Annotated in this window: 55 protein-coding genes and 1 pseudogene (2 of these 56 only partly in view); 25 read left to right on the top strand and 31 right to left on the bottom strand. The window is 71.5% G+C overall.

Annotation, left to right across the window (positions count from 1 at the left end; translation table 11 throughout):
* Window positions 1–308, bottom strand: the beginning of a protein-coding gene (locus ACIHAR_RS01255) for an RNA polymerase subunit sigma (protein WP_400015756.1). The gene continues 592 nt to the left of window position 1, outside the view; 308 of the gene's 900 nt are visible here — the first part of the coding sequence; it begins with the start codon at window positions 306–308; its stop codon lies beyond the left edge, outside the window.
* A 510-nt stretch (window positions 309–818) separates the two neighbouring features.
* Here ACIHAR_RS01255 and ACIHAR_RS01250 point away from each other — a divergent pair.
* Window positions 819–1,148, top strand: a complete 330-nt coding sequence (locus ACIHAR_RS01250; protein WP_400015754.1) for a hypothetical protein — start codon at window positions 819–821, stop codon at window positions 1,146–1,148.
* A gap of 206 nt (window positions 1,149–1,354) precedes the next feature.
* Entirely contained in the window at window positions 1,355–1,900 is a 546-nt protein-coding gene (locus tag ACIHAR_RS01245; RefSeq protein WP_400015752.1) for a hypothetical protein, read from the top strand.
* A gap of 93 nt (window positions 1,901–1,993) precedes the next feature.
* Here ACIHAR_RS01245 and ACIHAR_RS01240 read toward each other — a convergent pair whose 3' ends face one another.
* Window positions 1,994–2,428: an alpha/beta fold hydrolase gene (locus ACIHAR_RS01240; RefSeq protein WP_400015750.1), complete on the bottom strand. Its 435-nt coding sequence runs from the start codon at window positions 2,426–2,428 to the stop codon at window positions 1,994–1,996.
* A 247-nt stretch (window positions 2,429–2,675) separates the two neighbouring features.
* On the opposite strand from ACIHAR_RS01240, the gene ACIHAR_RS01235 reads away from it, so the two are divergent.
* Window positions 2,676–3,575, top strand: coding sequence for a sigma factor (locus ACIHAR_RS01235; protein WP_400015748.1), 900 nt, complete (start codon window positions 2,676–2,678; stop codon window positions 3,573–3,575).
* 546 nt (window positions 3,576–4,121) lie between these two features.
* Here the strand turns inward: ACIHAR_RS01235 and ACIHAR_RS01230 are convergent.
* The 3 genes from ACIHAR_RS01230 to ACIHAR_RS01220 form a co-directional block, all read right to left on the bottom strand.
* Window positions 4,122–4,781 carry an NAD(P)-binding domain-containing protein gene (locus tag ACIHAR_RS01230; RefSeq protein ID WP_365456216.1) on the bottom strand — a complete coding sequence of 220 codons (660 nt, stop codon included), beginning with the start codon at window positions 4,779–4,781 and terminating at the stop codon, window positions 4,122–4,124.
* Between the two features lie 221 nt (window positions 4,782–5,002).
* Window positions 5,003–5,647: a hypothetical protein gene (locus tag ACIHAR_RS01225; RefSeq protein ID WP_365456219.1), complete on the bottom strand. Its 645-nt coding sequence runs from the start codon at window positions 5,645–5,647 to the stop codon at window positions 5,003–5,005.
* Between the two features lie 19 nt (window positions 5,648–5,666).
* Complete coding sequence (locus ACIHAR_RS01220) at window positions 5,667–6,665, bottom strand: inorganic phosphate transporter (RefSeq protein ID WP_365456222.1); 999 nt, start codon at window positions 6,663–6,665, stop codon at window positions 5,667–5,669.
* Window positions 6,666–6,873: 208 nt separating this feature from the next.
* On the opposite strand from ACIHAR_RS01220, the gene ACIHAR_RS01215 reads away from it, so the two are divergent.
* Together ACIHAR_RS01215 and ACIHAR_RS01210 are read left to right on the top strand one after the other, a co-directional pair.
* Window positions 6,874–7,215 (top strand): iron-containing alcohol dehydrogenase, encoded by a 342-nt coding sequence (locus ACIHAR_RS01215; protein WP_400015745.1) that lies wholly within the window; start codon window positions 6,874–6,876, stop codon window positions 7,213–7,215.
* Between the two features lie 57 nt (window positions 7,216–7,272).
* Window positions 7,273–7,809, top strand: coding sequence for an iron-containing alcohol dehydrogenase (locus tag ACIHAR_RS01210; protein ID WP_400015743.1), 537 nt, complete (start codon window positions 7,273–7,275; stop codon window positions 7,807–7,809).
* A gap of 249 nt (window positions 7,810–8,058) precedes the next feature.
* Here the strand turns inward: ACIHAR_RS01210 and ACIHAR_RS01205 are convergent, their stop codons facing one another.
* The 3 genes from ACIHAR_RS01205 to ACIHAR_RS01195 are packed head-to-tail and all read right to left on the bottom strand — an operon-like array spanning window position 8,059 to window position 10,820.
* On the bottom strand, window positions 8,059–9,096 hold the full coding sequence (locus ACIHAR_RS01205; RefSeq protein WP_400015741.1) for an NAD(P)/FAD-dependent oxidoreductase: 1,038 nt from the start codon (window positions 9,094–9,096) through the stop codon (window positions 8,059–8,061).
* A complete protein-coding gene (locus ACIHAR_RS01200) occupies window positions 9,093–9,608 on the bottom strand; it encodes an isoprenylcysteine carboxyl methyltransferase family protein (protein WP_400016324.1) in 516 nt (171 codons plus the stop codon). The genes ACIHAR_RS01205 and ACIHAR_RS01200 overlap by 4 nt, the downstream gene beginning before the upstream one ends.
* 9 nt (window positions 9,609–9,617) lie before the next feature.
* Window positions 9,618–10,820, bottom strand: coding sequence for a type III polyketide synthase (locus ACIHAR_RS01195; protein WP_400015739.1), 1,203 nt, complete (start codon window positions 10,818–10,820; stop codon window positions 9,618–9,620).
* Between the two features lie 109 nt (window positions 10,821–10,929).
* On the opposite strand from ACIHAR_RS01195, the gene ACIHAR_RS01190 reads away from it, so the two are divergent.
* The gene (locus tag ACIHAR_RS01190) at window positions 10,930–11,736 is read left to right on the top strand and encodes a UbiA family prenyltransferase (protein WP_400016322.1); all 807 of its coding nucleotides are present in this window, start codon (window positions 10,930–10,932) and stop codon (window positions 11,734–11,736) included.
* 493 nt (window positions 11,737–12,229) lie between these two features.
* On the opposite strand, the gene ACIHAR_RS01185 is transcribed toward ACIHAR_RS01190, so the two are convergent.
* On the bottom strand, window positions 12,230–12,466 hold the full coding sequence (locus tag ACIHAR_RS01185) for a hypothetical protein (RefSeq protein ID WP_365456234.1): 237 nt from the start codon (window positions 12,464–12,466) through the stop codon (window positions 12,230–12,232).
* A 306-nt stretch (window positions 12,467–12,772) separates the two neighbouring features.
* The gene (locus ACIHAR_RS01180; protein ID WP_400016319.1) at window positions 12,773–13,447 is read right to left on the bottom strand and encodes a TetR/AcrR family transcriptional regulator; all 675 of its coding nucleotides are present in this window, start codon (window positions 13,445–13,447) and stop codon (window positions 12,773–12,775) included.
* Between the two features lie 152 nt (window positions 13,448–13,599).
* On the opposite strand from ACIHAR_RS01180, the gene ACIHAR_RS01175 reads away from it, so the two are divergent.
* The gene (locus tag ACIHAR_RS01175; protein ID WP_400015737.1) at window positions 13,600–14,631 is read left to right on the top strand and encodes a medium chain dehydrogenase/reductase family protein; all 1,032 of its coding nucleotides are present in this window, start codon (window positions 13,600–13,602) and stop codon (window positions 14,629–14,631) included.
* Window positions 14,632–14,985: 354 nt separating this feature from the next.
* Here ACIHAR_RS01175 and ACIHAR_RS01170 read toward each other — a convergent pair whose 3' ends face one another.
* The 4 genes from ACIHAR_RS01170 to ACIHAR_RS01155 form a co-directional block, all read right to left on the bottom strand.
* Window positions 14,986–15,711, bottom strand: coding sequence for a cation transporter (locus tag ACIHAR_RS01170; protein ID WP_400015735.1), 726 nt, complete (start codon window positions 15,709–15,711; stop codon window positions 14,986–14,988).
* A complete protein-coding gene (locus ACIHAR_RS01165; RefSeq protein WP_400015733.1) occupies window positions 15,711–16,046 on the bottom strand; it encodes an ArsR/SmtB family transcription factor in 336 nt (111 codons plus the stop codon). Before ACIHAR_RS01165 ends, ACIHAR_RS01170 begins: the two co-directional genes overlap by 1 nt.
* Before the next feature lie 229 nt (window positions 16,047–16,275).
* Window positions 16,276–17,487 carry a serine hydrolase domain-containing protein gene (locus ACIHAR_RS01160; RefSeq protein WP_365456246.1) on the bottom strand — a complete coding sequence of 404 codons (1,212 nt, stop codon included), beginning with the start codon at window positions 17,485–17,487 and terminating at the stop codon, window positions 16,276–16,278.
* 369 nt (window positions 17,488–17,856) lie between these two features.
* Window positions 17,857–19,122 (bottom strand): PP2C family protein-serine/threonine phosphatase, encoded by a 1,266-nt coding sequence (locus tag ACIHAR_RS01155; protein ID WP_400015730.1) that lies wholly within the window; start codon window positions 19,120–19,122, stop codon window positions 17,857–17,859.
* Window positions 19,123–19,536: 414 nt separating this feature from the next.
* Here ACIHAR_RS01155 and ACIHAR_RS01150 point away from each other — a divergent pair, with 414 nt between their 5' ends.
* Both ACIHAR_RS01150 and ACIHAR_RS01145 read left to right on the top strand, forming a co-directional pair.
* Window positions 19,537–20,523 (top strand): pirin family protein, encoded by a 987-nt coding sequence (locus ACIHAR_RS01150; RefSeq protein WP_400015728.1) that lies wholly within the window; start codon window positions 19,537–19,539, stop codon window positions 20,521–20,523.
* Window positions 20,524–20,586: 63 nt separating this feature from the next.
* Window positions 20,587–21,465 (top strand): RNA polymerase subunit sigma, encoded by an 879-nt coding sequence (locus tag ACIHAR_RS01145; protein ID WP_400015726.1) that lies wholly within the window; start codon window positions 20,587–20,589, stop codon window positions 21,463–21,465.
* Between the two features lie 149 nt (window positions 21,466–21,614).
* Here the strand turns inward: ACIHAR_RS01145 and ACIHAR_RS01140 are convergent, their stop codons facing one another.
* The 8 genes from ACIHAR_RS01140 to ACIHAR_RS01105 form a co-directional block, all read right to left on the bottom strand.
* Window positions 21,615–21,992: a hypothetical protein gene (locus ACIHAR_RS01140; RefSeq protein ID WP_388749556.1), complete on the bottom strand. Its 378-nt coding sequence runs from the start codon at window positions 21,990–21,992 to the stop codon at window positions 21,615–21,617.
* Window positions 21,993–22,104: 112 nt separating this feature from the next.
* Window positions 22,105–23,301: a hypothetical protein gene (locus tag ACIHAR_RS01135; protein WP_400015724.1), complete on the bottom strand. Its 1,197-nt coding sequence runs from the start codon at window positions 23,299–23,301 to the stop codon at window positions 22,105–22,107.
* A gap of 342 nt (window positions 23,302–23,643) precedes the next feature.
* On the bottom strand, window positions 23,644–24,051 hold the full coding sequence (locus ACIHAR_RS01130) for a hypothetical protein (protein WP_365456262.1): 408 nt from the start codon (window positions 24,049–24,051) through the stop codon (window positions 23,644–23,646).
* Entirely contained in the window at window positions 24,045–24,818 is a 774-nt protein-coding gene (locus ACIHAR_RS01125) for a M23 family metallopeptidase (RefSeq protein ID WP_400015722.1), read from the bottom strand. Before ACIHAR_RS01125 ends, ACIHAR_RS01130 begins: the two co-directional genes overlap by 7 nt.
* A gap of 79 nt (window positions 24,819–24,897) precedes the next feature.
* Window positions 24,898–25,776, bottom strand: a complete 879-nt coding sequence (locus tag ACIHAR_RS01120) for a C40 family peptidase (RefSeq protein WP_400015720.1) — start codon at window positions 25,774–25,776, stop codon at window positions 24,898–24,900.
* Between the two features lie 124 nt (window positions 25,777–25,900).
* Window positions 25,901–26,452, bottom strand: coding sequence for an RNA polymerase sigma factor (locus ACIHAR_RS01115; RefSeq protein WP_400016317.1), 552 nt, complete (start codon window positions 26,450–26,452; stop codon window positions 25,901–25,903).
* A gap of 240 nt (window positions 26,453–26,692) precedes the next feature.
* Window positions 26,693–27,352 carry a M15 family metallopeptidase gene (locus tag ACIHAR_RS01110; protein WP_365456271.1) on the bottom strand — a complete coding sequence of 220 codons (660 nt, stop codon included), beginning with the start codon at window positions 27,350–27,352 and terminating at the stop codon, window positions 26,693–26,695.
* Between the two features lie 261 nt (window positions 27,353–27,613).
* A complete protein-coding gene (locus tag ACIHAR_RS01105; RefSeq protein WP_388749542.1) occupies window positions 27,614–28,012 on the bottom strand; it encodes a hypothetical protein in 399 nt (132 codons plus the stop codon).
* Window positions 28,013–28,349: 337 nt separating this feature from the next.
* On the opposite strand from ACIHAR_RS01105, the gene ACIHAR_RS01100 reads away from it, so the two are divergent.
* The 3 genes from ACIHAR_RS01100 to ACIHAR_RS01090 all read left to right on the top strand — a co-directional run bounded on the left by ACIHAR_RS01100 (window position 28,350) and on the right by ACIHAR_RS01090 (window position 32,855).
* Window positions 28,350–31,514 carry an AfsR/SARP family transcriptional regulator gene (locus tag ACIHAR_RS01100; protein WP_400015717.1) on the top strand — a complete coding sequence of 1,055 codons (3,165 nt, stop codon included), beginning with the start codon at window positions 28,350–28,352 and terminating at the stop codon, window positions 31,512–31,514.
* 254 nt (window positions 31,515–31,768) lie between these two features.
* On the top strand, window positions 31,769–32,197 hold the full coding sequence (locus tag ACIHAR_RS01095) for a peptidase M23 (RefSeq protein ID WP_365456280.1): 429 nt from the start codon (window positions 31,769–31,771) through the stop codon (window positions 32,195–32,197).
* A gap of 100 nt (window positions 32,198–32,297) precedes the next feature.
* Complete coding sequence (locus ACIHAR_RS01090; protein ID WP_400015714.1) at window positions 32,298–32,855, top strand: pyridoxamine 5'-phosphate oxidase family protein; 558 nt, start codon at window positions 32,298–32,300, stop codon at window positions 32,853–32,855.
* A 134-nt stretch (window positions 32,856–32,989) separates the two neighbouring features.
* Here ACIHAR_RS01090 and ACIHAR_RS01085 read toward each other — a convergent pair whose 3' ends face one another.
* Entirely contained in the window at window positions 32,990–33,577 is a 588-nt protein-coding gene (locus ACIHAR_RS01085) for a tellurite resistance TerB family protein (protein ID WP_365456286.1), read from the bottom strand.
* A 187-nt stretch (window positions 33,578–33,764) separates the two neighbouring features.
* Here ACIHAR_RS01085 and ACIHAR_RS01080 point away from each other — a divergent pair.
* Window positions 33,765–34,175, top strand: a pseudogene (locus ACIHAR_RS01080) (carboxymuconolactone decarboxylase family protein); the annotation flags it as partial.
* A 295-nt stretch (window positions 34,176–34,470) separates the two neighbouring features.
* The gene (locus ACIHAR_RS01075; RefSeq protein ID WP_400015712.1) at window positions 34,471–35,649 is read left to right on the top strand and encodes a spore photoproduct lyase family protein; all 1,179 of its coding nucleotides are present in this window, start codon (window positions 34,471–34,473) and stop codon (window positions 35,647–35,649) included.
* A 20-nt stretch (window positions 35,650–35,669) separates the two neighbouring features.
* Here ACIHAR_RS01075 and ACIHAR_RS01070 read toward each other — a convergent pair whose 3' ends face one another.
* Both ACIHAR_RS01070 and ACIHAR_RS01065 read right to left on the bottom strand, forming a co-directional pair.
* Window positions 35,670–36,383 (bottom strand): B3/4 domain-containing protein, encoded by a 714-nt coding sequence (locus tag ACIHAR_RS01070; protein WP_400015710.1) that lies wholly within the window; start codon window positions 36,381–36,383, stop codon window positions 35,670–35,672.
* Window positions 36,384–36,533: 150 nt separating this feature from the next.
* On the bottom strand, window positions 36,534–37,370 hold the full coding sequence (locus ACIHAR_RS01065) for an EamA family transporter (RefSeq protein WP_400015708.1): 837 nt from the start codon (window positions 37,368–37,370) through the stop codon (window positions 36,534–36,536).
* A 117-nt stretch (window positions 37,371–37,487) separates the two neighbouring features.
* Here ACIHAR_RS01065 and ACIHAR_RS01060 point away from each other — a divergent pair, with 117 nt between their 5' ends.
* Together ACIHAR_RS01060 and ACIHAR_RS01055 are read left to right on the top strand one after the other, a co-directional pair.
* Window positions 37,488–38,069 carry an XRE family transcriptional regulator gene (locus ACIHAR_RS01060; RefSeq protein ID WP_365456301.1) on the top strand — a complete coding sequence of 194 codons (582 nt, stop codon included), beginning with the start codon at window positions 37,488–37,490 and terminating at the stop codon, window positions 38,067–38,069.
* A gap of 199 nt (window positions 38,070–38,268) precedes the next feature.
* Window positions 38,269–38,718, top strand: a complete 450-nt coding sequence (locus ACIHAR_RS01055) for a DoxX family protein (RefSeq protein WP_365456304.1) — start codon at window positions 38,269–38,271, stop codon at window positions 38,716–38,718.
* A gap of 31 nt (window positions 38,719–38,749) precedes the next feature.
* On the opposite strand, the gene ACIHAR_RS01050 is transcribed toward ACIHAR_RS01055, so the two are convergent.
* On the bottom strand, window positions 38,750–39,421 hold the full coding sequence (locus ACIHAR_RS01050; protein WP_365456307.1) for a hypothetical protein: 672 nt from the start codon (window positions 39,419–39,421) through the stop codon (window positions 38,750–38,752).
* A gap of 406 nt (window positions 39,422–39,827) precedes the next feature.
* Between ACIHAR_RS01050 and ACIHAR_RS01045 the strand changes: the two genes are divergently transcribed.
* From ACIHAR_RS01045 to ACIHAR_RS01035, 3 genes are all read left to right on the top strand, one after another.
* Window positions 39,828–40,871 carry an iron-siderophore ABC transporter substrate-binding protein gene (locus ACIHAR_RS01045; RefSeq protein WP_365456311.1) on the top strand — a complete coding sequence of 348 codons (1,044 nt, stop codon included), beginning with the start codon at window positions 39,828–39,830 and terminating at the stop codon, window positions 40,869–40,871.
* 148 nt (window positions 40,872–41,019) lie between these two features.
* Window positions 41,020–42,024 (top strand): FecCD family ABC transporter permease, encoded by a 1,005-nt coding sequence (locus ACIHAR_RS01040; protein ID WP_400015705.1) that lies wholly within the window; start codon window positions 41,020–41,022, stop codon window positions 42,022–42,024.
* Window positions 42,021–43,097 carry an iron chelate uptake ABC transporter family permease subunit gene (locus tag ACIHAR_RS01035; protein WP_365456317.1) on the top strand — a complete coding sequence of 359 codons (1,077 nt, stop codon included), beginning with the start codon at window positions 42,021–42,023 and terminating at the stop codon, window positions 43,095–43,097. The genes ACIHAR_RS01040 and ACIHAR_RS01035 overlap by 4 nt, the downstream gene beginning before the upstream one ends.
* 241 nt (window positions 43,098–43,338) lie before the next feature.
* Here ACIHAR_RS01035 and ACIHAR_RS01030 read toward each other — a convergent pair whose 3' ends face one another.
* The 5 genes from ACIHAR_RS01030 to ACIHAR_RS01010 all read right to left on the bottom strand — a co-directional run bounded on the left by ACIHAR_RS01030 (window position 43,339) and on the right by ACIHAR_RS01010 (window position 49,534).
* Window positions 43,339–44,859 carry a hypothetical protein gene (locus ACIHAR_RS01030; RefSeq protein WP_400015703.1) on the bottom strand — a complete coding sequence of 507 codons (1,521 nt, stop codon included), beginning with the start codon at window positions 44,857–44,859 and terminating at the stop codon, window positions 43,339–43,341.
* A gap of 61 nt (window positions 44,860–44,920) precedes the next feature.
* A complete protein-coding gene (locus ACIHAR_RS01025) occupies window positions 44,921–45,622 on the bottom strand; it encodes an FCD domain-containing protein (RefSeq protein ID WP_365456323.1) in 702 nt (233 codons plus the stop codon).
* A gap of 87 nt (window positions 45,623–45,709) precedes the next feature.
* On the bottom strand, window positions 45,710–46,753 hold the full coding sequence (locus tag ACIHAR_RS01020; RefSeq protein WP_400015700.1) for an ABC transporter permease: 1,044 nt from the start codon (window positions 46,751–46,753) through the stop codon (window positions 45,710–45,712).
* A 2-nt stretch (window positions 46,754–46,755) separates the two neighbouring features.
* Window positions 46,756–48,342: a sugar ABC transporter ATP-binding protein gene (locus ACIHAR_RS01015; RefSeq protein ID WP_400015698.1), complete on the bottom strand. Its 1,587-nt coding sequence runs from the start codon at window positions 48,340–48,342 to the stop codon at window positions 46,756–46,758.
* Between the two features lie 142 nt (window positions 48,343–48,484).
* On the bottom strand, window positions 48,485–49,534 hold the full coding sequence (locus ACIHAR_RS01010; protein ID WP_365456332.1) for a sugar ABC transporter substrate-binding protein: 1,050 nt from the start codon (window positions 49,532–49,534) through the stop codon (window positions 48,485–48,487).
* A gap of 648 nt (window positions 49,535–50,182) precedes the next feature.
* Here ACIHAR_RS01010 and ACIHAR_RS01005 point away from each other — a divergent pair.
* From ACIHAR_RS01005 to ACIHAR_RS00980, 6 genes are all read left to right on the top strand, one after another.
* Entirely contained in the window at window positions 50,183–51,034 is an 852-nt protein-coding gene (locus ACIHAR_RS01005) for a fumarylacetoacetate hydrolase family protein (protein WP_400015696.1), read from the top strand.
* A gap of 14 nt (window positions 51,035–51,048) precedes the next feature.
* Window positions 51,049–52,386 carry an L-fuconate dehydratase gene (locus ACIHAR_RS01000; RefSeq protein WP_400015694.1) on the top strand — a complete coding sequence of 446 codons (1,338 nt, stop codon included), beginning with the start codon at window positions 51,049–51,051 and terminating at the stop codon, window positions 52,384–52,386.
* The gene (locus ACIHAR_RS00995; protein ID WP_400015692.1) at window positions 52,383–53,141 is read left to right on the top strand and encodes an SDR family NAD(P)-dependent oxidoreductase; all 759 of its coding nucleotides are present in this window, start codon (window positions 52,383–52,385) and stop codon (window positions 53,139–53,141) included. The genes ACIHAR_RS01000 and ACIHAR_RS00995 overlap by 4 nt, the downstream gene beginning before the upstream one ends.
* Window positions 53,138–54,145 carry an aldo/keto reductase gene (locus ACIHAR_RS00990; RefSeq protein WP_400015690.1) on the top strand — a complete coding sequence of 336 codons (1,008 nt, stop codon included), beginning with the start codon at window positions 53,138–53,140 and terminating at the stop codon, window positions 54,143–54,145. Before ACIHAR_RS00995 ends, ACIHAR_RS00990 begins: the two co-directional genes overlap by 4 nt.
* On the top strand, window positions 54,142–54,453 hold the full coding sequence (locus ACIHAR_RS00985; RefSeq protein WP_400015688.1) for an L-rhamnose mutarotase: 312 nt from the start codon (window positions 54,142–54,144) through the stop codon (window positions 54,451–54,453). Before ACIHAR_RS00990 ends, ACIHAR_RS00985 begins: the two co-directional genes overlap by 4 nt.
* Window positions 54,454–54,613: 160 nt before the next feature.
* Window positions 54,614–54,908, top strand: the 5' portion of a protein-coding gene (locus ACIHAR_RS00980; protein ID WP_365456350.1) for a 1,4-alpha-glucan branching protein. The gene runs 284 nt beyond the window's last position; the window shows 295 of its 579 coding nt (coding positions 1–295); it begins with the start codon at window positions 54,614–54,616; its stop codon lies beyond the right edge, outside the window.

The raw sequence follows: 54,908 nt of genomic DNA, 5'->3' as shown, positions 1-54,908 counted from the left end.
CTGACTTCGCCCTCCAGACCGGTATCGCGCGGTCCCCCCTTCCGCGTGGAACCCTGTGCGTCACCGCCGGGGCCCGGCGGGGCCAGCCGTGCCAGCGAGATGCTGCCCACGACCCGGGTCAGCCAGGCCCGTGGCGTCTGAATACGCGCGCGCTGGTGATCGGAGAGCCCGTACCACTCCCGATAGGCCTCATCGGTGACACGCTCGGCCGCCATGCGGCTGCCCAGCATCCAGTGAGCGACCTCCACCAGATGCCGACGCTCGTCGAGCAGTTCCGAGATCGGCATGGTGTCACCGGCGGGGTCCATACCACCTCCTCCTTCCGAACGGCCCATCAACCCATCGCCGCTACGGCGGCGTTCTCACGGAACGTTACCCGCGGTTTCCGGGTGTCACGTCGGCTCGGCAGCTGGACCGGAGGCAGGCGGACACTGTGAGATCTCCGCGTCGCGAACACCCTTTCAGGTGATCCCACCGTCCCATGCCACGCTGTTGTGCCAATGCAGTGCGTTGTGTGAACAGGCCGCTCATGGAGTCCAGTTACCCCGGGCCGCTCCTCACACACTCCTTTCCAGAAGAGGGGGAACCATCATGCGCAAGACGTTGCGTGCCACGGTCGCCGGAGCCGCACTCACAGGCTCTCGCTCACTCCCACGGCGCGCCCCCCTATCTCCCAGGACGCTCCTGACCCCGGCTGCGAACTGCCGAGTGGAGCGGCTGTACAAGTGGCTGTCACAGCGCCCCTCACTGCGCGGTCAATGCGGTGTCGACGGCTTGCGGCGGTGTCCGCCCAGGCCCCGCAGCGAAGGAGGAAGAGCATGGCAGGGACACACGTCAGCCGATGGCCCGAGCGATCGCTGTTGGAGGAAAGCCCGTCCACGGGCTTCCGGCGCGAGATGAGGGAAGGCGAGGGAATGCCTGGGGGCAGCACTGACCGGCAGACCGATCCCGCCGCCGCCACCGCATCACTCGCTGCGGAGGCCGTCCTCCTCGAGGGACGGCTGAGCCTGCTCAGAGAGGCGATCGACACGGTCGACGCCCGCATCGAAGCTGTTTCCGAAGCGCTCAGGCGACTGCAGCGGTCGGTGGGCGAGCCCGCCGGTGGCGAGGCGCCGGGCGAGGCGAGCGACACCGGGCTCGATCCTTGACGACAGGCCGTCTGACGGACCGCGCGGGCGGATCAGGTGAGTCGTCGCCGTAGACGATGTGTTCTCTCCACCGCCCGCTCCGTTCTCGACCGGCGCAGGCCGCTGCATATGATGTCCGGGTGGCGTCCCACCGGTGCCGGGGCAGGTGACGGAGCCGGCACATCGGGCGGCTCCGCCAGATCAAGGGTTGAGGACGAGAGGAACGCATGGTCTCCGTGACCCCGACGGCTCGCAACATCGAGATCACCGCCGAGAGCCTCCAGGAGGACCTGGCCCGGCTGGAGATCCAGAGGCAGGCGCTGGAGAGGGAACTGGCCGCGGTCACCGCTCACCTCGGTTCCGTACAGCGGGCCCTCGGCGCCCTTCAAGCCCTCATGCCCGGGGCCTCTCCGTCCTCCCCGGCACCCGGTCCCGGTCCCGTGGACGTGCCGTCGCCGAAGGAGGCGGCGCCCTCGCGAGCCGCGGCGCCCGCGGACACGTCCGAGGACATCGACGAGAGCCGGGCGACGGCCGGCCACACCGATGCCGATGCCGACGGTGGGAAGACGTACGGCAAGCTCACGGAACAGATCCTGGCGTACTTCGCGGAAGCCGGAGAGGTCGACGTCCGGGCCCGCGATGTTGCGTCCGCCCTGGGACGTGACACCGACAGTGGCAGCATCAACGCCGTCCGGAGCACGATCGACCGTCTGGTCGGCACCTCCCGCGTCCGTCGGGTCGGCCGCGGTCTCTACCGCGCGGTCAGGCCCTGAGCCGACGGGTCGACGGGTCGACGGGCACACCGTCACGTCGTGCCAGGATGGGTGCGGCGGCCCGCCGTCCGATCCGTCCGGCCGAGGCCATCGTCAGGCATCCGCGTGCGCGCTCCAGTGACCCTCCAGATCTCGGCCACCCTCAGGCTGTACCGGTCCGCGGCCACCATGGGAGTGGAGTGGGAGCCGGGTCTGTCCGCCGTGCCTGGTCTCCTGGGGCGGGCTCGACCCCGCCTGCCAGGTCGAGTTCGGCCGCCAGCTCGGCGCCTCCCTGCACGCCGAGGCGACGCGGAGGGTCAGGATGCAACCCCAGTCGTGGCCGACCAGGTCCACCGGCTCACCGACCCGCTCCAGCCGTTGGATCAGCCGGTCGACGTACTCCTCCTTGGAGGAGCCGAAACCGGCAGGGCGAGCGGCGCCGAAACCGGGCAGGTCCCAGGCGTCCACGTCCGTCCTGGTCAGGTGCTGTCGCACACCGTCCCAAACGTGGTGGGTGTCAGCAACGCCGCGGACCAGGATCGCGGGCATGGGCCATTCCTTCATAGGAGTCGTCGCCTCGTATGAGAGCGGAATCCCTTCCTGTCACACTGTTTCCCCGGTTGGTCCCTTCACGACGACGCAGGTTGGATCGTCCGACGCCTGCGCTGGTGACAGAGTGGCCAAGCCCGTGAGTCGATGTCACATGATCCACGCTCGTCCGGTCTGCACTGCTGAGGGCACTGCCACCCCGATCGGATGGTGGCGATGTGGTGCCGTGTGAGAGGAAGGACGCCTCATGGGCCGGACCGGTGACACGGTACCGATCGCGGAGCTGCTCGACGAACGACGGCATCTGCTCAACGTCGCCTACTGGATGCTGGGCACCGGCCCCGCAGCCGAAGACGCCGTCACCGAGACCTATCGGCGGTGGTACGGCCTGACCGACGCCCAGAGAGCGGGCATCACCGAGCCCCGTGCCTGGCTGACCAGGACCACGGGCACCATCTGCCTGGCCCGTCTGCCACTGTCCGAACGCCGACCCGCGAACGCCGGCGGCGAGGACGCCGAAACCGCCACCGAACTCGACGGGGCACTGACGCAGAAGGTCAGCGACGTCCTGCTCGACGCCCTGGACACCCTGCCCCCGGCCGAACGGGCGGCGTTCGTCCTCAACGACGTCTTCGCCATGCCACCGCAGACAGTCGCTGACATCGTGGGGCAGACGCCCCGCGAATGCGCCGACCTCGCCGACCGCGCCCGCCACAGCCTGCGCGCCGGCCGCGCCCACCCCACCACACCGCAACAGCACGACAGGATCGTCCGCGCCGTCCGGCGGGCCTGCGCCACGACCGATGGCACGCGCCTGGCAGCCCTGCTGGCACCCGACGCCACCGCGTTCTTCGACGGCGGCGGCAAGGTCCGCGCCCTGTCCCGCCCGGTGCACGGCAACCAGCATGTCGGCCGCGCCCTCCTCACCCTCCTCAGCCCCCGCCCTCACACCACCCTGCACCTCCGCTCCGCCAACGGCCGCATGGCGATCGTCGTACGCCACAACGACCAGGTCGCCGCCGTCATCGGCTTCGACGTCACCGATCACCAGGTCACCCACGTCTGGGCGGTTCTCAATCCCGACAAACTGCGCGCCTGGAACCGCTCTCACACTCTCACCGACGAGCGCGGTACACAGGACGGTTGAGAAGTCGTCACACCGTACGAACCGCCGGCACGCCGCGTAGACGGAGGGCTGGCGCGGCGGACTCTTGCCGTGTCGTTCCTGTCGCACGCACTCGATCGGCGGCCCCCGTGGCAGCATCAACGCGATCCGCAGCACACTCGACCGTCTCGTCGGCGCGTCCCGTGTCCGGCGCACCGGCCGAGGGCTCTACCGCTCGGCCGCGCCCAGCGAGCGGCCCTGAAAAATACTCATTCGGGGGCGAAGCCAGTGGCCCCGGACGCCGGCTCTCGGGGGACCGACAAGCGTCCGGGGCGGCCCCCGCTCGGCTCTGTGCAGCGGGTGCGACGGCGTCGCCGACGCCTTCGCGGGATTGCCCATCGAGCGCCGGAAACACTGTGATGACGCTACCGCAACGCGACACGCTCTGAGCCCACTGTGTGGCGTGCGCCCCGACTCCAGTACGGGCCATTCCCGGGGGCAGGACTTCATCCGCGGACCGCGATGGGCCCGTCTTCCCTGTCAGACGGAAAGAGACAGGTGCACAGGAGCCCGCGCCCAGCTCAACGCCTACGGCCCGGTCGTCGCGATGGACGGCTCGGCCTCCGAAGGGCGGCGGGTGACCACGTTGATGTTGAAGGTGTGGGCCCCCAGACCGGCCGCGATGCCCATGAAGAGCAGGGCGAAGTGCTCCTGTCCGCGTGCGGTGGTGATGCCGCCGATGTCCAGCTGGGACGACGGGGGCCAGCCGAGGTCGGTGAGCAGCCGGCCGGTGGTGCGTTTGGCTTCGGCGTCGTCGCCGGAGAGGAAGACGGTGCTCGGGCCGTCCAGACCGTCCGGGGCGATCATCACGGTGGAGTCCATGGTGCACAGCGTCTTGACGACGGGGGTCTCGGGGAATGCCTGCTGAATCTGTTCGCCCAGACTGCTGTTGGGGTGCGACAGCTCGGTGAAGTCGTCGGAGAGGCCGACCCCGACGTCGATCAGCAATGTGCCGGCCAGCGCCGGAGCCCCGATGGAGCGCAGCAGCTCCACGGACACGGTCCCCGGGGTCGCGTTGACCAGGACCTCCGCGTGCGCGGCCGTCTCGCTCAGTCCGGCCACGGGCAAACCGATGTCTGTCCGGTCCTGGGGGTGACGTGAACCGAGGAGCACGTCGTGTCCCGCGGTGCTCCAGCCCCGGCCCAGCGCTCGGGCGACGTTGCCTGTGCCAAGTAGTCCTATACGCATGGCCGCGACGCTAGCCGCTTCTCGGAACCCGGCGAATCGGCCCGCGGGCCCAGGTGGACGGCACATGGGACCTAGTTCCGTGGTTTCTGGTCCCTGGGCCCTGGGCCCTGCGCCCCAGGCCGGACCGAGCCCCGGCTTCGTGATACCCGAGGCGTGAGCGAAGCGGCAACGCCTTTGTGCGAGGCGACACCTTGAGGAGTGCGACCGGCGCGGTATCCCCGTCACGGACGGCCGGGGTGTACGGCGGCGCCATCTGGTCCGGGCCCGTGTGCCGTCGCCCCGGACGAGCCGGCCGTCGTGGTCCGTGCGGCGGCCACGGCCTGACGCAGGAGCTGTGACAGGAGACGGTCGGCGTCCGGTGCGGCGCTCAGAACACGGAGGGCGCGTTCGAGGTGGTGGTGGCCCGGGCCGTACCACCACAGCAGGTCGGCGATGCGGGCCGGTACGTCGGGCGTGCGGGCGTGGGCGAGCCGGTCGGCCCGAGCGCGGCAGGCCGTGCTGCCTCGCCTCAGGCGCCGGGACGCCGGTCGCAGCCGACGCGCGTCGTCCACGACCGTCGCGATCAGCAGGGGGGCGTAGGTCCGGTCGAGGGGATGGGCGTCGGCGAGGTCGGCGGCCAACGGCCACAGGGCGTGGCGGGCGGGCTCACTGACGCTGTCGTTGACCGCGCGGGCGAGGGCGGCGAGCACCGGGTGGCTGCCGGGCGGGCTGTCGGTGAAACGGCCGGAGGCGAGCAGGGCCGCGGCTTCCATCAGGCAGGCGCCGTCGTCGGGGTGGAGGTGGGCGAAGCGGCCCGGCGCCGGCAGGCCGTCGGGAAACCCGGCTCGGAACGCCCCGGGGGGTCGGGACATGGGCGTGGCAGGCATGAGCGGCCTCCTGCGAGGGTTACAGCCCGGTGATGGCGTGCAGGATGAGGTAGATCGCGGCAGCGGGCACCCCCGCACCTGGGAAGGTCAGGAACCACGCGGCGACGATGGAGCGGGCCACCTGCCAGCGTACGGCCGACGCACGGCGAGTGGCGCCGGCGCCCAGGATGGCCGCGGTGATCGTCTGGGTGGTGGAGATGGGGGCCTTGACCACGAACGCGGTGGTGTAGAGGACGGTCGCGGCGGCGGTCTCCGCGGCGAATCCGCGCGGCGGGTCGAGGTGGACGATGCGTCGGCCGAGCGTGGTGATGATGCGGCGCCCGCCGCTGTAGGTGCCCGCGGCCATGGCCAGGGCCACCACGGCGATCACCCAGATGGGTACGGAGAAGTCGTCCTGCCAGCCCGCGGTGACCAGGGCGAGCACGATCACGCCCATCGTCTTCTGTGCGTCCTGCAGTCCGTGGCCGAGGCCCATGGCGGCGGCCGAGACGCTTTGCAGAATGCGGAAGCGACGGGTGGTGGGGCGAGGAGCGGCGTGGCGGAACGTCCACAGGATGAGCGTGTGCAGCGTGTAGCCGAGGATGATGCCGACCAGCGGGGACAGCAGCATGGGGAGCAGGACCTTGTCCACGACGCCGGACCAGTGCACGGTGGCCGAGGCGGCGAGAGCGGCGCCGACGAGTCCGCCGATCAGGGCGTGGGATGACGAGGTCGGCAGTCCCCGCCACCAGGTGAAGATGTTCCAGCCGATCGCGCCGATGAGCGCGCACATCACCAGCAACAGGCCTGACAGGTTTTCAGGCGCGGCGATGATGCCACTGCCGACGGTCTTGGCCACCTCGGTGCCCAGAAAGGCTCCGAAGAAATTCATGACGGCGGCCATGGCCAGCGCAACGCGGGGTGTGAGGGCTCTGGTGGAGATGGAGGTGGCGATCGCGTTCGCGGCATCGTGGAAGCCGTTGGTGAAGTCGAACGTCAGCCCGACGATGATGATCAACACCACCAGGGTGAGCTCCATGGACGATCACCTTTCACCGCGCGTGCGGTCAGGGCACCGGACGGGCCGCAGGCGCCGTCGTACGACTCCATCATGGCTCGAAACCCTTCGACGGACCGGCGCACGGCCGCCGACGGCGTGGCTTCCCGCTAACCGCGTCCGGAGACGACTCCGTGTCGGTGACCGGCGACTGCGGTGGTGACACCGGTGCGGGTGATCGCCGACCGCGATGGCGCACCGGTGCGGCAGGGCGGGTCGCGGTCCGTCTCGAGGAAACTGCTCGGGTTGCGGAAGCACACCGGTCGGCGCACGACGCGGCGCGGCGCGTTGCGGACGGTGGGCCGTCCCTGGTCAGGCGGTCGACCTGGTCGTCAGTGTCGGCGAGGGCTCGAGGAGCGGCCTGGCGAAGGCGATCGCGCTGACCACCGGCGTCCCCGTCGTGGCCGTCCCCACGACCTACGCGGGCTCGGAGGCCACCAGCGTCCGGGGACTGACCGAGGGAGCCCGCAAGCCACGGGCGTGGACGACGCGCGGGTGCTGCCCCGCTCCATCGTGTACGACGCGACGCTGACGCTGACGCTGCCGGTGGCCATGAGCGTGGCTTCGGGACTGAACGCGCTCGCCCACAATGTGGCTCCCTGTGGGCTCCCCGCAACGATCCGATCGACCAGGCGCTGGCCGGAGAGGTCATCCGTGCGCCGGCGGCCGGACTGCCGGCCGTGGTGGCCGCCCCGTCCGGCCTCGAGGCCGCGAGCAGCTGCTGTACGGCGCCTACCTGGCGGCCGTGGCGTTCTCCTCGGCGGGCTCGGGACTGCACCACACAATCTGCCATGTGCTGGGCGGCAGGTACGCTGCCGCACGCCCGGACGCACGCGGTCGTGCCGCCCTATGTGCTGGCGTTCAACGCCTCCGCCACGCCGGACGCCGAGCGCCGGATCGCGGACGCCCTCGGCGCCGGATCGGCCGTCGAGGGCCCGCAGCGGCTGCGGCGCGCCGTGGACGCACCGCAGACCCTGCGCGACCACGGGTTCGGCGAGGCCCACATCGAGGACGCCGTCCAGGCGATCCTGGAGGTCGTCCCGGCGATCCTGGAGGTCGCCCCGGCGATCCTGGAGGTCGCCCCGGCGATCCTGGAGGTCGTCCCGGCGAACAACCCCGCCCCTGACCCCCGACGCCCTACGCCGACTGCTGCGGGCGGCCCGGGAGGGGGCGGATCGCCTGACGGTGGCCGGCGGGGTGCACTGAGAGCGTGGTCGTGGTCGTCCGCCGTCTTCTGTCGGGCGACGCACGTCCCTGGGCGGCCGAATGCCGCGCCAAGTGCAGAGACCCGCAGCTTGCGGGGCATCGTCGGCGGCGGCGCGGCTGCGGGGAGCCGGGGGTGCTGCGACGGGGTTCTTCCGGCAGTGGTCGAGTCTCAGGCCAACGCGTTCACCACCGCCGCGAAGAGGCGCGGCGCGCGTTCGGCCGTAGGCATGATGTGCGGGGCGAGCGCGGGCTGCTGGCGGGCTCTCACCAGAAGGTCCGTCAGCAGCCGGTGACGGCGGGTGGCGCGGCGCCAGTCGGTCTCGTAGCGGCTCGGTGTGCCGCGGCACACGTTGGCGACCAGGGCTTTCGCGCCGGTGAGGGCGAGGGACAGGCCCTCACCGGTCAGCGCGTCGATGTACCCGGCGGCGTCACCGACGAGCAGGACGCGTCCGTGGACCCGGGTGCGGGCCCGCTGGCGCAGCGGGCCCGCACCTCGCACCGCGGTGACGGCCGCTTCCGGGGGGAGGCGGGCCGCGAGTTCCGGGAAGCTCGCCAACTGGGTCGTGAACGGCGCTCGCCGGGACGTGAGCAGGGCGACGCCGACGAGTGCGGGGCCGAGCGGGGTGACGTACGCCTCCGCGTACGCTCCCCAGTGCACCTCGACGTAAGGCGACCAGGGGGGCACCGCGTAGTGCCGGCGCAGCCCGTACCGGGGCGTACCCGTGCTCCGGGGCGTCCTCTCCAGCTTGAGGGAACGGCGCACGGGTGAGTGCAGTCCGTCGGCGGCGACCAGCCACCTCGCACGCAGCCCGGTGCCGGGAACGGTCACGCCCGTGGCGTCCTGCCGGACTTCCTCGACCCGCAGCGGCAGTACCGGGACCCCTGCGTCCACGACGGCCCCGTGCAGGGCGGTGTGCAGGCCGGTGCGGCGCGCTCCCAGGCCCGGGCCGTGCCGGAAGGCGGCCTCGACTCGGCGGGGTCCCTGGACGTAGCGGATGCCTCGGATGAGGTGGCCGGGGATCTCCAGGCCGAGGGCGGTCAGGGCGCGGACGGCGCCGGGCATGAGGCCCTCGCCGCACGCCTTGTCGACCGGTGCCCGGCGGGGTTCGGCGACGACGGTGTCGAGACCGGCGCGCACGGCGTGCAGCGCGGTGGCGAGGCCGGCGGGTCCTCCTCCGGCGATCAGCAGGTCGTGGCAGCCGCTCACGCGGGCACCGCTTGCGCGAGGGCCGTGTTCTCGCAGCGGATGCGGACCGCGAGCAGCACCGCGTTGGCGACGGTGAACACCGCCGCAGTGAGCCAGGCGGTGTGCACGAGGGGCAGCGCGGCGACTTCCACGACCACGGCGACGTAGTTGGGGTGGCGCAGGAAACGGTAGGGCCCTGTGCCGACCAGTCGCGCCCCCGGAACGACGATCACCCGGGTGTTCCAGTACGGCCCGAGGGTCGTGATGCACCACCAGCGCAGGGCCTGGGCCAGCAGGGCGAGCGCCAGCGCGGACCATCCCAGAGCGGGCAGGAACGGCCGGTGCGCCAGCACGGGTTCGAGCAGACAGCAGGCGAGCAGGCCCGTGTGCAGGGCGACCATGACCGGGTAGTGGCCACGGCCGTGCTCGACACCGGCACGGGCGAGGGTCCATGCCGCGTTGCGCCGGGCGACGACGAGCTCGGCAACGCGTTCCGCGGCGACGGCGAGGACGATGAGCGCGTACCACTCCATGAGAACCACTCACCAACGCAACAGGACGAGTTCGGAGCAGAACCCCGGGCCCATGGCCAGGAGCAGCCCCCACGTACCGGGCTCGGGCCGACCGGATTCCCGGATGCTCTGCAGGATGTGCAGTACGGAGACGGAGGACATGTTCCCCACCGTCGCCAGGGAGCGCCGGGAGGAGTCCAGGGCGTCGCCGGGCAGGCCGAGGGCGTCGGTCACGGCGGAGAGCACCCTGGGGCCTCCCGGATGGCACACCCAGGTCACGATGTCGTCGGTCGTGAGGCCGTGTTCGGCCAGGAAGGCACGCAGGTGGCGCCCGAAGCGGTCCCGCACGATACCGGGTACGCCGGCGTCGATCACGACGCGGAATCCGCCGGCGCCGATGTCCCACCCCAGGAGCCGCTCGGTGTCCGGGTACAGGTGGCTGCGCGTCCCGACCACCGAGGGCCCGGCCGCGTCCGGCCGCCCGGCCCTGACACTGCCACCACCACCGCTCCCGCCACCACCGCTCCCGCCACCACTGCTGCTGCCACCGCCACCACCGCTGCCGTCGGTACCGCCAGTGCCCCGCGCGACGAGCGCTGCCGCACCGTCGCCGAAGAGGGCGCCGGCGACGAGGTTGGCGCGGGAGTCGTCGCGCTGCTGGAGCGTCAGCGAGCACAGTTCGACGGTGAGCAGCACCGCGACGTCGTCGGGATGCCCGCGCAGGTAGTCGTGCACCCGGGCAAGACCGGCGGCGCCCGCCACGCAGCCCAGGCCGAACACCGGAATCCTCTTGACGTCGGGCCGCAGCCCCATGCGACCGGCAAGCCGGGCGTCGAGCGACGGGGCGGCGACACCGGTGATGGAGGCGCACACCAGCAGGTCGACGTCCTCCGCTCGGAGCCCCGCCTCCTCCAGCGCGCCGGTGAGGGCTTCCCCGCCGAGTTCTAGGCCGGCCGCCATCCAGGTGTCGTTGCTCTGGCCGAAGTCGCCGAGACCGGCGTACCGCTCGATCGGCAGGGTGAGGTGTCGCGTGCGCACACCGGCAGCCGCGTGCAGGCGGCGCAGCACGGTGCGGTCCGCGCCCGGAGGCAGGCACAGGTCGCCGATCGGCTCGGTGAGATCGTCCTGGGCGTAGCGGTGTGGTGGCAGAGCGGTGCGGACGGCGGCGATCGTGGTGGTCGCCGTGGCCGGGGACGGGGACGGGTCGTGGTCGACGATCGCGGGGACACGCATGTCGGTAATGCCTTCCTCGCTCCGGACGCCCGATTACCTTGCACACGTGTCTGTCCACCCGTCTGGGGTTCCCGCGCGTACGGCACACCGGGTACACCGGTTCCCGGTGTTGCTGCGCTCCTGCCATCTGGAGCCGGCGGTCGCCGTGACGCTGTTCGTGACCGCCCTGGCCGCGGCCGCGGGCCGCGGGGCAGCGGGGTCGGCGGCGGTGGCCGCGGCGGTGCTGGCCGGTCAGCTGTCGGTGGGGTGGTGCAACGACGCGGCCGACGCGCAGCGCGACACGGCCTGCGGACGAGGCGACAAGCCGGTGGCGACGGGCGAACTCCCGCCCCTGGCGGCCGCTGTCGCGGCCGGGGCCGCCCTGACGCTGTGCGTGCCGCTGTCGCTGCTGAGTGGTCTCGCCGCGGGGGCCGCGCACCTGGGGGGCGTGGCCGCCGGCTGGGTCTACAACCTGCGCTGGAAGCACACCGTGCTCTCGCCGCTCCCCTATGCCGCGGGCTTCGGCTCGCTGCCGGCCTTCGTCACGCTCGGCCTGCCGTCACCGTCATGGCCTGCCTGGTGGGCGTTGACGGCGGGAGGGCTGCTGGGCGTGGGGGCGCACCTGGTGAACGTCCTTCCTGACATCGAGGACGATCTCGAGACCGGTGTACGCGGACTGCCGCAGCGACTGGGCCGGCCCGCCTGCCGATGGCTGGCCCCGTTCGTGATGCTGGCGGCCGTGGGCGTGGTGGTCGCCGGGCCACCCGGTGCCGTGCGGCTCCCGGACTGGGTGCTGGCGGTATCGGCGGGAGCCGTCGCGGTCGCGGGGACGGCGTTGCCGACGGGGCCCCGGAGCCGGTGGCCGTTCCGGGCGGCGATCGTGGTGGCCGGCATGGCGGTGACGCTGCTCCTGCTGCGGGGCCCGCAGATGGCGTGAGACCCGGCCCGCCGACCCGCCGGGCGGCGGTGACGTCCTGTTGCCGGCCGGAGCGCACCGGTCGGTCCGGCGCGCAGTGGCCGTCCTGCGCGCACCGGCCGTCCTGCGCGCATTCGTCGTCCTGCGCGCCGCGCGCACTCGTCGTCCTGCGCGCACTGGTCGTCCGGCGCACGCGGGTCCCGCCGGCGCACGCGGGTCCCGTCGGTGCACGCGGGTCCCGTCGGTGCACGCGGGTCCCGTCGGTGCACGCGGGTCCCGCCGGCGCACGCGGGTCCCGTCGGTGCACACGGGTCCCACCGGCGCGCATGGGTGCCGACCGCGCGAACGGGTCCGTCCCGGTGTCGACGGCCGCGGGGCACCGCTCGCGCCCCACCCGTGGCCGAGGCCGCGCTGCCACTCGCTGCCCGGATCAGCTTCCCCTGAGTGCCCGGAATCATGAGGGCCGCCCCTGCATCGCAGGTGGCGGCCCTTGGCCGTGCTCCGGCGAACCGGTTCAGCCGACCACGATGACTACGACGGATCCGTCGTCGAAGTCGTCGCGGAAGTCGCAGCCGTGGCCCCACCAGTCGTGGTGGCGATCGCGATCACACCAGTCGCGGCTGTGGTTGGTCGGAAGGTCGGACGGGGCGGCTGCCGAAGCCGTACCTGCTGCGCCGACCGCGGCGCCCCCGCCCATCAGAACCCCGACGGCAGAGATCGCGAAGAGACGCCTCGCACGTTGTGCATTCATGGATTTACCTTCCTTCCACCCCTCGTGCGGTATGTCGGTGCACGAGACGGATGGCCGCGGCCGCAGCGGAAACCGTGGGGCGCGGTCGTAGGTGTTGCCGCCTGAGTACGTGAACAGGGCCTCGTCGTCGGCGGGCGTACCCGGGGGCGGCTCTCACTCATCAAGGCTAGTCGTCCCCCGCCAGGGGGGACAGTCGGCGGCGCGGCCGGCGGAAGGCCCCGGCGGTCCGCCGGCATCCCGCCAGGGTCCGCGGCCTGCGCGAGTCGGGAGGCGCCGCGACTACCCGCTGAGCGGCCCGGAGCGTGGTCAGCGGGCCCGCAGGTCGTCCAGTTCGGCCGTGAACAGCAGCGCGGGGTCGAATCCCATGCCGGTGAAGTGGCCCGCGAGTTCCAGGGACAGGATGCCGTGCAGCCGGGTCCAGAAGGTCAGGGCCCGACGGAGGGCCGCAGGCGGGGCGGGGTGGCCGTCCGCCCACTGCCGGTGACCTTCGAGGTGCGCGTCGAACGCGCGCGCCGCACTCGTCGCCGCACTCGTCGCGGGACTCTCCGCCGGCATGGCGTCGACGCAGGCGTCGAGCAGGGTCGCCATGATCTCGGACGCGATGGCGGTGACGTCGTCGGGCGCCTGGTAGCCCGGGACCGGTGTGCCGTAGATGAGGAAGTACCGCTGGGGGTCCTCGACGGCCCAGCCGCGCAGGGCGTGCGCGAGCGCGGCCAGGTCGGGGCCGGAGGCGGAGGCGGCGCCGAAGGCGTCGGCGAGGCTGCGGTACGCGTCTCCGATGAGTTCGGTGATGAGCTCGTCGCGGCTGGAGAAGTACCGGTAGAGCGCGGGGCCGCTCATGCCCATCCGCTTGGCGATCGCGTTGAGGGAGAGCGCGGACGCCCCCGCCGCGGCGATCTGCTCCCAGGCGTGTTCCTTGATCTCCGCGCGGACCTGCGAGCGGTAGCGCTCGCGCGGGGTTTTCGTACCGCTGTCCACCATGGTCTGCCGCCCCTCGTCATCCGACACCACTACAGCCGCAAGATTTAGTTAGAGGCTATCACGGTAGCTATTGACACTCGCCGGCGCTTCACGTTACAACCTCTAACGAACACGAAAGCCAGTAACTGTCGTTGAACGTGGTGGAGGTCGTCATGAACCCCGAAGGACTCGTCGAAGTCGTACTCCCGGGCAAGGTGGAGCCCGAGGGGCTGCAGATCCGGTACGGAGCGGTGCCCGTCGCGGGCCCCGGCCAGGTCGTCATCCGGATGGAGGCCACCGGGGTCTCCTTCGCCGAGCAGCAGATGCGCCGTGGCCGCTACTACGACCAGCCGGCCTTCCCGTTCGTCCCCGGCTACGACCTGGTCGGCACGGTGCTCGCGACCGGCGAGGGCGTCGAGCCCGGACTGTCCGGCACCCGCGTGGCCGCACTGGTCAAGGTCGGCGGCTGGGCCAGCCACGTGCTCGTCGACGCGGCGGACGTGGTGCCCGTACCCGACGGCATCGGCGCGGCGGAGGCGGAGACGTTGGTGGTCAACGGCATCACCGCCTGGCAGATGCTGCACCGCACGGCACGGGTCCGCGCGGGGCAGACCATCGTGGTGCTCGGCGCCAACGGTGGCGTCGGATCGGTCCTGATCCAGTTGGCGCGGGCCGCGGGCGTGAAGGTGATCGGCACGGCTTCCGCGCGCCACCACGACGCCCTGCGGGAACGCGGCGTCATCCCCGTCGACTACCGCACCGAGAACGTCGCCGCGCGGATCCGTGAGCTCGCCCCCGGCGGTGTGGACGCCGTGTTCGACCACGTCGGCGGCCGGGGCATCGCCGACTCCTGGTCCCTCCTCGCCCCCGGCGGCACGCTCGTCTCCTACGGCAGCGCCTCAACGCGGGACGACGAGGGGTCCAAGCAGTGGCCCGTGCTCAAGCTGCTCGGCCGGGTGTGGCTGTGGAACGCCCTGCCCAACGGCCGCCGCGCCTACTTCTTCAACCTCTGGGCCGGGCGCGCGCTGACCAGGAACCGGTTCCGGGCCCGGCTGCACGCCGACCTCACCCAGGTCTTCGCCGCCTTCCAAGGCGGTGACGTCACCGCCCAGATCGCCGCCCAACTGCCGCTGAGCCGCGTCGCGGAGGCTCTTCGGCTGGCGGAATCCGGCACGGTCGCCGGGAAGGTCGTACTGAACCCGTAGCGCAGCCCTGGGCTCTGCGCGTCAAGGCTCGGGAGCCCGCCGGCAACCGGGGGCGGACAGGCGCGCGGACGCCGCGCGAGCGGGCGAGCGATCGAGCCGGCGGGCCGGCGGGCCGGCGGGCCAACGGGTCGGCGGAGTCAGCAGGCCGGCGGAGTCAGCCACACTGCCGCGGTCGCTACCGCTCCCGGTCGGGACGCCCAACCCGCGCAGGGGGCGCCCGGTCGGCGAGGTACGCGACGAGCACGGTCCCGCCGCACCCACATCACCGGCCCGCCCCTCCAGGGTTCGTCATCGCGACGGTGGCCCTCCTCGCCGGAGCGGCGGCGCCCTCCGCCGAAGAGGTTCAAAAGCACCTCACGAACAGCAGGAGCAGCCCGGGCTGCAAGCGCAGGCGTCCGCTCGCGCGCTCGGGGCGCCCGCACGGTGGCCGACCGCCGGTGGGGCGGTGGGCGCGCAGCAGCCCTTGCCCTGCCACGCGTCGCGGCCCTCCTTGACCGCGACGGCGGCGATGACGAGCGCGGCGATCGGGTCCGCCCAGGACCAGCCGAAGGCCGCGTTGGCGACCAGGCCGACCAGGAGAACGGCCGAGAGGTAGGTGCACAGCAGCGTTTGCCTGGAGTCGGCGATCGCGCTGGCGGAACCCAGTTCCCGGCCGGCCTTGCGCTGGGCAGCGGACAGGAACGGCATGATCGCGAGGGAGAGGGCGGCCAGCACGATACCGGCGATCGAGCGGTCGGCCTGGCCGGTCCCGGCAAGCGCGCGCACGGCGTCGACGCTGACGTACGCGGCGAGGGCGAAGAAGGAGACGGCGATGATCCGCAGCGCGGTCCTCTCCCGCGCTTCGCGCGCGTGATGGTCCCGGGCGGAGAACTGCCAGGCGACCGCGGCGGCCGAGGAGACCTCGATGACCGAGTCCAGGCCGAAGCCGATCAGGGCCGTGGAGGATGCCACCGCGCCGGCGGTGATCGCGACGACCGCCTCGACGACGTTGTAGGTGATGGTGGCGGCGACCAGCCACCGTATCCGGCGGGTCAGCGCGTCGCGGCGGGCCGGGGACGGGCCGAGCGATATCGCGGACATCAGCAGCAGTCCTCCGTCGCGGCGTCCGGGCAGGTCCTGTCCGACTCGACCGCGACCACGGCGGCGTGCAGTTGGTCCAGAGCCTGGCCGAGGCGGGGGTCGGCCAGCTCGTAGCGGGTGCGGCGCCCGTTCGGAACCGTGAGGACCAGGCCGCAGTCCCGAAGGCACGCCAGATGGTTCGACAGTCGGGTCCGGGAGATGCCGAGCGCATCGGCCAGGTCGGCCGGGTAGGCCGCGTCCCGGCGCAGGGCGAGCAGGATGCGACAGCGGATCGGGTCGGCGAGCGCGCGGCCGAAGCGGGCCAGCACGTCGATGTCGGAGGCTACGGTCAGCACGGCAGGAGAGTACAGGGATTCCTGAACTCAGGAAACCCTGTACTGACGAGCGCCCACGTCCCCATGTGCCCGCCCATCCGCGGGGCGCCGCTCCGGACCCGCCCCCCGCGCACGCGGACGCTTCGCCGCGACAGCGAACGCGCCCCCGCACACGGCTCGCAGGGCCGGTGGGCGGGGGCGCGTCGACCCTTACCGGTGTCGGTTCACGCACCCATCAGGGTGGGGCCGATCATCGGCGGAGCACCTGAGGAGCGATGTCCTCGGTGAACTCCTCGGCTCCGGAGATCGCGAACTTGGAGTCCTTCGCGATGGTGGTGCCGCAGAACGCGGCCTCCAGCGTGCCGCCGAGGGTCGTGTTGACGGTTCCGTTGTTGGAGGTGTTGGCCAGGGACGTCATGCTGCGCTTGCCGTCGGCCGTGGTGAAGGCATAGGTGTAGTAGCCCTGGACGGTGCCCGTGTGGCCGTACACCTTCACGCCGCAGGACAGCTGGCGGCCGCGCAGGCCGAGACCGTAGGACTGGGTGCCGTCCGAGTTGACCGGAACCATGCTCATCATCTCCTGCAGCTGCGCCGGAGGGACGAGCTTGCCGGAGACCAGGGAGGAGAAGAACCGGTTGAGGTCGGCCGAGTTGGAGATGACCGCTCCGGCCGACTGCGCCCACGAGACGGTCTGCTCGGTGGAGTCCACAAGCGGCAGCGTGGTGTCGTCCTGGCGCAGGTAACCACGTGCGTAGGAACCCGCGATGGTGGTCCGCGGATGCACGTAGGACGTGTTCTTCAGCTGCAGCGGCGTGAAGATGCGCTGCTGGTAGTGGGTGGCCATCGGCGTACCGGTGATGTGCTCGATGAGCTGGCCCAGCACCACGAAGTTGGTGTTGGAGTAGCTGTAGGCGGCTCCCGGCTCGTTGTTCACCTTGTGGGCCGTCGACAGGTCGATCAGCTCCTGGTAGGTGAACACCTTGTTCCGTACGGACTCGAAGCCCGGAACCGTGTAGTAGAACATCTCGTTCGTGTAGTCCCACAGACCACTGCGGTGACTGAGCAGGTGCCGCACGGTGATGCGGTCGTCCGGCAGGGGCTTCGGGAGATAGGTGTTCGCCGACGCGTCGAGATCGACGAGCCCCTCGGCGACCAGCTGCATGAGCACCACCGTGGTGAAGCTCTTGCTGACGCTGCCGACCCGGAACCGGCGGTCGGCGTCCATCGCGGTGTGGGCGGCGGTGTCCGCCCACCCCGTCGAGATGCGGTAGGTCGAGGTGCCCGAGTCGATGCGGGTGAGGGCCCCCGGCGCCCCGTTGGCGATGGCCTGCTTCTGCACGTTGAGGACTGAGGTGACAGAAGGGTTGGGCAGGGAGGAAGGGGCTGCGCCGGCCGGGGAGGCGGCCATGGAGGCCAGCACGGCGGAGCCTGCGAGCACGATGCTCACGTTCTTGATGCGCATCCGAGTCTTTCTGGTGTGGGATCAGGTGGGCGTCGCCCGGTCAGATGAAATAACCGATACCCCGCCGCACAAAGGAAACTGAGTGACCATCATGCAGCGTCCCGGCACACTGCGGGTGCGGACGCGAGACGGTCCGGCTCCGGGACGACGCTGGATGCATCGTAATACTGTGACAACGTGTCGCGATCAGTGGGACTCGTGAGGCAGTGTGTTCCGGCCGGCCGCGCCCCCTGCGAAGGCCGGAGGTGCGGCCGGAGCCGGCTCGCCCTCGTCATATGCGGCGGCCAACGGTGTCAAAGGGCTGCGCGTACCGTCGACCGCACGTTATGGACGGCCCTGCGCGGGCGGTTCATAGCGATAGGGGTCTGCTCAGGTACCGCATGCCCGGGGTATTTTCGACGGGTTCCACCCGAGATGGAGGACGGCCACGTCATCCGCCAGCCCTCCGAAGGGAGAAGCCATGGACGCGGCGGACGCCACCAGAGCGTCGATGAACTGCTGAGACGGCAAGTGCGCGTACCGCGTGGCCAATTGCAGGAGGCCCTCTTCCCCGAGCCGTGCGCAGGCATCGGTCTTTCCCTCGATGAGCCCGTCGGTGAAGAGCACGACACTGTCCCGGGGAGAGATCTCCATCTCGGTCTCCGCCCAGTCCATGGTTCCTGGAAAGAGCCCGAGCGCGATCCCCGCCTGCGGCTCCACCCATCGGACGTCTCCGAACGGTCCTCGCAGGAGGAGACCGTGATGGCCTGCGCTCACCGACCTCACAGAAGTCCGTTCAGGAGAGAACACCAACGACACGACCGTGGCGTAGGTGTCGTCGTCGGCTCTCTCGTCGACCAGGACCTTTTCGAGGATGCCCAGTTGCTCGATCGGAGTCTTTCCGCAGTGAACGGCCGTCCGCCAGGCCACACGCAGGTGGACAGCCAACGCGGCTTCAGCCGCTCCATGCCCGGAAACGTCTCCCAGGACGACGTGGACGGTCGAATCCTCGGTCTGAACCACATCGTAAAAGTCACCGCTCAGCAATGCGTGGGAGCGCCCCGGTTCATAACGTGAAGCCGCCGTGAAGTCGTCACCGAGGAGCACCGGCGCGGGAAGGAGACCACGCTCGAACGAGGCATTCTCGCGAGCGGCCAGCGCGCTGGCCTCCAAAGTGGTCCTCACCGTCTCCGCGTACCTTCGCTGCAAAGCCAGCCAAACGACATGGGAGAGTTCTCCTGGACCGTCTCCTTCTCCGTTCACGTAGCCTTCCACTGCGCCACCGAGAAGTGTCGCTCGTGCGCTTGACTCCGGGTCATTGATGACCACCAGGGCCGCGTGCGGCACGTATTGCCGTATTCGGCGGACGACCTCGGTCGGCGTGTGCTCCGAAAGGCTGCGCCCGACAAGGACGCACACCAGCCCCTCACGTGGTCCGAGCAGACATACCGCTTCGTCGACCGTCCTGCTCCAGACCAGCGCGTGGACGAGCCGTCCCGGCGTCAGCATATGACGAACGGCCGACACCTCCCGCTCGTCTTCCGATATGAGCATCACGGTGAGGTCACGACAGGGGAAGAAACTCCCCACGTCAGCGTCCGCCGCCTCTGCATCGCCCTGTTCGGAACCACGTCTGCGCGGCTTGCGGTCACGCACACCCGACATACTCAGCCCTCAATTCCTGTTCCGCTTTTCCGTGGGCTATACATCAGACAGGCGGTTCACGAGAGGTGTGACAGGAGCGTCCGGTGGGGCTCATCACATATCCCGCTCGAGCGTTTTCGCCGCCGCACGGGCGGGTGATCCGATGGTGCTGGAGCAACATCGACGCCGACCGACTTCGCCGGCCGTGAACGTCGTGAATCGCTCCGGCGACAAGCGTGACGACACACCTGCCGCCCACCTACTCAAAGTCACCGGACGTGTACGGGGGGAGGGGCCACGAGGCCGTGGCCCCTGCGGTTCACCGGATCCACCCGTGCGCCCTGTCACAGAAACGGTCGCCACTCTGTCGTCTCTTGTAGGTGGCATCACGCGTGTATGCGAACAGTTCGAGAAGGGGTGCATCCTGTGAGCAATATGGAGACGCACTCCGCGGAAATGGTGTGCGCCCCCGAGGCGGGCCCTGAGCGGAGTATCGAGATCCTCAGCGCGCGGGAGGTGCCGCTGGGCGGCCCTCGCGCCATGACCGTGCGCCGCACGTTGCCTCAGCGAGCACGAACGCTCATCGGCGCGTGGTGCTTCGCTGATCACTACGGCCCCGACGATGTCGCCCTGACCGGAGGCATGCGGGTACCACCCCACCCGCACACCGGTTTGCAGACGGTGAGCTGGCTGTTCAGCGGCGAGATCGAGCATCGGGACAGTCTCGGCAACCATGCGCTCGTCAGGCCCGGCGAGCTGAACCTCATGACGGGCGGCTTCGGGATCTGCCACTCCGAGGTGTCGACGCCACGGACCACGGTGCTGCACGGCCTGCAGCTGTGGGTCGCCCTCCCCGAGCCGCATCGCCACACCGGACGGGACTTTCAGCACCATGTTCCCGGCGTTGTCACCCTGGACGGCGGCGAGGCGCGCGTGTTCCTCGGCTCTCTCGCCGGTGACGCATCGGCCGTGCCCACCTTCCCCCCTCTGCTCGGCGCGGAGGTGTCCATCGAACCGAACGCCACGGTGCGTCTCAGTGTCGACGAGCAGTTCGAGCACGGTGTCATCGTCGACAGAGGCGAGGTCCGCATGAACGGAACGTCGCTGAAAGCCGCCGAACTCGGCTACGCCGCTCCCGGACTCACGATGCTCGCACTGACCAATGCGTCTCCGCAGCGGGCGCGGATGGTCCTGCTGGGTGGTCCGCCGTTCCGGGAAGAGATCGTCATGTGGTGGAACTTCATCGGCCGCACGCACGAGGACATCGTCCAGGCCCGGGACGCCTGGCAGAGCGGATCCGACAGGTTCGGCCGGGTGGAGGGGTACGACGGCGACCGTCTCCCCGCGCCGGCACTGCCCCATGCCACCATTGCGCCGCGCAAGAACCGGGCCGAGCACCACGGCCCTGTCTGAACGGAGCCGGCTGATCGACGGGGTGGCCGCGCTCTGGCGCCGGATGAAAGGGATGGATGCCGTATGGACCGTGCCGACGACGCGGTGCCTCTCTTCGAGCTCCTCGACGAGCGGCGGCATCTGCTGGGTGTCGCCCACTGGATGCTGGGCAGCAGCAGCGAGGCCGAGACCGTCATCGATGAGACCTACCGGCGGTGGTACGAGCTGCCCGTTCCGGCGCGGGCGCGGATCTCGGCGCCCCGTTCCTGGCTCGCCAAGATCGCCGGCGGCATCTGCCTGGCTCGGCTGAACCCGCCCGGCCGCGGGAAGAGCTGGGAGGCGGGGGAAGAGGCCGGTGAGAGGAGGGTGGAACGCTACGAGATGCTCGGGAGGGAGGTCGGCGACGTTCTGCGGGACGCGCTGGATTCCCTGTCACCGGCGGAGCGGGCGGCGTTCATCGTCCATGCGGTCTTCGGCGCGGCACCGGACGCAGTAGCCGACACCATGGGGCCGTCGGACCGCGCCGAGCCGACGGACCGCGCACTGCGCGGCCTTCGGATCCGACGCTCGCGGCCCGCGCCCTCGCGGCAGCACGACGCGGTGGTCCGAGCCTTCCGGCGGGCGTGCCTCGCCGAGGACGCCGCGCTGCTGGCGTCCATGCTGGCGCCCGATGCCACAGCGTTCTTCGACGGCGGCGGCAAGGTCCGGGCCCGGGTCAAGCCGGTCCACGGCAACCAGCAGGTCGCCCGCAGCCTGCTGACGCTGCTGCCACCGTGCCCGCGCACCCGTCTGCGCACCCGGTCCGTCAACGGACGGACCGGCCTCGTGGTGTATTACGACCACGAGGTCGCCGCGGTCATCAGCCTCGACGTCGCCGACCACCACGTCATACAGATCTGGGTCGTCCTCAACCCCGACAAGCTCCGCCCCTGGAACCGACCGGGCGTCACCGCCTACCCCTGACCCGCCGGTCCCACGCTTGCCGCCTTCCACGGCAAGACATCGGACCGGCTCGGCTGCCATCAGCCGTCGGCTCAGGGCGTGGTGTCCCTCAGCCACAGCACCAGCGACGCGATCGAGTGTGCCACCACGAGATCAACGTGGGACACGACCTAGCACTCGCCGCGCCACGTCACCTTCGTGAAGACGGCGTTGGCGCCGAAGCTGCGGGAGTACTCGCCCGGGCCGGGGTTGAAGTGGAAGCACTCCGAGAAGTGGCCGCCGTCCTCCCAGCCCCACTCGACCTGGATGTGGTCGAACCCGGGGAAAGGAGTGCCGTTGTTGAAGATCGACCTGCCGGTCACCCTGCCCGACCAGTTGCCGGCCGACTTCAGGACGAGCCGGCCCTCCTCCATCATCTCGGAATAGATGCAGAAGTTGCCCTTGTCGCAGCCGGGCGGGTTCGGCTCGGCCGAGGCCGCAGGCGCCGTTCCCAGCACGCCGGCGACCGCCGCCACCGCGGCCAGGGCTCCGAGCACGCGCTTGCCCATCGCTGTTCTCCCTCACTCTGGTAGGTCGTCTCACGACGGGGACGGTGCGCCGGCGCACGCCGTATGAGCGCCGCGCCGTCGCCCGCCGCTGTCGTCCCCGGCTGCCGCCCGGTCAGCAGACCGGGACGCCCGGGACCTGGTTCTCCGGCACGCTGAGGTAGATGTTGGACATGTAGCCGCCGTATTGGGGCAGGTAGGCCCACCAGTCGTTGACGTAGGGCGGCGAGCTGACCTGCTGGCCGCGTTTCTGGCAGCCGACCAGCACCTCGACGCCGGCGGGCAGTGTCGTGACCGCACCGGAGGTGGTCGTCGCCTGGGTGCGGACGCGGACCCCGCTGCCCCAGGTACCGATCCAGGTTCCGGCGGGGCGTGTGGCGCCGGGGACGTTCAGCGAGCGGGTCAGACGCCCCACGTCCGTGTAGGCCTTGCCGTAGGACGTCCCTGTGGGATGCAGGGTGAAGACGGCCACGACGGAACGGTCGCCCGCGCCCACCACTCCCGTGGTGTGCAGTGCCGGACGCGTGAGGTCCACCGCGTCGGCGCCGGTGGGCGTCCGCGGGTCCGCCGTGGCGGACGGTTCCCTCACGGCCGTCGGCGTCGCCGTCGTCGCCGTGCACCCTCCGGAACTGAAGCCCGACCAGCCCTGCTTGACGGCCCAGGGGCGGTTGAAGGAACCGGCGATTCCGAAGTGCTGGTCGTAGCCGTCGGTGGCGCAGCGGGTGGACTGCCGCAGGTTGCCGAGGACGTAGTCGCGTACGGCCGTGGGAGCGGAGTCGAGCAGGTAGCGGTAGATCCGAACGGTGTCGCGCGCCGAGAGGGCCGTGTAGCCCCAGTAGCCGGGGTGGGTCGACGGAGGCCGGGCGGTGTCCGTCAGGCCGAGCCGTGCCACCATCCGGTCGATGATCGCGCCCGAGCCGTTGTTCGCCCAGAACGTGCTCGCGGCCGCGTCATCGCTGCCGCGCAGCATGGTGTCGATCCGGGCCCGGTCGGCGGCCGGCAGGGCGTCGGGGCCTCGGTTCCAGAGCAGGTCCAGGGCGATCAGCAGTTTCACCACGGACGCCGACCGGAACTGCCCGGCGGAGTTCAGCTGCTCGGTGAACGTGCCGGTCTGGCGGTCGAAGACGGCGACGCCCGCCGTGACCCCGGCCGGCACGTCGGCCCGCACCGCCGGGGGCGGCGACGGGGACTCGGCGGACGCGGTGGTCGCGGTGGGGCACACGAGCGCCACGACGGCGGCGGCCAGTATGCCCGCCCGTACCACGCCACGGCGGGCGATGCGGGGGAACGTCCCGCCCGGTGCTCTGCTCAAGGTCCTCATGGTCATCCTCGGGTTCGGCGGAGGTGCGTCTCTCGCACCACCGGCAGGACGGCGCCAGGTCCCGCACCGTATGAGGCCGTGTCGAGGGACGTTCGGGCCGCGAGCTCCCGCGGGGACTTTCGTACGGCCGTCTGTGCCCTCGCCACGACCGGCGCCACCCACGCCCGTCCCACGGCGTCTTCGTGCCGTTGCAGACGAACAGCAACGTCCGCTCGGCGCCCAGCACCCAGCACCCAGCACCCAGCACCCAGCACCCAGCGTCGACCACCTCACGCGGACGCCCCTGGGACCTTCGCGGTCCCAGGGGCGTCTTGTTCATGTGCGGGAGGCCGTTCAGCAGGTCGGCAGTCCTGCGTCCGGCTCGTCGTCACCGCCTCCGACGAGGAAGATCTCGCTCATGTAGGCCGACGGCGCCATGCCCACCGCCGGGGTCTTGACCCACCAGGTGTGCCAGTAGCCGCCGTAGGTCGCGCGACCGCCCTTCGTCTGGCACAGCACCCTGAGGAACCCGCTGTCGGGTGACGTGGCGATGACCTGGGCCTGCTGGTCGGGCGCGGACCGCAGGTTGACGTTCGTTCCCCAGATCGGGCACCGGAAGGTGCCCGGGTAGTCGCGGTCGGGAGTGCACGGCGCCGAGTCGGCGGCGCGCGCGGACGAGGTGAGGCCGGGGGTGAGGAGCGCCGCGGCGGCCAGGACGACCGCCGCGGCACCCCTCGTACCGGCACGGACGCCGGTCAGCACGCCCGCACCCCCGGCAGCCAGGCGTCGGGGTGGTCGATGTAGATGTTGCTGATGTAGCCGCCGAGCGCCGGGATGTAGGCCCAGGCGTCGTTGCTGTAGCCCTCGGCGTTGACCACGTCACCGCGCTTCTGGCACTCCACGAAGACCGGCGTCGGTCCGGTCAGCGTGCGCACGATCGCCGCGTTCAGCCGCGCGTCGGCGCGCACCCGGACGGACGTGCCCCAGGTGGTGAAGTTGGTCCCGGGCGTGCCGCTGCCCGGCGTGCACGGCAGGCTCACCCCGCGCTCCCGCAGGTAGGGGACGGGGTCCATGCCGCGGGTGCTGGACGTGGAGCTGTGCGCCTCGAAGTGCAGGTGGGGTCCGGTGGATTGGCCCTCGGAGCCCATGCGGGCGATCAGCTGTCCACCGCTGACCCGCTGGTTCACGGAGACGAGACGCTCGTACATGTGGCCGTACTCGGTGACCGTGCCGTCGTCGTGCCTGATGCGGATCCACTGGCCGTAGCCGCTGGCGGGGCCGGAGACGATGACCGTGCCCGGGCCGGTGGAGTAGATCGGCGTACCGCGGTTGTTGGCGATGTCGACGCCGTCGTGGCCGGAGTGCCACCACTGGGTGACCGTTCCCGCGGTCGGGCAGGACCCGGCGTAACCGGCGGGCAGGGCGGGCGGAGCGGCGTCGGCCGCGCCGGCGGTGAGCGGGATCAGTCCGGTCGCGGCGACCGTGGCGACGAGCATCCCGAGGGACTTGGTGCGCTTGAGCACGCGCATGGCGAGATCTCCTCCGTGCAGGAAGGTGGGTGACAGGGCGTCGGGTGGATCGGTGCGCCGGGACGGGCGGCGCCCGTGTTCAGCAGGTGGGGACTCCGGGCAGCCAGGCCGCCGGGTCGTCGATGTAGATGTTCGAGATCCAGGCCTTGTACTTGGGCAGGTACGACCAGGCGTCGTTGCTGTAGCCCTCGGCGTGGACCATCTCGCCGTGCGCCTGGCACAGCACGTCCACCGCCGTCGGGCCGGGCAGACGGGTCACGGCGGGCTTCTGGGTACCGGCCTGCGGACGGAGGCCCACATCGGTGCCCCAGGTCATGAACCGCTTGGTGCCGGCCGGCGGCTGCTCGCCGCCCGCGATGCGCAGGGCGCCCGCGTACTGCGCGTTCAGCCGCACGTCGCTGACCATCACCAGCGTTCCGGACTCCCGCGCCTCGACCATCTTGCCGCCACCGAGGTAGATGGCGATGTGGTGGACGCTGTTGAGGTTGCCCGGGTTAGACCCCCACAGCAGCAGATCGCCCGGCTGCAGCGGGCCGAGACCCTGGTCGCGGCTGAAGCGGGCGGTGGCTCCGCTCCACTGGGCCTGGTTCCAGGAGCCCTCGGGCAGGGCGATCCGAGCGCCCTGCCACGCCGCGTACTGCACCAGGTGCGAGCAGTCGAAGCCCTTGACCTGGCTGTCGTGGGCGCCGGGGCCTCCGCCGGGGTAGTCCTGACCGTACGTCGGCCCGTGGATGGAGCCGCCGCCCCACGAGTACGGCACTCCGATCTGCGAGCACGCGGCGTTGACGATCGCCTGCGCCGCGGTGGGTGCGTTCGCCAGGGGACGGCAGTCGGCGGCGGCCGCGGTCTTCGCGGCGGACGGCGGGGAGGCGGCGGCCGTCGCCGTACCGGTGAGGCTCAACGTGGTGGCGAGCAGCAGTCCTCCTGCCGCCGTCAGTGTGTGGTGTGTGCGGCGCATGCGGGTCCCCCTGAGGTGGTTCGCGGGATGTGCGGGTGAGTGGCGTGGGTGAGCGGCGTACGGACGAACCGCGGCGGACGGGCCGTGTTCGGCGGTCGGTCGGGCTGCCTCCGGCCGTCCTGGTTCATCCGTTCGGACCGGGCCGCGCAGGCCCGTCGCCCTTCATGGAGCCAACGGAGGCGGAGGCCGGTTCGTATGCGTCGAGTGCGGCACGAATCTTGGCGAGGCCGCGCATGCGGTTGCGCTGCACCGTGCCGCGGTGGGCACCGAGCCGCTCCCCCGCCATGTCGTGGGTCAGGCCCTCGATGTCGACCAGGATCACGGCGGCCGCCTCCTTGTCGGACAGCCCGCGCAACAGCGCGGTCGCCGCCGCCTCGGCCTCCCTGCGCGCGAAGCCTCCGTCCCAGCTGTGCTCGGGCACCCGGTCCGTACAGCGCTCCTGACGCGACGGATGCCGCCACAGGTCGCGCAGCAGGTTCAGCGCCGCCGCGCAGGTGTAGGCGTACGGCTGCTGCTGACGCCTCAGCGTGCGGGCCCGCGCGCGGCGGGAGAGTCTCAGGTACGTCTCCTGGAGCAGGTCGTCGGCGTCGTGCGGATTGCCGGTCAGGGCCAGCAGTCGGCGCCGCAGCCTCGGCATCGCGGCGGTGAACGCCTCGTCGAACTCGGCCGCCGTCATGTGGTCGGTGAAGGCGGCCGTGCTCGTGGTGGCGGTGCTGGTCGTGTGGTCGGTGCTGGTCGTGTGGTCGGTGCTGGTCGTGTGGGCGGTGCTGGTCGTGTGGTCGGTGATCGCGTACGACTTGGTCAGGGTCGTCGCGATGCAGGTGTTCTCCACGGTGTTCCCCCGGGTCCGTCTGGGTCCGTCTGGGTCGGGCTGCGGTCGGGCTGCGGTCGGGCACGCGCCTTCGGCGCCGAGGCGCTACGGGCGGGTCGGAGTGGCGGGCCCGTACTTGGCCGCAGGCGCCTCGGTCAGCAGCGCCCAGTAGCGGTCGCCGTACGACCAGTGCCACCACTCGGTCGGGTAGTTGACGAACCCCGCGGCCTTCATCGCCCGGCCCATCACGGCCCGGTTGGCCCGTGCCTCGGCGTCGATGTTGACCGCGGCGGTACGGCAGCCGCCCTCGCTCTCCTCCGGAGTGGCGTTGACCTCGGTACCGAGCGGAAGCTCCGCACCGTCCCCCGTGCACAGCGTCAGATCCACCGCCCCTCCGCTGACGTGCGGCGCGACCTCCGGAGGCGAGATGTAGGCGCTGGCCAGTTCGCGTATCCGCTCCGGCCGTGCGTCGGGATGGGCGGTGCGCAGCGTCGCCGCGTACTCGTCGAAGTAGCGGCGCTGCAGCGCGGGCGGCCGGAATCCCTCCACCATCAGCAGGTGGATGCCCGGCGGCAGCGCGTCCTGGGCGAGCAGGAGCCGGCGCAGAACGTCGGCCCTCAGGTGCGCGAACGAGCCGTCGTCGTCGGCCTTTCGCGCGTCCACCCTCAGTGAGCCGATCCCCCGGGCGTCGACCAGGGGTTCGCCGTTGTCGGCGACAGGCGTCGCGGCCACGCGGTGATCCGAAAGCAGGATGATGTCCGTCACGCTCACAGCGTGGAGGCGGGCTCTGCAAAGCCGATGCAGATCTTCTGCAGCACGCCCTGCAGGGGCACTGCAGAGGCACTGCGGAGAGAACGCAGCGGCTGTGCAGGGCGGTTCAGGGGCCGTGCCGCCTCGTGCGACCGGCAGCCCGTACACGGGCACACGGAAAGCGGGCGGTGCGGGGGCGATGTGGCCTGAATGGCCGCCATCGCCCCGTGCACCGCCCGTCTGGGGAACCTCACCGCGTGCCGCTGGCCGATCCCGTCAGAAGCAGTCCTCGAAGTTCTCGGACACCCCTGGAATGGGCCCCCAGTTGACGCCTCCGCTGACATACACGGCGCTGATCCAGCCGCGTGGCCCGCCGGCGTCCACCTGGACCCAGTAATTGTTCACGTACTGCCCGTCCCGGACGGTGTCACCCGTGGACTGGCAGTACGCGGTGACGTTCATCCGGCTCACCTTGATCCCGCTGTACGGAGGGCAGGAGAACGAACTGCACGCGCGCATGTTCACGTCGGACGCCCAGACGTAGACCCTGGTCGTGTCCGCCGCCTGCGGTGAGGGGGCGGCCGCGACCAGGGACAGTCCGGCGCCGCACGCCGCCGCCGCGGCGAACGCCGTCCGGCGCAGTCGGCTGAGTCGCTTGGTCGGTGATCCGGTCATGGAGCCCTCCGGTCGGTTCGTGTCGGGTCGTCGATGCGCTGGGATGACGGTTCCGGGGACCCCGCCGTATGCGTCGCACGGAGATGCGCTCATACGGAGGGGGGTGGATATCCGTCCACCGACTGAAAGTCGGACAGTCTTCTCTTCGAATTAGGGGGAATTCTCACCGGACACCCAGCGCATTCCGGCCACCCGCCGGTGCTTACCGGTCTGCCGTGAAAAACGGGCAGTCCGGTTTTCGGCATGCCTGTCGGCGGGTGCCGGTATGTTGTCCCTGACGTGCGGGAACGTGAAATCGGGGGACACGGTGGACGTTCGCCTTCTGGGTCCGGTCGAAGTGTCGAGCGGGGGGCGCCGCATTCCGCTGAACGGAGCCAAACCGACGGCGATACTCGCGGCTCTCGTCGTCCATCTCGGTGAGGTCCTGTCCGCCGATCGGCTGGTCGACCTCATCTGGGAGGAGGAACCGCCCGCCACCGCACGCGCGCTCGTCGCCTCGCACGTCTCCGGACTGCGCCGCGCGCTGGCCCGTGCCGAGGCCGGCGACGCCATCCGCACCCGCTCCCCCGGATACGTCGCCGAGTTCCCTCCCTCCGCCGTGGACGCCCGGTGCTTCGAGAGCGCGTTCGCCGCCGGTCGGGACGCTGCCCTCGACGGGCGGGCCGAGGAGGCCGTCGACACGCTTCAGACGGCGTTACGCATGTGGCGGGGCCAGGAGGCCCTGGAGGGGCTCGGCCAGTCCTTCGCCCGCGTCGAGGCCATGCGTCTGAACGAACTCCGGCTCGAGGCGCAGGAGTTCCGTTTCGCCGCCGAGCTGGACCTGGACCGCCGTACGGATCTCGTCGCCGAACTCGTCGCACACGTCGCCGCCCACCCCCTCAGGGAGCGGCCGCGCGGTCAGCTGATGACCGCGCTGTTCCGCACCGGCCGGGTGGCCGACGCACTGCGCTGCTACGACGAGGGCCGCCGTCTGCTCCGCACGGAGCTGGGTGTCGACCCCGGCCCTGAGCTGCGCCGGCTGCACCAGGCCCTGCTCCGAGCGGACACCGCGGTGCTGGGAGCGCCGGCCCGCCGCGCGGCCACGCCCCCGGGCAAGGGAGACACGGACGTGGCGGCTCTCTCCCACGCGGACGGAGACCCACCGTCACACCGCCGTACCGAGCTGCTCCACGACGGTGGCGGACGTCCGGCTCCCTCCCAACTGCCGCCCGACGTCGCCGACTTCATAGGGCGCGCCGAGCAGATCAGCTGGGGGACGGCCCTTCTGGAGCAGGTGCGGGACCCGCTGCGCACCGCACCGCCGATCGGGGTGATCTCCGGACGGTCGGGCACCGGCAAGACCGCCCTGGCCGTCCACGTGGGCCACCGCACCGCCGCGCTCTTCCCCGACGGACAGCTCTTCGTCGACCTGCGCGCCTCGGACTCCGAGCCCGTACGGACCGCGGACGCCCTGGCCCGGCTGCTGCGCGCCCTCGGGGTGGACTCCGACACCCCGGCACGCGACGAGGAGGACCTCCTCGGCCTGTACCGCACGCACATCGCGCGCCGCCGGGTCCTGCTCATCCTCGACAACGCCGTCAGCGAGGCCCTGCTGCGGCCGCTCCTCCCACCGGGCGGCGGCTCGGCCGTCCTGATCACCGGCCGCCGCCGGCTCGTCGCCCTGGAGGGAGCCGCGCACCTCGATCTGGGTGTGCCGTCCGAGACGGAAGCACGGGAGTTGCTCGCGCGCGTGGCCGGTCCGACACGGCCCGCCCTCGATGCCGACCGGGCCGCCGAGATCGTCGCACTGTGCGGCCGGCTCCCGCTCGCCGTCCGCATCGCCGGTGCCCGTCTCGCCGCCCGCCCCCACTGGACACCGGCACGCCTGGCCTCCCGCCTCCAGGACGAGCGCCGCCGGCTGGACGAACTGCAGGCCGGCGACCTGGAAGTGCGCGCGAGCCTCGGACTCGGCTACGCCGACCTCGCCCCGCAGGAGCAGCGCGCCCTGCGCCGCCTGGCGCTGATGGACCTGCCGGACTTCGAGGCATGGGTCGCCGGGCCGCTCCTCGACGTGACCGAGGACGCGGCGGAGGACGCGGTCGAGCAACTCGTGGACTGCCACTTCGTGGAGGTCGTACGCACCGACGAGACGGGCAGAACGCGCTACCGCATCCACGACCTGGCGCGCGAGCACGCCCGGGAGCGCTGTCTGGCCGACGAGGAACGGCACGAGCGGGAGGCGGCGGTACGGAGGCTCGTCGACCGCTGGCTGGCCATGGCGCGCGCCGCGGCGGCCCGAGGCCCGGGCGGCGCGTCGCGGCTCCTCCCGGCCACCACCGCGCCGAACGAGCCGACGCCCGCGGGCGCACACCTGGCGGACCCTGCGCACCCGGCACACCTGGCACACCTGGCGGGCGAGCCGACGGCCTGGTTCGCGGCCGAACAGCGGTGTCTGCTCGCCGCGGTCACCCACTGCGCGGAGCACGGCATGCCCGACGCCGCCCGCGCACTGGCCGGCGCCCTCATGGCCGCCTCCGCGGCGCTCTACAACCGGTTCGACGCCTGGTCCCGCTCGCACGACGTGGCCCTGGAGGCGGTACGCCGCGGCGGAGACGTGGAGGGCGAGGCCTGGCTGCTGAACGGTCTGGGTCAGCTCCGCCTCGAGCAGGACCGCTTCGACGAGGCGCACGCGTTCTTCGCGGCGGCCCTGCGCCTGTTCGAGGAACGAGACGTACGGCGCGGTCGCGCGGACGCGTTGGCCGGCATGGGCGCTGCCCGCCGCGAACAGGCGCGCTTCGAGGAGGCCCTGACCCTGCTGACCTCGGCGCTCGAGCAGTACCGGGAGCCTGAGGACACCGCGTCCATGGCCCACGCGCTGTACGGCATCGGATGCGTGTACCGGGATCAGGGCCGCCACGACGAGGCGTGGGAGGCTCTCTCCCGCTCGCACCGCCTGTTCGTGACCGCCGGTGACCGGCACGGCGAGGCGCTCGCGCTGCGCGCACTTGGCCTGTGTCACCGCGCGCGGGGCGACCTGCCGGGCGCGGAGGCCCTGTTGCGCCGGTCCCTCGCCCACTTCGAGGAGACGGACGACGCCTTCGGCGTGATGTACGCGAGCCAGTCCCTGGCGAAGGTCGAGTTCCGGCAGGGCCGGATGGCCGAGGCCCGGCGGCGTCTCGACCGGTGCCTGGAGATCACCCGCGAGCGTCAGGACATGTTCGGGGAGGCCCTGGTCCTGCGCACGATCGGCGAGTGGCACCTCGCCGTGTCCGACGGGGAGACCGCGGCCGAGACCCTGCGACAGGCCCTCCGCCTGTGGGAGAAGCTGGGTCTGCCGCTGTGGCGCGCCCGCACGCTGCGGGATCTCGCTCAGGCCGAACGGGCCGGGGGCGCGGCCGGAACAGCGCGCGACCTCGAGGCGGAGGCGTACCGCGTCTTCCGCGAACTCGGCAGCCGGGAGGCCTTGGAGACGCCGGATCCCGCGGACCTCCCGGCTCCCCCGGACGCCTCGGACGCCCCCTGAGATCCCCCAGATCCCTCAGATCCCTGAGATCCCGGACTCCCCGAAGCCGTACCACGACCCAGGACGCTGAGACTCCCGCCCCATACCACGAGCAGTTCGGCCCGGTGCTCCTCCTCGTACTCATACGGGAGGCGATCACCTTCCGTCCCGGGGGTGGACGGCGCGGCACGTCCGCCGTCGCCCGCGACCACCGCGGTCCCACCGACCCCACCGTCGGCTGCGCGTCATGTGAGCCGCAGAGAAGAGGAGGAAGCATGAACAGGGGACGCCTGATCACAGCTCTGACCGCCGCGGCGGTGACAGCCGGGCTCCTGACCCTGGCACCGGCCGCCTCGGCGACCACGGCCGGAGCCGCCCCCACGACCGCCTCGGCCCGAGCGTCGGCGGCGGCCCTCACGCCCGTCTACATCTGGGCGACGAACGTGAACGTGCGCCACGACGGCGCGGACGCGGACTGCGTCTTCTATCCCTCCCGCGCCTCCTGCCCCACCGTCGTGGCCACCGTCTCCCGTACGACGGCCCGGGCCCACTGCCAGCGCGAGGGCGAGACCATCCACGACAGCGGCTACAGCAACCGCTGGTGGACGCTGGTCGAGCTGGCCGACGGAAGGATCGGCTGGGTCAACAACATCTACATCCAGGGCGGCGAGAAGATCGCGGGAGTACCCGACTGCACCTGGTGACCCGTACGTCCTCCAGCCGTGGTGGGCACGACATTCGGCGTGGCGATGATTTCGGCGGGGGCCGTCGGTCGTTACAGGGAGCAGAGGAAGGAGTTCCGCCATGCCGACACAGGGACCCTCGAAGCAACCCACGACCGACCTCGACGCCCGCTACAGCTCTGCGCTCCATCCCCGCCCGGGGGCCGCCGACGTCACCGCCACCGAGTGGGCCGAGGCCCAGCGGCAGCTGGAGACCGCCGAGATCTTCTGGGCGTCCACGGTGCGGCCCGACGGCAGGCTGCACGTCACGCCCGTGATCGCCGCCTGGCACGACGGGGTGCTGTACTTCTCCACCGGCCCGGGGGAACAGAAGGCGAGGAATCTCGCTCGAAACCCGCACTGCGCGTTGACCACCGGGAGGAACGCCCTCACCGAGGGGCTCGACCTCGTGGTCGAGGGCAAGGCGGAGCCGGTTGCCGAGCCGGCGGTGCTGGAGAAGGTGATCGCGGCGTACGAGGCGAAGTACGGGCCGCACATCACCTCGCCCGAGGGCACGTTCCACGGGATCGGGGACGCCTTCCGCAAGGGGGACGCGGTGGTTTTCGCCCTGGCCCCGGACACGGCGTACGGCTTCGGCCGGGACGACGGTGTCTACACGCATACGCGGTGGACGTTCTGAGCGACTCCCCTGTCCGACCTCCTGCGTCGGACAGGGGAGAGCGACACGAACCGACCGGTGGTCGGGACACCCGTTAGCGGAGGCGCATCGGTCCATGACGTAGTCGCCGACCGATCCGGGTCGTCAGATGTCCGTCAGAGCTGGAACTCCGCGGGAGACACGCCCAGAGCCGCACAGGCTTCCCTGAGGATCGCCTGTTCCGCCTGGGAGAAGTAGCCGTCGGCGCCGGCGATGACGATGCCGGTCTGGATCACCGCCCGGGCCTCGGTCGGCTTCTTCGCGGCCTTGGCGATCTCCGCCAGGGCCTCGGCCTTGCCCTGCGGGAAGTTACGAGTGAGCTGGTCCACGTGCTTGTTGAAGCGCTGGCGCAGCTGGTCCGGGGGGAAGTTCTGCAGCACGTCGTTGCTGAGGATCATCGACTCCATCTGCTGCCGCTCGGCCGCGTCCACGTGGCCGTCCGCCGCCGCGACCAGGGCGCACATCGCCATGCTCGCGTCCCGGTACGCACCGCTCTTCAACTCGGTCTTGAGGGAACCGAGCTGCGTCTTCAGCAGGCCGACCAGCTGAGCGCGCGACCCGCCGCGCGACCCACCCTGCGCACCGCCGTGCGAACCGCCGCCGAACCCCGCGCCGCCGTGTCCCCCGGTCCCGCCGTGCCCGCCGCCCTGAACCTGCTGCTGCAGGTTCTTGGCCTGGTCCTTGAGCCGGTCGAACAGTGCCATTGCCGTCACCTCAGTGCTCGTCTGTGTCAACTCTCACCCGGGCAACGGCCACGTCCGGGCAAAGGTTCCGCCAAGCCCGCAACGCAAACCCATCAGGAGCATCCCTGCTCCCGCACGAGAACCGTCCTCTTCGGCCAGGTCACCCCAAAGCTGCCGGCACAGGCCCTGCCAGGCGCCGCGCTACAACGCTTCATTGCCTTTGGAGCAGTCGGCGCTGCCGAAGACGCTCGGGGAACTGGTGGAGCTGCGGGTCGGCCAGCTCAACGGCTGCGGTTTCTGCGTCGGCATCCACGCCAAGGAGGCCGCGGCCGCCGGTGAGACCGCGCTCCGGCTCAACCTGAAGACCGCCTGGCGCCGTTCCACCGTGTTCACCGACGACGAGCGGGCCGCGCTGGCGCTCGCCGAGGAAGGCACCCGGCTCGGCGAGCGGGGCGTGTCCGACGAGACCTGGGCCGAGGTGCGCAGGCACTACGACGACCAGGTCGGTGCGCTGGTCTGCCTGGTGGCGCTGATCAACGCGGCCACCCGGATGAACGTGATCGTGCACAATTCCGGTGGTTCGTACGAGCCCGGCATGTTCGCCGGTCTGGCGGGCTGATCGGCAGGTGCGATGCGCCCGGCCCGGAACCGTTCGTTCCGGGGCAAGCCCACCCGGCAGGTGACCGCCTCGACCGCCTGGGGTGTCCGGGGCGCGGCAGCATCGGCCGACCCGCCTGAGACCGCAGGCCGGAGGCCAGCGCCCGGCCGTACCGGACGCCCACGGCGACAAGCACGAGCACATCTCGCCACCAAATGACCACATTCTGCACTTGTCGGGCTACCCGTACAGTGGGAGGTACGGATTCGTCCGCGTCTGACCCGGTCAGCGCACGCCGCCCCAACCCGGAGCGCTCATGCACCACCCGTCCACCACCTGGGACGACGGCTCCGACACCCTGTTCGGGCTCGACGCCCTCGGCATCGAGGCCCCGGCGCCGACCACCGGCCGACCGTCCTTCCGGGACTCCGCCACCGCGCGGCGCCTGCTGCCCGTACGGGAGATCCACGCCGAACCGGCCGCGGCCGCCTCCCCGCGCGGCCGGCAGATCATCGCACGGTTCCCCGAGGCGCGGGTCGTCGAGGTGGAGTCCCACTGGCGCATTCCCGGGCTCCACGGCAATGAGGGCAACGTCTCCCGTTGGGTGCGGGTCAAGGGTGAGACGCTCGTGCTCGGCGAGCGGAAGTCGCCGAGGACGCGTCCCAACGGCCGTTCCGCCGACTGGATCGCTCCGGGCGCCTCCAACGGCTGCGCGATGGCCTGCGCCTACTGCTACGTGCCGCGTCGCAAGGGGTACGCCAACCCGATCACCGTCTTCACCAACATCGACCAGATCGTCTCCCACATCGGCCGGCACGTCGCCCGCCAGGGCCCGAAGCCCGAGCCGAACCAGTGCGACCCCGAAGCCTGGGTGTACGACATCGGCGAGAACGGCGACTGTTCGGTGGACGCCTTGATCTGCGACAACACCGCGGATCTCGTGCACGCCTTCCGGCAGTGGCCGACGGCCAAGGCATCGTTCGCGACCAAGTTCGTCAACCCGGACCTGCTCGCGCTGGACCCGCGCGGCAGGACGCGCATCCGTTTCTCGGTGATGCCTCCGGAGGACTCGCGGCTGCTGGACGTGCGCACCTCACCGGTCGCCGAGCGGATCGCCGCCGCCGCGGACTTCCTGGACGCGGGCTACGAGGTCCACTTCAACCTCTCCCCCGTCGTCGTCCGACCCGGCTGGGAGGAGGCCTGGACGGAACTGCTCGGCCACCTCGACGATGTCGTGCCGGCCCGCGTGAAGCGGCAGGCCGCCGCCGAGGTGATCATGCTGACGCACAACCAGGATCTGCACGAGGTCAACCTCGGCTGGCACCCCCGCGCCGAGGACGTCCTGTGGCGGCCGGACCTGCAGGAGGCCAAGCGCTCGGAGAACGGGGCCCTCAACGTGCGCTACGCGGGCCGCGTCAAGGCGCGGGCGGTGGACCGGCTCCGTGCGCTGATCGCCGACCGGGCTCCCTGGTTGCGCGTCCGCTACGCCTTCTGAGGTCTCGGAGTCCTGGACGATCAGGTGCCTGTCGTGACCTGGGGTTGTGCCGGGCTGAGGTAGTGGACGGCGGTCTGCCCCGCATGAGGGATGAGCAGGCCCTGCAGTTCCTCCGTCGCGACCTTGAGAAGGTCGCCGTCGCGGGCGGCGTGGAGGGTTTCGAGGACGAAGGTGACGCGTGTGGAGTCCTCGGTGACGCGGGTGCGGTGGGCGTCGCGGTGGTTCCAGTGGCGGGTGAGGACGCCGGTGGCGTCCGCGTAGATGATCTCGCCGGGCTTCGGGTGTTCGACGGTGCCGGGTTCGCCGAGCGGGGTGAAGGACTCGGTGCCGTCCGCGTCGCGGATGACGACGTCGCCGGTGACGTGGTCCAGGTCGAAGGCGCCGGCGGGCAGGCCGTGGCGGACGGAGACGGCGTTGTAGGAGTCGACGGCCGGGTTGATGCGCGGCAGCGTTCCCTTCTTGGCGAGGCGGCGGCCGAGCGCGTCGACGCTGGGACGGACGCGGCGCGGGTTGGTGCCGAACGAGCGGTAGGCGGCGTGCCAGGCCTCGATGCGGGGGTCGGTCTCGTCCGCGGGGTGCCAGGTGCCGTCGGCGAGCTGTTGCTCCAGTTCCTCCAGGCCGGTGGCGGTGTGGGGCCAGGGTGCGTGGCCGCGCAGGCCGGTGGCGGTGACCAGGGCGATGAGGGTGTCGGGGAAGGCTTCGGCGACGGCGGGGGCGAGGCGGAAGGCGGTCATGGACGGGGGTCTCCGTTTCCTACGTGCGTGCGGCGAGCAGGGGTGCAGGGCTTCCGGGGGCCCGTGCGGTCCGGGCGTCGGCGCTGCCGGCGCGCGGCGGCCGCGTCGGGGCCTGTCCGCGTCGGGTGGGGTGGTGTCGGGGCTTACGGTTCAGGTCAGGGCCAGGAGGCCGACGGCGACGGCGGCGGCGCCCAGACCGGCGAGCTGGCCGCGGTGGATGCGTTCGGCGAGGACGCAGCGGGCCAGCAGAACCGTGCCGGCCGGATAGAGGGCGGTGATCACGGCGACGACGGTGAGGTCCCCGTTGCGGGTGGCGAGCAGGAACAGCAGGTTCGCCACGGAGTCCAGCACACCCGCGGCTGCCGCCATCGCGTACGCGGGCCGTTCGGAGCCCAGCCTGCGGTGCATCAATCCCGCCGCGGCCAGGGTGACGGCCGAGGAGACCGCCCTGCCGATGATCAGCGGAGCCACTCCGCTGTCGGACGGCGCCCGGTCCAGGAAGACCAGTTGCAGGGCGATGGCGGCGCCCGCTCCGCACGCCAGCAGCAGCGCGGTCCGTGAGGGACGCGCCGACCCGGCGTCGTGCCCGGCGCTGACCAGCACCACGGCCACCAGCGCGAGCGGAAGACCCACCATTCCCACGGTGGTCAGGCGCTCGCCCCGCAGCAGACCCACCCCGACGGGAAGCGCGGCGGACACCAGCGCGGTCACCGGTGAGAGAACGTTCATGGGACCGATCGCCAGGGTGCGGTAGAGCAGGGCGAACGCGGCGGCCGAGGCGACTCCCGACGCGGCGCCCCAGCCGAGGGCGCCGGCGCTGAACGAGGCGCCGAGCACCGGCCACAACAGCAGCTCGACCGAGAGACTGGCCGGGGCTGCGATCATCACGGTACGCAGTACGTGAGCCTTGCGGGCGCCGAGCCCTCCGAGGAAGTCGGCGCACCCGTAGGCGAGTGAGCTGCCCAGAGCCAGTAGCAGAGCGACCACAGCACATCCCTTACCATTCAGTGGAACGACCAGACCGTACAACAGAACGACCGGCCAGTGCCAACAGAATGACCGCGCGGTCCATTGCAATGACCCGGCGGCGAGGAAGGTGATCAGGTGACCGAGACAGCCGCAGCACTGCGGACGGTCGCGCACAACGTCCGGGCGGCCCGTATCCGCGCGGGCCTGTCCCTGGAGGAACTCAGCCGGCGCGCCCAGGTCAGCAAGGGCGCCTTGGTGGGTTTGGAGAAGGCCCAGGGCAACCCCAATCTCGCCACGCTGGTCCGACTGGCCGACACCCTCGGCATCTCGGTGTCCGCCCTGATGCAGGGACCCGCGGAGGGCCGCGTCCGCGTCGTGTCCGCCGCCGACGTGGCACCCCTGTGGACCGGCGAGCAGGGCAGCGAGGCCAGGCTCATGCTGACCACCTCGGGCCCGGCTCCCGTCGAGGTCTGGCGCTGGCGTCTGCAACCGGACGAGGAATATCCCAGCCACCCGCACCAGGCCGGAGTCGTGGAAACCGTCAGCGTCACCTCAGGACGAATGACCCTGGTCGTCGACGGCAGCGAGCACACCGTCGAAGCGGGACAGACCGCCACGTTCGACGGCGACACCTCCCACACCTACCGCGGCTCGGGTGATGAGACCTGCCACTTCGTCATGACGGTCCACCTGCCGCCCGGTCCTTCCGCAACCTGACCTGCACCGCGCGCAGGGGGTTCGCCGGCGACCCGCTCCCGTGCGGCCGGCGGCCGGCTCCACGGCGAAGTCCTCCGGAAAATGACCGCCCGCTTGAACCCAGCGCAATGCGCACACGTACGGACAACCGGGAAGCGCGCCTGTATCGCCGGGGCCCGCGTCCCTGCAGCCCGTATTGACACATTCGAGGAGTACACCGATGACCGCTCCGCGCCTGAGCGACTGGCTGACGACACGCCAGCCCCTCGTGCTGGGCCTGTTCCGGATGGTTCTGGGCCTGTTGTTCACCACGGAGGGCGCCGCGACGGTCTTCGGCGTGCTGGGGCGCAAGGCCAGCCCGACAGGTGACTGGCCGTTCTGGTACGCCGGGGTGATCGAGCTGGTCTGCGGCGCCCTCGTCCTGCTCGGCGTCGTGACCCGCAGCGCCGCCTTCCTCAGCTCGGGCATCATGGCCTTCGCCTACTTCACCGAACACCAGGAGGACGGTCTCTTCCCGCTGCAGAACGGCGGTCTCGCCCCGGCGCTCTTCTGCTGGGGGTTCCTGCTGCTGGTGTTCTTCGGCCCGGGCGCCCTCTCCCTGGCCGGCCTGGTCCGCCGGGAGAACCAGCCGCGACCCGCCGCCCACCACACGACCGAGGCGTCCCGATGACGCGTGCCCGCTTTGCCCTGTGGTCGCCGGCTCAGCGGCCCGGCCTCTTGAAGTGGGCATAGGGCGGATACGCCTTGAAGCAGATCAGCACTTCCAGGGGGTGCCCTCCGCCGGGCTCCTGGACCAGCGCCGGGAGCCCCGCCATCAGCACCGAGTACCCCTTGACGACGCCTTTCTGACGCGGACCCCAGCCCGCCGCGTGCGCGAAGTCCGTGGCGGTCTCGGCGAAGACGTCCCGGTTGCCGAAGAGGAAGAACGTGCGGGCGTGGGTGGCGTGCCGCAGCTCGTCCCTGAAGTCGGCCCGCTCCCGTCGTTCCCGCCAGGAGGCGGCGTCCCGCGCGGTACGCGCCTCGTCGGTGCGGACGGTCAGCGGAGTGCCGTTGACGAGCTTGCGCCGCAGCTCGGGCCACTTGCTGGGGCGCAGGCCCAGCGTGTGGTGGGCCAGCACGAGGTCGACCAGCTCGCCGACGCCCTCGTCGGGCGGGACGCTGTCGCGCAGCGGCACGTGGACGATCGTGTGCCGGGAGTAGGCGGCGAAGGAGAACAGGCCCGCGAGCCGGTTCAGCCCGTCGTGGTCGCCGAGCAGCAAGCCGATGGGGTCGGGGGCGCGCAGCGAGGTGTGGCGAAGGGGCTGCCGGGGCTGGACGACACGGTGCTCGTGGGGCCCGGTCCGGGGCCTGAACTGGCGCAGCCTCAGCCGCATTCGGCGTACCTCATGGCCTCATGATCTCGGGCGGCGAGTGTCCTCGGCAACGGGATTCGCCCGGCGGCATCGTCATCGAGCCGGCGACGGTCCCGGACGTGAACCCGACACGCCTCCGTCGCGGAGCACCCGTTGTCCGCCTTCACGCGGACGAGACCGGCGCCGACGAGACCGGCGCGTCGAGCCCTCGCGCCAACTCGGCGCGCTGCCGGAGTGGTTGGTCTCCAGGAGAGACACGCCACCGCCGGGACCGAGCGCGGCGACCCGGTGGTGCACCCGATGCGGTGCCGGTGGGGTTCACAGAAGCGTGACAGGAAGCACACACCCGCACCTCCGAGCAAAGGAGAGATCAAGTTAAGGTAAGGCTGGCCTTACGGTCGCTGATCTGCACAAAAGGAGTTCCACCATGTTCCACCGGCGTCGCGGCCCGGCCGCCATCGCTCTCGCGGTCGCCGCCGCGCTGTCCCTCGCGGCCTGCGGCGGCTCTTCGGACAGCGGGAAGGACGCCTCGGCGTCCGCGGCGGCCGGCGACAAGAAGGCCGTGGCGCAGGGCGGTGAGGACTTCGGGTCCGCCGCGCAGAAGACCGCCGCCATGGGGACCGACGCCAAGCCGGGGCAGTGGCCGCGCACCATCACGCACGCCATGGGCGAGACCGTCATCAAGTCCCGGCCCGAGCGCGTGGTCGTCCTGGACGTCGGTGAACTCGACAACGTGGTGTCGCTCGGCATCAAGCCGGTCGGACTCGCGCCCACCGAGGGCTCTCCCGAGCTGCCTTCGTACCTGAAGAAGGACGCCGGCACGCCAAAGAACGTCGGCACCATCAACAACCTCAACCTCGAGGCGATCGCCGGTCTGCGCCCGGATCTCATCCTCGGCAGCCAACTGCGCGCCGCGGACAAGTACGACGAGCTGTCCCGGATCGCACCCACCGTCTTCTCGATCCGGCCGGGCTTCACCTGGAAGGAGAACTACCTCCTCAACGCCGCGGCCCTCGACAAGACCGCCGAGGCCAAGGCGAAGCTCGCCGAGTACGACACCCGGGTGAAGGCACTCGACACCAAGCTGGGCTCCGCCAAGCCAACCGTCTCGATGGTCCGTTACCTGCCCGACGGCGTGATCCGCCTGTACGGCAACGCGTCCTTCATCGGCACCATCCTCAAGGACGTCGGCATCCCGCGGCCCAAGAACCAGGACATCGAGGACCTGGCCGCCGAGGTCAGCGCCGAGAACATCGACCAGGCCGACGCCGACTACATCTTCACCGGCGTCTACGGCGACCCGAAGGCCACCGACAAGTCCCGCGCCCAGGGCAATCCGCTGTGGAAGAACCTCGCGGCGGTCAAGGCCGGGCACGCCTACGACGTCCCCGACGAGACCTGGTACCTCGGACTCGGCGTCACGGCCTCCCACCAGGTCCTCGCCGACCTCGAGAAGTACCTGACCACGTAACAAGCGGGAGGGCGGAGCGCCGAGCCGTACCCGGTCACCGGGCGGCCGGCGCTCCCCCACCCCACCCACCCGATCCGCTTTTCCACGGCGGGTCGTCGTCGGCTCAAGGTCATCCCAGCACCACACGCACCACACGCAGAGGAACCGCATGTCCCCCACCACCCGACGCCCCCTCGTCTGGCTGGTCACGGGCGCCCTCCTGCTGCTCCTCTCCGTGCTCCTCAGCCTGGCCGTCGGCAGCCGCCAGATCGCCCCGACGGAGGTCGTCGACGCCCTGCTGCACGGCGGCACGAGCGACAACGCCCAGGTGGTGGGCGCCCTGCGCGTGCCCCGCACCGCCATCGGCCTGCTGGTCGGCGTTGCCCTGGCGGTCGCCGGAGTGGTCATGCAGGGCGTCACCCGCAACCCGATCGCCGACCCCGGTGTGCTCGGCGTGAGCCAGGGCGCCTCATTGGGTGTGGTCTGCGCGATCGCGTTCCTCGGCGTGCACACCCTGAGCGGATACGTCTGGTTCGCCTTCGCCGGCGCGGGAGTGGCCGCGGTGGCCGCCTACGCCGTGGCCAGCAGCGGACGCGGCGGCGCCTCACCGGTCAAACTCGCCCTGGCCGGGGCCGCGATGAACGCGTTCCTCGCCTCCCTGGTCTCCGGCATCGTCACGACCGACGCCGAGGCGCTCGACGAGTTCCGTTTCTGGGACGTCGGTTCGATCGGCGGCCGTGACGGGGACGTCGTGGCGCAGACCTGGCCGTTTCTCGTCGCGGGGCTGTTGCTGGTCGCGGCCCTGGCGCGCGGCCTGGACGCACTCGCGCTGGGTGACGACGTCGCCAGGAGCCTCGGCCATCACGTCGTCCGTCTGCGGATCCTGGGCGCGCTGGCCGCCACCGTCCTGACCGGTGCCGCGGTGGCGGCCGCCGGTCCCATCGCCTTCGTCGGGCTCGCGGTCCCGCACATCGCGCGGGCGCTGGTCGGCGGAGGCCACCGCTGGGTGCTGCCCCTGTCAGCCCTGCTGGGCCCGACCGTGATCCTGGTCTCGGACGTGGTCGGCCGGATCGTCTTCCCGCCTTCGGAGGTGCCGGTGGCCGTGATGACGGCCCTGTTGGGCGTGCCGTTCCTGGTCGCGCTGGTGCGCAGAAGGGCGACGGTGGCGGCGTGACACGGCTCGATCCGACCGATGTCCGTCAGAGGGCGGTCACTCCCTTCGGTCACTCCGTCGTACGGGCAGGCGGCGGAAGCCTCCTCCTGCACCGCCGGGCGGCGGTGGTGGCCCTCCTCCTGGCCGCCGCACTGGCGGCGACCGTCGTCACGTCCCTGTGCGTGGGCGAGTCCTTCGTCTCCCCCACCGAGGTCGTCAGGGTCCTGCTCGGGCAGCCGAGCCCCGACGAACTGGTCGTCGGCACGCTCCGCCTGCCGCGGCTGGTCACCGGTCTCCTGGTCGGCACGGCGTTCGGCGTCTCCGGCGCGCTGATACAGACCGTCGCCCGCAACTCCCTGGCCAGTCCCGACGTCATCGGCGTCACGCACGGCGCGGGCGCGGCCACCGTGACCGCGATGACGTTCGGAGTCACCTCCTACGCGGTCCTGCCGTACGTCTCGGTCGCCGGCGGGCTGAGCGCCGCCGCGCTCGTCTACGTCTTCGCCTGGCGGCACGGCCTGCAGGCCACGCGGTTCGTCCTCATCGGCATCGGTGTGTCGATCGCGCTCGGCTCGGTCACCCGGCTGTTCCTGACCAAGGGCGACTATCTGGTGGCCCAGCAGGCCAAGGTGTGGCTCACCGGCTCACTCAACGGTCGGGGTTACGACCACTCCGCCCCTCTCGCTCTGACCCTGCTCGTCCTCCTGCCCGCACTGCTGTGGGCGGCGCACGCGCAGCGTGTCGTCGCCTTGGACGACGACACGGCGACCGCACTCGGCGTACGCCTCGGGTCGGTCAGGCTGGGGCTCACCGCGCTCGGCGTGGTGCTGGCGTCCGTGGCGACGGGCGCCGCCGGCCCGGTCGACTTCGTCGCCCTGCTGGCCCCCCAGATCGCCCGCCGCCTCACGCGCACGCCCCAGATCCCCCTGGTCTGCTCGGCCCTGTCGGGCGCCCTCATCGTGGTGCTCGCGGACCTGCTGGCCCGGCGCCTGTTCTCCCCGCTGGAACTGCCCGTCGGGGTGCTGACGGCGGCGATCGGCGCGCCGTACCTCATGTGGCTCATCGCCCGCACCCGCTCACGAGCCGCCGCCTGACCTGCGCGGCCCGGCGGCCACCCGGTCCGCACCACCGCCGGGTCGGGACGGCGGTGGTGCGGACGCGCGCAGGCGTCCGCTCCCGGGCTGGGCGTACCCAGGCCCGGTGTCGGCCGCCGGGCCGGCGGGCGTGGACGGTGCTGATGGGCCGTAGGGCTCTGGACGGTGTGCGGACCGCCTCGTCGAAGCAGTGCCCACTCCTGGTCTCGCCCGCGACAGCCCGGAGACCGCGACGCCGTCCTCACCGCAGGCCGGCGACCAGATCGGCCATCACGGCGCGTGGCAGTGACGGGTTGGCGGCGGCCGCTTCCACGACCCGCCGGTCGGTGTCGTCGAGCAGCTCCGCGATGACCGGCGGCGGGAGTGCCGGGTGGCCGGCGGCCACGGGCCTCGCCCGTTCGTCCGCCAGGCAGGCGAGCAGTGCCGGGGCCGTAGCGTTGCGGTGCCCGGCGATCTCGCGGAACGCCCTGTGTACCGGTGGCGCGTGCCGCGTCAGGTCCTCCAGCAGCGTCCCGGGCGCGTCGGGGTTGGCGGCCACCTTGGCGAGGACGCGGATGCCGTGTCGGTCGACCATCGCGCGCAACCGTGCTTCGGAGAGGCCCGGATGGCCGGCGATGGACTTGAGCACTTTGGCGTCGGGGTCGGCGGCCAGCGCGTCGCGGATGCCGACGGGCAGATCGCGTCGTTGGGCCGGCAGCATCCGCACGGCCGGATCCGGGGACGCGGCCAACTCCTCGATCTCGTCGGGCGAGGCCGCGGCGATCCGCGGCAGAAGGGTCGAGCCGATCTTGGCAGTCCCGGCCAGATGGGTGAGCACGTCGAGCGGTACGTGCGGGTTGTGGGCCAGTCCGCGCAGGACGACGCGGTCACGGTCGCCGGCCAGTGCACGGATCAGCGTCTCGTCGACGGCGGGATTCTCGGCGAGGTCGGCACGGATGCCGGGGTGGGGATCCACGGCGAGTCGTCCCGCCGCCTCCGGCGGCAGGTCGGCGCGGGCGGCGAGCTCCCGGCGCAGCAGTGCCGAGGGGTGGTCGGCGAAGCCGACGACGGCTTCGGTGGGCAGGGCCGGGTTCCGCAGCGCCATCTGCTGGATGTCGTGCAGGGTGGACTCGTGCGAGCCGTCACAGGAGGCGCCCGGCCGCAGGTCGCAATCGGGCCGCGGACAGTGCGGATCGTGCACGAACGGGGTCTGTTCACGGTCGCAGACGAGGCACCGCCGGATCGCAGGCAGCCCCTCGCCGCTGATCAGCATCGCCAGAACGGCCGGAGGGGTCGCCTCGTTGGCCGCCACCGCCCGTCGGACCTCGGCATGCGGATGTTCCGCGAGGCGGGCGGCCACGTCCGCCGTCGTCCACAGGGCGAGCTCCGCGACGACCCGTACGTCCGGGTCCGCGGCCAGCGTCTCCACCACGTCGGGCGGCAGACCGGGGCAGGCGGCCAGCTTCTCCCGGTGCTCGACGACCGGGTCCGCCGCGAACAGTCGCGCCCACTCCGGGCTGCCGCCCCCTTCCGCGAGCAGTGCGAACGCGGCCTGCGGCAGTGCCGCGGGATCGATGTCGGCGGCCGTCAACCTGCCCTGATACGCCAGCCGGACAGCGCTGTCCTCGACACGCGAGGCCAACGCGACCGCCTGTGCGCGGCTGAGATCCTCGCGGCCGGCCAGATCCCAGGCGATGTCGTCGTCCGCGACCTCGATCAGGCGGTCGACCAGGTCCGTCGGCAGGGCCGGGTTCGCAGCGAGCCCGCACAGCACATGATGCACACGGGCATCCTGCCTCGACGCCCGCCGAACGGCCCGTCATTTTCCTGCGCTGCGGGGAAGGTCAGCCGTCGATCGCTCGCAGTGAGTCGTCGTCCAGGCCGGCCGCCAGCCACTGTTCGACGGCGGTGATGTGGACGGTCGCGGCGGAGACGGCCAGCAGGGCGTCGCGTGCCTGGAGTGCGCGGAGGATCTCCTCGTGGTCCTCGTGGGCGTTGTCCAGGGCATGGCGGGTGCGGGTGCCGCGGATGATGCGTACGCGCTGGGTGCGGGTGGAGAGCACGCACAGCAGCATGGACAGCACCGGGTTGCCGACGGCTTCCGCGATCCTGAGGTGGAAGGCGATGTCGTGGGCGACGAACTCCTCGACGGTGGCCGCGGACCGGCACCGGTCGAGGATGTGACGCAGTTCCCGGAGGTCGTCCGGCCGCAGCAGCGCGGCCGCCAGTCCGGTGGCCTGCGGTTCGAGGAGCCTGCGCACCTGGAGCAGTTGGAGGGCGGCCCGGCCCTGGGAGACGTCGGCGGCGAAGGAGAGGCTCTCCAGCAGCAGATGGGGCTCCAGGCTGGAGACGTAGGTGCCGTCGCCCTGCCGGGTGATCAGGATCCGCATGGCGGTCAGGGCCCGGACGGCCTCGCGCAGCGAGCTGCGGGACAGGCCGAGTTGTCCGGCGAGGATCTCCTCCTTGGGGAGTCGGGAGCCGGGGGCGAGTTCGCCGGCGACGATCATCGCCTTGATCTTGTCGATGGCCTCGTCGGTCAGTGCCACGAGCGTGCCTCTCCGTGCCGGTCGGGTGCGCTGCGACGACGGCTCCGCCCGGCGCCGAGGGCGGGCGGAGCCGTTCGCGGGGCGCGGCTACTCCTGCTTCTCGCCGGAGGCGAAGCGGGAGATGATCAGGGCGACGATGATGATGACGCCGTTGAGGAACTGGTTCCACAGGGGCGGCACGCCTGCCAGCGTCATGACGTTGACGACGAGCTGGAGGGTCAGCACACCGGTCAGGGCGCCGAACACCGAGCCCTTGCCGCCGTTGAGACTCACCCCGCCGATGACGGTCGCGGCGAAGACCTGGAAGATCCAGCCGCTGCCCTGGGTCGCGGAGACGGAGCCGTAGTGACCGCTGTAGAGGATGCCGGCGAACGCGGCGAGCAGGCTGCCGAGGATGAGGACGGCCCACACGATCCGGTCGGCACGTATACCGGCGGTGCGGGCCGCCTCGGCGTTGCCGCCGATCGCGTACAGCGCGCGGCCGTGCCGCAGCCAGGCCAGCGCGCTGCCGCCGATCGCGAAGAGCACCGCGCACACCCAGATGGCGGCCGGCACGCCCAGCCAGGACGCCTTGCCCAGGTAGGTGAAGGAGGAGGGGAGTTCGACGATGGACTGGCCCTCGGACAGGGCGACCTGGAGGCCCCGGAGCATGGTCAGGGCGCCGAGCGTGACGATGAAGCCGTTCAGGCGCAGCTTGAGGATGAGGAAGCCGTTGACGGCGCCGATCACCGCGCCGACCAGCAGGCAGAGCGGGACGGCCGTCCACTCGGGGAGGAGTCCGAGCCCGTTGAACCGGCCGCCGCTGGTCGGCAGGACCAGCCAGACGGCTATGACCGGAGCCACGCCGATGGTGGACTCCAGGGACAGGTCCATCCGCCCGCAGATCAGGATGAACGTCGTGGCGAGGACCAGCAGGCTCAGCTCGGTGGACTGCTGGGCGACGCCGATGAGGTTGTCGGCGGTGAGGAAGGCCGGCGAGACGATGAACCCGATCACCATCAGGACGAGGATGGCGGGGACCAGGGACAGTTCGCGGAAGCGGCCGAGGTCGACCCGGCGACGGGCGCTGTCCGCGGCGGCCGGCTCCGCCGCGCTCGCCGCGGGCTCGGTGAGATCTGTGGTGGCGGACATGACTACCTTCCGTGCTCGTCGGTGCCGGATGCGGGGGGTGCGGTGCTGGAGCCGGGGATGCCTTCGATCGCGGCGACGACGTCCTCGTCCTTCCAGCCGCGTTCGAACTCGGCGACCACCCGGCCGTGGAACATGACGACGACCCGGTCGCACACCCTGAGGTCGTCCAGTTCGTCGGAGACGATCAGCGCGGCCTTGCCGCCGTCGGCGACCTGCCGGATCCTGGCGAGCAGGAACTCCTTGGACCTGACGTCCACGCCGTTGGTGGGCCGGACGGCCACCAGGACGTGCGGGTCGGTGGCCAGGGCACGGGCGACGACGACCTTTTGCTGGTTGCCGCCGGAGAGGGCGGAGACGGGGGTGGCGGCTCCCGGGGTCTTGATGTCGAGGTCGCGGATCATGCGCTGGGCGAAGATCTTGGTCCGGGAGGGCAGCACCATGCCGAACGGGCCGAGCTGGTCGGTGACGGTGAGCGTCGCGTTCTCCGCCACGCTGCGGTTGTTGACCAGGCCCTGGAGATGGCGGTCCTCGGGAACCAGGCCGACCCCGGCCGTGAGGGCGGACGGCACGCTTCCGGAGCGCACGCTCCGGCCGCCGACCGCGATGCTGCCGGCCTTGGCGCGGTGCAGACCGGCGACGGCCTCCCCCACCCGCACATTGCCGCTGGCCGCGGCACCGGCGAGCCCGACCACCTCGCCCGAGCGGACCGAGAGGGACAGGTCCTCGCAGGCACCGGGCAGCGTCAGCCCGTCGATCGCCAGCAGCTCCGCGGAGCCGGTCCGTGCGGCCGGGGCCGTGCTCCCGGCCGCGGCCCGGACGGAGGCGGACTCGCCGGTCATGGCCTCCACCAGCGCCTGGTGGCCGAGGTCGGCCACGGGCGCGGTGAGGATGTGGCGCGCGTCGCGGTAGACGGTGACCGTGGTGCAGAGGTCGTACACCTCTTGCAGGTGGTGGGAGATGAAGAGGAAGGCGACGCCCTGGTCCTGGAGGTCGCGGAGCTTGTCGAAGAGCCGGGCGATGCCGCGGGCGTCGAGCTTGGCGGTCGGCTCGTCGAGGATGATGAAGCGGGCGCCGAAGGACAGCGCCCGGGCGATCTCCACGAACTGCCGCTGCTCGACGGTGAGGTCCTTCGCCCGTGCGGCGGGGTCGACGGCCACACCGTACTCACCGAGCAGGTCCGCGGCACGGAGCCGGAGGTGCTTCCAGCGGATGGGCCGCACGGCGCCGGAACTCTGCCGGTTCAGGAAGAGGTTCTCGGCGACGGTCAGGTCTCCGATGACCGTGGAGCGCTGGTAGACGCAGGCGACGCGGGACCGCCAGGCGTCGATGTCGCCCACGGCCGGCGCCGGCTCGCCCGAGAAGCGCAGGGATCCGGTGTCGGGCTGCTGGAGACCGGTGAGGATGGACACGAGCGTCGACTTGCCGGCGCCGTTGCGGCCGACCAGGGCGTGCGACTCGCCCGCTGCGATGCTGATGCGTGCGTCGCGCAGGGCGACGGTCGCGCCGAAGCGTTTGCTGATGCCGGTCGCCTCGGCCACCGGGGCCGGATGCCCGGGGCCGGTCGCCGGGGCGGTCGCGGTGTCCGCCATGGAGGTTCCGTCCTTCGTGTGGGGAGGCTGGGGGCCGGGGAACGCGGGGCGTGGGGCGGTGTGGGAGAGGGGACCGCCCGTCTCTCCACACCGCGCGTCGGCACCCTCGCCCGGGAGAGGTGCGGGTGTGTACTGCCGGCGGTCAGCCGACGTTGTTGCCCCACAGTGCCTTGTCGTCCACGTTCTCCTTGGTGACCAGCGGGGCGGGCAGCTGGTCCTCCAGTCCGTTGGGGATCTTGACGATGGTGGAGCCGTGGTCGGTCGCCCCCGGCTCGAAGGTCTTGCCCTCCACCGCGGCCTCGGCGTAGTAGAGCGCGTACTTGGCGTAGAGGTCGGCGGGCTGGGAGACGGTGGCGTCGATGTGGCCCTTGCGGATCGCGTCGAACTCCTGCGGGATGCCGTCGTTGGAGATGATCGCGATGTGGCCCTTCTGGCCGGCCGGCTTGAGCAGGCCCTTCTGCTCCAGCAGCGCGAGGGTGGGCTGGAGGAAGACACCGCCTGCCTGCATGTAGATGCCGTTGAGGTCGGGGTGCTGGGCGAGCAGCGACTGGAGCTTGGCGGAGGCCACGTCGCCTTTCCAGTCGGTGGGCAGCTCGAAGACCTCGATCTTCGGGAACTTGGTCTTCATGCACTCCGCGAACGCCTCGGAGCGGTCGCGCCCGTTGATGGAGTCCAGGGCGCCCTGCAGCTCGGCCACCTTGCCCTCGCCCTTCAGCTGCTTGCCGAGGAACTCGCAGGCCTTGGTGCCGTACGCCCTGTTGTCGGCGCGGACCACCATGTAGACGTCGCCCTTGTCCGGCCGGGTGTCGACGCTGACCACCGGTATCCTCGCCGCCGACAGGGTGTCGAGGGTGGAGGCGATGGCGCCGGTGTCCTGCGGCGCCATGACGACGGCCTTGGCCCCGGTGTTCTGGAACACCTGCACGTTGGCGACCAGCTTGGTGATGTCGTTCTGCGAGTTGCTCAGCGGCAGCGCGTCGATGCCTTCGGACTTGATGTCCTTCTTCAGGTACTGCGCGTAGGAGTTCCAGAAGTCGGAGTCGGAACGCGGCAGGTCGATGCCGATGGCCGACTTCCCGCCGCCGGACGCGGCCGAGGCCGAGCTGTCGCGGTTGCACGCGGTGGCGAGGGACAGGACCGCGAGGACAGCGGTGGCTGCCGCGGCGGTGGAGCGGGTGCGAGCGAGCTTCATGGCCGTGTTCTCTCCTTAGCCGGGGCCGGAGCCTCAGGGCGACGGTGGGAGGTGGCGTGCTCGCCTGCCGGGGAGTGCGGGCACGCCGGCCGGGCAGGTGGTGGTCCGGCACACAGCATGCGGACCCGCCCGACGGGGACGGAAAGTGAGGGTCAGCCGGTGGCCGAGGTGACGGAGGCCGAGCGGCCGGATCGCGCAGGCGGACAGGCGGAACGCCGGAAATATCCGAACCATTCCTCCGATGTATCTCGGACGTCGAGGACGTTACGACGGCGTTGCCGACGTTGACAAGACTCCGCTCACCCGGATTTCCGCGACACGGCGGCCCAGGTGACCGAGGACTCGTCGCCGCAGGCTCCGATCGAGGGGGGCGCGAAGGGGGCTTTACGCCACTTCACCGGAGCGGAGCCTCCTGACGCACGGTCACACCTGGGACGACGCACGTGCAGACCGTGCCTCACCTGCTGGAACCGCATACGGACGCCGATACATCCGACGTATGCATTGCCAGTCGCGCCTCCTACGTCTACAGTCGCGGTGCCGCCATACATCCGATGACTCCGCCCGATGGCTCAGGGTGCAGGCCATCGACGTCCCCCTTGCGGCCACCCCCACGCGACGAACCGTCCATGGCAAGGGAGTTGCTCAGTGAAACTGCTACGCGTCGGCGCCCCCGGCGAGGAGCGGCCCGCTGTCCGCACCGACGACGGCCGGCTGCTGGACCTGTCCTCGATCACCTCCGACATCGACGGCTCCTTCCTCGCCTCGGGCGGTGTCGACCGGGCCCGGGCGGCGATCGCCGAGGGCACGCTCCCCGGACTGGACGCGGACGGGCTGCGGATCGGCGCGCCCGTCGCCCGTCCCGGCAAGGTCGTCTGCGTCGGCCTCAACTACCGTGACCACGCCGCCGAGACCGGCGCGCCGATCCCCCCGCGTCCCGTGGTGTTCATGAAGGACCCGGGCACGGTCGTCGGCCCGTACGACGAGGTGCTGGTCCCTCGTGGCTCGGTGAAGACGGACTGGGAGGTCGAACTGGCGGTCGTCATCGGCCGCCGGGCGCGCTACCTCGAGGGACCCGCCGCCGCGCGGGCCGTGATCGCGGGCTACGCGACCAGCCACGACGTCTCCGAGCGCGAGTTCCAGTTGGAGTACTCGCCCCAGTGGGACCTGGGCAAGTCCTGCGAGACCTTCAACCCCCTCGGCCCCTGGCTGGTCACCGCCGACGAGGTCGACGATCCCCAGAACCTCGGACTGCACCTGAGTGTCAACGGCGTGAAGCGGCAGGACGGCCATACAGGCGACATGGTCTTCCCCGTCGACCACATCGTGTCGTACCTGAGCCAGTACATGGTTCTGGAGCCGGGCGACGTGATCAACACCGGTACCCCCGCGGGCGTGGCCCTCGGCCTGCCCGGTACGCCGTTCCTGCGCCCCGGTGACACCGTGGAACTGTCCGTGGACGGGCTCGGCAGCCAGCGCCAGACCTTCGGACGAGCGTGAAAGGCAGCACCTCCTTGACTGCAACCTCCGCCCGGATCACCGCGGTCGACACCTTCGACATCCGCTTCCCCACCTCGCGGGAGCTGGACGGCTCGGACGCGATGAACCCGGACCCCGACTACTCCGCCGCCTATGTCGTGCTGCGCACCGACGCCGGCGACGGGCTCGAAGGCCACGGCTTCACCTTCACCATCGGACGCGGCAACGACGTCCAGGTCGCCGCGATCGACGCACTGCGGTCCCACCTCGTGGGACGTTCCGTGGCGGAGCTGCGCGCCGACCCGGCCTCGCTCAGCCGCGACCTGATCGGAGACAGCCAGTTGCGCTGGCTCGGCCCCGAGAAGGGCGTGATGCACATGGCGATCGGCGCGGTCGTCAACGCCGTGTGGGACCTGGCCGCCAAGTACGAGGGCGTACCGCTGTGGCGGCTACTCGCCCGTGCCGAACCCGAGTGGCTGGTCTCCCAGGTCGACTTCCGCTACATCGCCGACGCCCTCACGCCCGAGGAGGCCCTCGCCCTCCTCCGCGAGGGCCGGACGGGCCTGGCCGAACGCGAGGCGGTCCTGCTGGAGCGCGGCTACCCCGGCTACACCACCTCGCCCGGCTGGCTCGGCTACTCCGACGACAAGCTCACCCGGCTGGCCGAGCAGGCCGTCGCCGACGGCTTCACCCAGATCAAGCTCAAGGTCGGCGCCGACGTGCAGGACGACGTCCGGCGGCTGCGCACCGCCCGAGCCGCCGTCGGCGACGGCATCCGCATCGCCATCGACGCCAACCAGCGCTGGAACGTGGACGAGGCGATCGAGTGGACCAACGCGCTCGCCGAGTTCGACCCGTACTGGATCGAGGAGCCCACCAGCCCCGACGACGTCCTCGGCCACGCGACCGTCCGACAGGCGGTGGCGCCGGTGAAGGTCGCCACGGGCGAGCACGTGCAGAACCGCGTCGTCTTCAAGCAGCTCCTCCAGGCCGGCGCCCTGGACGTCCTCCAGATCGATGCCGCCAGGGTCGCCGGGGTCAACGAGAACCTCGCCATCCTGCTGCTGGCCGCGAAGTTCGGGGTGCCGGTGTGCCCCCACGCCGGCGGAGTGGGGCTGTGCGAGCTGGTGCAGCACCTGTCGATGTTCGACTACCTGGCGCTGTCGGGCACCACGGAGAACCGCATGATCGAGTACGTCGACCACCTCCACCAGCACTTCGTCGATCCCGTGGTGATGCGCGCCGGCCACTACACGGCTCCGCTGGCGCCCGGTTTCTCCGCCACTATGCGGGAGGAGTCCATCGCCGAGTACCGCTACCCGGACGGAACGTTCTGGGTCGCCGACCGCGCCGGGCAGGAGGATGTGGCGTGAACGACCTGTCAGGTCTCAAAGCCCTGGTCACCGGTGGTGCGTCCGGGATCGGACTGGCCACCGCCCGCGCACTGGCCGCCCGGGGTGCCGCGGTGGCGGTGCTCGACATCGCCCCGGAGGGGGTGCCGGAGCCGCTGGCGGCTTTCACGGCCGACGTCGCCGACGACGCCTCGGTGCGCGCGGCCGTGGAGGCCGCCGCCGCCCGGCTCGGCGGCCTCGACATCCTCGTCAACAACGCGGGGATCGGCGCCGCGGGCACCGTCGAGGACAACCCCGACGAGCAGTGGCACCGCGTCCTCGACGTCAACGTCGTCGGCATGGTCCGCACCACCAGGGCTGCCCTGCCGCACCTGCGCCGGTCCGCGCACGCGTCCGTCGTCAACACCTGCTCCATCGCGGCCACCGCCGGACTTCCGCAGCGCGCCCTGTACTCCGCCAGCAAGGGCGCCGTGCTGGCCCTCACCCTCGCCATGGCCGCCGACCACGTCCGTGAGGGCATCCGCGTCAACTGCGTCAACCCGGGCACCGCCGACACCCCCTGGGTGTCGCGGCTGCTGGAGGCCGCCGACGACCCCGAGGCCGAGCGCGCCGCCCTCAACGCCCGCCAGCCCATGGGCCGTCTGGTGACCGCCGACGAGGTGGCGGCCGCCATCGTCTACCTCGCGGGTCCCGCCGCCGCCGGCGTCACCGGCACCGCGCTCGCGGTGGACGGCGGCATGCAGGGGCTCCGGCTGCGCCCGGCGGCCAAGCCGTGAGGGCGACGACGCTGGGCGGCAGCGCGGTCGAGGTCACGCGACTGGCGCTCGGCTGCGCGGGCATCGGCAACCTCTACCGCCCGGTCACCGACGAGGCCGCCCACGCCACGGTGGACGCGGCCTGGGACGCCGGCATCCGCACGTTCGACACCGCCCCTCACTACGGCCTCGGCCTGTCGGAGCGACGGCTCGGCGCGGCCCTGCGCGGCCGCCCCCGGGACATGTACACCGTCTCCACCAAGGTGGGCCGCATCCTTGCCCCGAACGGGGAGGACGGTCACGGCGACGACCTCGCGAACGGCTTCGCCGTCCCCGCGACCCGTCGCCGCGTCTGGGACTTCAGCGCCGACGGGGTGCTGCGCTCCCTCGAGGCGAGCCTGGAGCGTCTCGGCCTCGACCGGGTCGACATCGTCCTGCTGCACGACCCGGACGACCACGCCGAGCAGGCGCTGCGCGAGGCGTACCCGGCGCTGGAGCGGCTGCGCGCAGAGGGCGTGGTCGGGGCGATCGGCGTAGGGATGAACCAGTCCGCGCTGCCCACCCGCTTCCTGCGCGAGACCGACGTCGACGTGGTGCTTCTGGCCGGGCGCTACACCCTCCTGGAGCAGGACGGGCTCGCCGAGCTGCTGCCGGAGGCAGCCGCCCGTGGCCGGAGCGTGGTCATCGGCGGCGTCTTCAACTCCGGGCTGCTGATCGGCCCGAGGCCTGGCGCCACGTACGACTACGCGCCCGCGCCACAGCCTGTGCTCGACCGGGCACTGCGCCTGCTGGCGGTCACCGAACGCCACGGCGTGCCGCTGCGTGCCGCCGCCCTGCGCTTCCCCTTCGGCCATCCCTCGGTCGCGAGTGTCCTGACGGGTGCGCGGTCTGCCGGGGAAGTGCGCGACACGGTGGAGCAGTCGCGCCGCCCGCTCCCCGACGCGCTGTGGGACGACCTGCGCGCCGAGGGGCTGCTGGCGGAGGGTGCCCCCGTCCCCGGAGCGCCGTCGAAGGAGCCGTCATGAGGGTCGCCCTGCACACCAGGGTCCGCGCCGACCGCGTCGAGGAGTACGAGGCCGCGCACCGCGAGGTGCCCGAAGAGTTGACCGCCGCCATCCGCTCCGCCGGTGTGCGCGAGTGGACCATCTGGCGCAGCGGCACCGACCTGTTCCACGTGCTGGAGGTCGACGACTACCGGTCGATGATCGCCGAACTCGAGAAGCTGCCGGTCAACATCGCCTGGCAGGCGCGGATGGCCGAACTGCTGGACGTGGTCCACGACTACTCGACGGAGGGCGCGGACGCCTCGCTCCCGGTGGTGTGGCAGCTGTGACCGCGTCTCATCCCGTCCCCGGAGGTTCATGCGCGGCGTCCGGCAACGGGAGGGCCCACAAGGCCGGTTCGCTGCCGCTCGGGAAGCACGGCGGTTTCCTATAGGTTCGATGACGGCCCGTCCGGAGGACGGGTCCGGACCTACGCTTGAGGGAGCTCGCATGGCTTTGATCCACCACACCACCATGACGCCCACCAAGCTCGAACTGCTCACCGGCTGGCTGCCGAAGCAGAGCTGGTACGTGGGCGACGCGGGTACGCCGGAACTGTTCAGGGCCGGTGGGTTCCGGCTGGACGATCCGGAGGGCGCGGTCGGGATCGAGTTCATGATCGTGGTGGACTCCGGCGCCCGGGAGCCGGCGGCGTACCTGGTGCCGATGGGATACCGCGGTGCGGCGCTGGAGGGCATCCCCGGCGAGGCGCTGATCGGCACCTCCGAGCACGGGGTGCTCGGCA

It is taken from the genome of Streptomyces sp. NPDC052016, assembly GCF_044548445.1.
GTDB lineage: Bacteria > Actinomycetota > Actinomycetes > Streptomycetales > Streptomycetaceae > Streptomyces.
The sequence above is the reverse complement of the archived record's forward strand: the minus strand, read 5'-3'. Positions and strand labels throughout refer to the sequence as shown.

Excerpts from the sequence above, each read along its gene's own strand:
- ACIHAR_RS01085 (WP_365456286.1), bottom strand. The coding sequence starts at position 33,577 with ATGGCACTGTTCGACCGGCTCAAGGACCAGGCCAAGAACCTGCAGCAG.
- ACIHAR_RS01240 (WP_400015750.1), bottom strand. The coding sequence starts at position 2,428 with ATGCCCGCGATCCTGGTCCGCGGCGTTGCTGACACCCACCACGTTTGG.
- ACIHAR_RS01245 (WP_400015752.1), top strand. The coding sequence starts at position 1,355 with ATGGTCTCCGTGACCCCGACGGCTCGCAACATCGAGATCACCGCCGAG.
- ACIHAR_RS01045 (WP_365456311.1), top strand. The coding sequence starts at position 39,828 with ATGTTCCACCGGCGTCGCGGCCCGGCCGCCATCGCTCTCGCGGTCGCC.
- ACIHAR_RS01220 (WP_365456222.1), bottom strand. The coding sequence starts at position 6,665 with ATGGAGCTCACCCTGGTGGTGTTGATCATCATCGTCGGGCTGACGTTC.
- ACIHAR_RS01140 (WP_388749556.1), bottom strand. The coding sequence starts at position 21,992 with ATGGGCAAGCGCGTGCTCGGAGCCCTGGCCGCGGTGGCGGCGGTCGCC.
- ACIHAR_RS01070 (WP_400015710.1), bottom strand. The coding sequence starts at position 36,383 with ATGACCGCCTTCCGCCTCGCCCCCGCCGTCGCCGAAGCCTTCCCCGAC.
- ACIHAR_RS01160 (WP_365456246.1), bottom strand. The coding sequence starts at position 17,487 with ATGCGCATCAAGAACGTGAGCATCGTGCTCGCAGGCTCCGCCGTGCTG.
- ACIHAR_RS01215 (WP_400015745.1), top strand. The coding sequence starts at position 6,874 with ATGGCGCACCGGTGCGGCAGGGCGGGTCGCGGTCCGTCTCGAGGAAAC.
- ACIHAR_RS00985 (WP_400015688.1), top strand. The coding sequence starts at position 54,142 with ATGAGGGTCGCCCTGCACACCAGGGTCCGCGCCGACCGCGTCGAGGAG.
- ACIHAR_RS01115 (WP_400016317.1), bottom strand. The coding sequence starts at position 26,452 with ATGACGGCGGCCGAGTTCGACGAGGCGTTCACCGCCGCGATGCCGAGG.
- ACIHAR_RS01170 (WP_400015735.1), bottom strand. The coding sequence starts at position 15,711 with ATGTCCGCGATATCGCTCGGCCCGTCCCCGGCCCGCCGCGACGCGCTG.
- ACIHAR_RS01195 (WP_400015739.1), bottom strand. The coding sequence starts at position 10,820 with ATGCGTGTCCCCGCGATCGTCGACCACGACCCGTCCCCGTCCCCGGCC.
- ACIHAR_RS01250 (WP_400015754.1), top strand. The coding sequence starts at position 819 with ATGGCAGGGACACACGTCAGCCGATGGCCCGAGCGATCGCTGTTGGAG.
- ACIHAR_RS01175 (WP_400015737.1), top strand. The coding sequence starts at position 13,600 with ATGAACCCCGAAGGACTCGTCGAAGTCGTACTCCCGGGCAAGGTGGAG.
- ACIHAR_RS01015 (WP_400015698.1), bottom strand. The coding sequence starts at position 48,342 with ATGGCGGACACCGCGACCGCCCCGGCGACCGGCCCCGGGCATCCGGCC.
- ACIHAR_RS01200 (WP_400016324.1), bottom strand. The coding sequence starts at position 9,608 with ATGGAGTGGTACGCGCTCATCGTCCTCGCCGTCGCCGCGGAACGCGTT.
- ACIHAR_RS01010 (WP_365456332.1), bottom strand. The coding sequence starts at position 49,534 with ATGAAGCTCGCTCGCACCCGCTCCACCGCCGCGGCAGCCACCGCTGTC.
- ACIHAR_RS01050 (WP_365456307.1), bottom strand. The coding sequence starts at position 39,421 with ATGCGGCTGAGGCTGCGCCAGTTCAGGCCCCGGACCGGGCCCCACGAG.
- ACIHAR_RS01095 (WP_365456280.1), top strand. The coding sequence starts at position 31,769 with ATGAACAGGGGACGCCTGATCACAGCTCTGACCGCCGCGGCGGTGACA.
- ACIHAR_RS01125 (WP_400015722.1), bottom strand. The coding sequence starts at position 24,818 with ATGCGCGTGCTCAAGCGCACCAAGTCCCTCGGGATGCTCGTCGCCACG.
- ACIHAR_RS01180 (WP_400016319.1), bottom strand. The coding sequence starts at position 13,447 with ATGGTGGACAGCGGTACGAAAACCCCGCGCGAGCGCTACCGCTCGCAG.
- ACIHAR_RS01040 (WP_400015705.1), top strand. The coding sequence starts at position 41,020 with ATGTCCCCCACCACCCGACGCCCCCTCGTCTGGCTGGTCACGGGCGCC.
- ACIHAR_RS01055 (WP_365456304.1), top strand. The coding sequence starts at position 38,269 with ATGACCGCTCCGCGCCTGAGCGACTGGCTGACGACACGCCAGCCCCTC.
- ACIHAR_RS01145 (WP_400015726.1), top strand. The coding sequence starts at position 20,587 with ATGGACCGTGCCGACGACGCGGTGCCTCTCTTCGAGCTCCTCGACGAG.
- ACIHAR_RS01020 (WP_400015700.1), bottom strand. The coding sequence starts at position 46,753 with ATGTCCGCCACCACAGATCTCACCGAGCCCGCGGCGAGCGCGGCGGAG.
- ACIHAR_RS01225 (WP_365456219.1), bottom strand. The coding sequence starts at position 5,647 with ATGCCTGCCACGCCCATGTCCCGACCCCCCGGGGCGTTCCGAGCCGGG.
- ACIHAR_RS01075 (WP_400015712.1), top strand. The coding sequence starts at position 34,471 with ATGCACCACCCGTCCACCACCTGGGACGACGGCTCCGACACCCTGTTC.
- ACIHAR_RS01230 (WP_365456216.1), bottom strand. The coding sequence starts at position 4,781 with ATGCGTATAGGACTACTTGGCACAGGCAACGTCGCCCGAGCGCTGGGC.
- ACIHAR_RS01105 (WP_388749542.1), bottom strand. The coding sequence starts at position 28,012 with ATGACCGGATCACCGACCAAGCGACTCAGCCGACTGCGCCGGACGGCG.
- ACIHAR_RS01090 (WP_400015714.1), top strand. The coding sequence starts at position 32,298 with ATGCCGACACAGGGACCCTCGAAGCAACCCACGACCGACCTCGACGCC.
- ACIHAR_RS01210 (WP_400015743.1), top strand. The coding sequence starts at position 7,273 with ATGTGGCTCCCTGTGGGCTCCCCGCAACGATCCGATCGACCAGGCGCT.
- ACIHAR_RS01185 (WP_365456234.1), bottom strand. The coding sequence starts at position 12,466 with ATGAATGCACAACGTGCGAGGCGTCTCTTCGCGATCTCTGCCGTCGGG.
- ACIHAR_RS01120 (WP_400015720.1), bottom strand. The coding sequence starts at position 25,776 with ATGCGCCGCACACACCACACACTGACGGCGGCAGGAGGACTGCTGCTC.
- ACIHAR_RS01235 (WP_400015748.1), top strand. The coding sequence starts at position 2,676 with ATGGGCCGGACCGGTGACACGGTACCGATCGCGGAGCTGCTCGACGAA.